The organism is Dyadobacter flavalbus, from assembly GCF_006149045.1.
Taxonomy (GTDB): Bacteria; Bacteroidota; Bacteroidia; order Cytophagales; family Spirosomataceae; genus Dyadobacter; species Dyadobacter flavalbus.
Window position 1 is genome coordinate 1 of record NZ_VBSN01000032.1, and the last position, 56,181, is coordinate 56,181.

Annotated in this window: 43 protein-coding genes and 1 pseudogene; 25 read left to right on the plus strand and 19 right to left on the minus strand. The window is 42.7% G+C overall.

Features of this window, described 5'->3' with window-relative positions; genetic code table 11:
- The 3 genes and pseudogenes from FEM33_RS26325 to FEM33_RS10680 all read left to right on the plus strand — a co-directional run.
- Nucleotides 1-314, plus strand: a pseudogene (locus FEM33_RS26325) (cytochrome C peroxidase); the annotation flags it as partial.
- Between the two features lie 383 nt (nucleotides 315-697).
- Entirely contained in the window at nucleotides 698-2,599 is a 1,902-nt protein-coding gene (locus FEM33_RS10675; RefSeq protein ID WP_161597099.1) for a TonB-dependent receptor plug domain-containing protein, read from the plus strand.
- A gap of 106 nt (nucleotides 2,600-2,705) precedes the next feature.
- Nucleotides 2,706-5,132, plus strand: a complete 2,427-nt coding sequence (locus FEM33_RS10680) for a bifunctional YncE family protein/alkaline phosphatase family protein (RefSeq protein WP_229209030.1) — start codon at nucleotides 2,706-2,708, stop codon at nucleotides 5,130-5,132.
- A 184-nt stretch (nucleotides 5,133-5,316) separates the two neighbouring features.
- Here the strand turns inward: FEM33_RS10680 and FEM33_RS10685 are convergent, their stop codons facing one another.
- Nucleotides 5,317-5,532: a RagB/SusD family nutrient uptake outer membrane protein gene (locus tag FEM33_RS10685; RefSeq protein WP_201747730.1), complete on the minus strand. Its 216-nt coding sequence runs from the start codon at nucleotides 5,530-5,532 to the stop codon at nucleotides 5,317-5,319.
- Between the two features lie 445 nt (nucleotides 5,533-5,977).
- Here FEM33_RS10685 and FEM33_RS10690 point away from each other — a divergent pair, with 445 nt between their 5' ends.
- Nucleotides 5,978-6,202, plus strand: a complete 225-nt coding sequence (locus FEM33_RS10690) for a hypothetical protein (protein ID WP_138279362.1) — start codon at nucleotides 5,978-5,980, stop codon at nucleotides 6,200-6,202.
- Between the two features lie 406 nt (nucleotides 6,203-6,608).
- Here FEM33_RS10690 and FEM33_RS26330 read toward each other — a convergent pair whose 3' ends face one another.
- Nucleotides 6,609-7,928, minus strand: coding sequence for a hypothetical protein (locus tag FEM33_RS26330; RefSeq protein ID WP_161597100.1), 1,320 nt, complete (start codon nucleotides 7,926-7,928; stop codon nucleotides 6,609-6,611).
- Nucleotides 7,929-8,293: 365 nt separating this feature from the next.
- Between FEM33_RS26330 and FEM33_RS10700 the strand changes: the two genes are divergently transcribed.
- The gene (locus FEM33_RS10700) at nucleotides 8,294-9,070 is read left to right on the plus strand and encodes an IS5 family transposase (RefSeq protein ID WP_138279361.1); all 777 of its coding nucleotides are present in this window, start codon (nucleotides 8,294-8,296) and stop codon (nucleotides 9,068-9,070) included.
- 428 nt (nucleotides 9,071-9,498) lie between these two features.
- Here FEM33_RS10700 and FEM33_RS10705 read toward each other — a convergent pair whose 3' ends face one another.
- The 12 genes from FEM33_RS10705 to FEM33_RS10760 form a co-directional block, all read right to left on the minus strand.
- Nucleotides 9,499-10,317, minus strand: coding sequence for a universal stress protein (locus tag FEM33_RS10705; protein WP_138279464.1), 819 nt, complete (start codon nucleotides 10,315-10,317; stop codon nucleotides 9,499-9,501).
- 725 nt (nucleotides 10,318-11,042) lie between these two features.
- Nucleotides 11,043-13,931, minus strand: a complete 2,889-nt coding sequence (locus FEM33_RS10710; RefSeq protein ID WP_161597101.1) for a PVC-type heme-binding CxxCH protein — start codon at nucleotides 13,929-13,931, stop codon at nucleotides 11,043-11,045.
- 85 nt (nucleotides 13,932-14,016) lie between these two features.
- On the minus strand, nucleotides 14,017-15,579 hold the full coding sequence (locus tag FEM33_RS10715; protein WP_138279462.1) for a 3-keto-alpha-glucoside-1,2-lyase-like domain-containing protein: 1,563 nt from the start codon (nucleotides 15,577-15,579) through the stop codon (nucleotides 14,017-14,019).
- Nucleotides 15,580-15,690: 111 nt separating this feature from the next.
- Entirely contained in the window at nucleotides 15,691-17,727 is a 2,037-nt protein-coding gene (locus tag FEM33_RS10720; RefSeq protein ID WP_138279461.1) for a glucosidase family protein, read from the minus strand.
- A complete protein-coding gene (locus FEM33_RS10725; protein WP_138279460.1) occupies nucleotides 17,727-18,764 on the minus strand; it encodes an SGNH/GDSL hydrolase family protein in 1,038 nt (345 codons plus the stop codon). Before FEM33_RS10725 ends, FEM33_RS10720 begins: the two co-directional genes overlap by 1 nt.
- A 28-nt stretch (nucleotides 18,765-18,792) precedes the next feature.
- Complete coding sequence (locus FEM33_RS10730; protein ID WP_138279459.1) at nucleotides 18,793-19,599, minus strand: 3-keto-disaccharide hydrolase; 807 nt, start codon at nucleotides 19,597-19,599, stop codon at nucleotides 18,793-18,795.
- A gap of 61 nt (nucleotides 19,600-19,660) precedes the next feature.
- Nucleotides 19,661-21,142, minus strand: a complete 1,482-nt coding sequence (locus FEM33_RS10735) for a right-handed parallel beta-helix repeat-containing protein (protein ID WP_138279458.1) — start codon at nucleotides 21,140-21,142, stop codon at nucleotides 19,661-19,663.
- A gap of 28 nt (nucleotides 21,143-21,170) precedes the next feature.
- Nucleotides 21,171-22,094 carry a hypothetical protein gene (locus FEM33_RS10740; protein ID WP_139012055.1) on the minus strand — a complete coding sequence of 308 codons (924 nt, stop codon included), beginning with the start codon at nucleotides 22,092-22,094 and terminating at the stop codon, nucleotides 21,171-21,173.
- Between the two features lie 34 nt (nucleotides 22,095-22,128).
- Nucleotides 22,129-23,742 (minus strand): RagB/SusD family nutrient uptake outer membrane protein, encoded by a 1,614-nt coding sequence (locus FEM33_RS10745; RefSeq protein ID WP_138279456.1) that lies wholly within the window; start codon nucleotides 23,740-23,742, stop codon nucleotides 22,129-22,131.
- 19 nt (nucleotides 23,743-23,761) lie between these two features.
- Nucleotides 23,762-27,334: a TonB-dependent receptor gene (locus FEM33_RS10750; protein WP_138279455.1), complete on the minus strand. Its 3,573-nt coding sequence runs from the start codon at nucleotides 27,332-27,334 to the stop codon at nucleotides 23,762-23,764.
- Between the two features lie 171 nt (nucleotides 27,335-27,505).
- Nucleotides 27,506-28,747, minus strand: a complete 1,242-nt coding sequence (locus FEM33_RS10755) for a FecR family protein (protein WP_138279454.1) — start codon at nucleotides 28,745-28,747, stop codon at nucleotides 27,506-27,508.
- 95 nt (nucleotides 28,748-28,842) lie between these two features.
- Nucleotides 28,843-29,448, minus strand: a complete 606-nt coding sequence (locus tag FEM33_RS10760) for an RNA polymerase sigma factor (protein WP_138279453.1) — start codon at nucleotides 29,446-29,448, stop codon at nucleotides 28,843-28,845.
- A gap of 1,042 nt (nucleotides 29,449-30,490) precedes the next feature.
- On the opposite strand from FEM33_RS10760, the gene FEM33_RS10765 reads away from it, so the two are divergent.
- The 3 genes from FEM33_RS10765 (at nucleotide 30,491) to FEM33_RS10775 (ending at nucleotide 33,024) form a co-directional block, all read left to right on the plus strand.
- A complete protein-coding gene (locus FEM33_RS10765) occupies nucleotides 30,491-31,396 on the plus strand; it encodes a sensor histidine kinase (protein WP_229209031.1) in 906 nt (301 codons plus the stop codon).
- A complete protein-coding gene (locus FEM33_RS10770) occupies nucleotides 31,393-32,148 on the plus strand; it encodes a LytR/AlgR family response regulator transcription factor (RefSeq protein WP_138279407.1) in 756 nt (251 codons plus the stop codon). Before FEM33_RS10765 ends, FEM33_RS10770 begins: the two co-directional genes overlap by 4 nt.
- A gap of 126 nt (nucleotides 32,149-32,274) precedes the next feature.
- Entirely contained in the window at nucleotides 32,275-33,024 is a 750-nt protein-coding gene (locus tag FEM33_RS10775) for a hypothetical protein (RefSeq protein WP_138279406.1), read from the plus strand.
- A gap of 856 nt (nucleotides 33,025-33,880) precedes the next feature.
- On the opposite strand, the gene FEM33_RS10780 is transcribed toward FEM33_RS10775, so the two are convergent.
- Complete coding sequence (locus tag FEM33_RS10780) at nucleotides 33,881-35,314, minus strand: AAA family ATPase (protein ID WP_138279405.1); 1,434 nt, start codon at nucleotides 35,312-35,314, stop codon at nucleotides 33,881-33,883.
- 767 nt (nucleotides 35,315-36,081) lie between these two features.
- On the opposite strand from FEM33_RS10780, the gene FEM33_RS10785 reads away from it, so the two are divergent.
- The 8 genes from FEM33_RS10785 (at nucleotide 36,082) to FEM33_RS10820 (ending at nucleotide 44,888) form a co-directional block, all read left to right on the plus strand.
- The gene (locus tag FEM33_RS10785) at nucleotides 36,082-36,744 is read left to right on the plus strand and encodes a recombinase family protein (RefSeq protein ID WP_138279404.1); all 663 of its coding nucleotides are present in this window, start codon (nucleotides 36,082-36,084) and stop codon (nucleotides 36,742-36,744) included.
- Nucleotides 36,745-36,843: 99 nt separating this feature from the next.
- On the plus strand, nucleotides 36,844-37,098 hold the full coding sequence (locus tag FEM33_RS10790) for a hypothetical protein (protein ID WP_138279403.1): 255 nt from the start codon (nucleotides 36,844-36,846) through the stop codon (nucleotides 37,096-37,098).
- 1,416 nt (nucleotides 37,099-38,514) lie between these two features.
- On the plus strand, nucleotides 38,515-39,180 hold the full coding sequence (locus tag FEM33_RS10795) for an AAA family ATPase (RefSeq protein ID WP_138279402.1): 666 nt from the start codon (nucleotides 38,515-38,517) through the stop codon (nucleotides 39,178-39,180).
- Nucleotides 39,155-39,451 (plus strand): hypothetical protein, encoded by a 297-nt coding sequence (locus FEM33_RS10800; RefSeq protein WP_138279401.1) that lies wholly within the window; start codon nucleotides 39,155-39,157, stop codon nucleotides 39,449-39,451. The genes FEM33_RS10795 and FEM33_RS10800 overlap by 26 nt, the downstream gene beginning before the upstream one ends.
- Before the next feature lie 45 nt (nucleotides 39,452-39,496).
- The gene (locus FEM33_RS10805) at nucleotides 39,497-40,426 is read left to right on the plus strand and encodes a replication protein RepA (protein ID WP_138279400.1); all 930 of its coding nucleotides are present in this window, start codon (nucleotides 39,497-39,499) and stop codon (nucleotides 40,424-40,426) included.
- A 403-nt stretch (nucleotides 40,427-40,829) separates the two neighbouring features.
- Entirely contained in the window at nucleotides 40,830-41,804 is a 975-nt protein-coding gene (locus FEM33_RS10810; RefSeq protein WP_138279399.1) for a DUF8464 domain-containing protein, read from the plus strand.
- A 1,111-nt stretch (nucleotides 41,805-42,915) separates the two neighbouring features.
- Nucleotides 42,916-43,464 carry a hypothetical protein gene (locus FEM33_RS10815; RefSeq protein WP_138279398.1) on the plus strand — a complete coding sequence of 183 codons (549 nt, stop codon included), beginning with the start codon at nucleotides 42,916-42,918 and terminating at the stop codon, nucleotides 43,462-43,464.
- A complete protein-coding gene (locus tag FEM33_RS10820; RefSeq protein WP_138279397.1) occupies nucleotides 43,461-44,888 on the plus strand; it encodes a relaxase/mobilization nuclease domain-containing protein in 1,428 nt (475 codons plus the stop codon). Before FEM33_RS10815 ends, FEM33_RS10820 begins: the two co-directional genes overlap by 4 nt.
- Nucleotides 44,889-45,695: 807 nt before the next feature.
- Here the strand turns inward: FEM33_RS10820 and FEM33_RS10825 are convergent.
- Together FEM33_RS10825 and FEM33_RS10830 are read right to left on the minus strand one after the other, a co-directional pair.
- The gene (locus FEM33_RS10825; protein WP_201747731.1) at nucleotides 45,696-46,484 is read right to left on the minus strand and encodes an SDR family oxidoreductase; all 789 of its coding nucleotides are present in this window, start codon (nucleotides 46,482-46,484) and stop codon (nucleotides 45,696-45,698) included.
- A gap of 103 nt (nucleotides 46,485-46,587) precedes the next feature.
- The gene (locus FEM33_RS10830; RefSeq protein ID WP_138279396.1) at nucleotides 46,588-47,481 is read right to left on the minus strand and encodes a helix-turn-helix domain-containing protein; all 894 of its coding nucleotides are present in this window, start codon (nucleotides 47,479-47,481) and stop codon (nucleotides 46,588-46,590) included.
- Nucleotides 47,482-47,666: 185 nt separating this feature from the next.
- Between FEM33_RS10830 and FEM33_RS10835 the strand changes: the two genes are divergently transcribed.
- From FEM33_RS10835 to FEM33_RS10860, 6 genes are all read left to right on the plus strand, one after another.
- Nucleotides 47,667-48,179, plus strand: a complete 513-nt coding sequence (locus FEM33_RS10835) for an aldo/keto reductase (protein WP_138279395.1) — start codon at nucleotides 47,667-47,669, stop codon at nucleotides 48,177-48,179.
- 171 nt (nucleotides 48,180-48,350) lie between these two features.
- Nucleotides 48,351-49,334, plus strand: a complete 984-nt coding sequence (locus FEM33_RS10840) for an aldo/keto reductase (protein WP_138279394.1) — start codon at nucleotides 48,351-48,353, stop codon at nucleotides 49,332-49,334.
- Nucleotides 49,335-49,378: 44 nt separating this feature from the next.
- Nucleotides 49,379-50,053 carry a carboxymuconolactone decarboxylase family protein gene (locus FEM33_RS10845; RefSeq protein ID WP_374756425.1) on the plus strand — a complete coding sequence of 225 codons (675 nt, stop codon included), beginning with the start codon at nucleotides 49,379-49,381 and terminating at the stop codon, nucleotides 50,051-50,053.
- Nucleotides 50,054-50,138: 85 nt separating this feature from the next.
- Nucleotides 50,139-50,447 (plus strand): DUF1330 domain-containing protein, encoded by a 309-nt coding sequence (locus tag FEM33_RS10850; protein WP_138279392.1) that lies wholly within the window; start codon nucleotides 50,139-50,141, stop codon nucleotides 50,445-50,447.
- Between the two features lie 89 nt (nucleotides 50,448-50,536).
- Complete coding sequence (locus tag FEM33_RS10855) at nucleotides 50,537-51,295, plus strand: SDR family NAD(P)-dependent oxidoreductase (RefSeq protein ID WP_138279391.1); 759 nt, start codon at nucleotides 50,537-50,539, stop codon at nucleotides 51,293-51,295.
- A 14-nt stretch (nucleotides 51,296-51,309) separates the two neighbouring features.
- Entirely contained in the window at nucleotides 51,310-52,410 is a 1,101-nt protein-coding gene (locus tag FEM33_RS10860; protein ID WP_138279390.1) for an FAD-dependent monooxygenase, read from the plus strand.
- Between the two features lie 117 nt (nucleotides 52,411-52,527).
- On the opposite strand, the gene FEM33_RS26335 is transcribed toward FEM33_RS10860, so the two are convergent.
- A complete protein-coding gene (locus FEM33_RS26335; protein ID WP_161597103.1) occupies nucleotides 52,528-52,686 on the minus strand; it encodes a hypothetical protein in 159 nt (52 codons plus the stop codon).
- A gap of 914 nt (nucleotides 52,687-53,600) precedes the next feature.
- Between FEM33_RS26335 and FEM33_RS10865 the strand changes: the two genes are divergently transcribed.
- Entirely contained in the window at nucleotides 53,601-54,227 is a 627-nt protein-coding gene (locus FEM33_RS10865; protein WP_138279389.1) for a chemotaxis protein CheB, read from the plus strand.
- A gap of 268 nt (nucleotides 54,228-54,495) precedes the next feature.
- Here the strand turns inward: FEM33_RS10865 and FEM33_RS10870 are convergent, their stop codons facing one another.
- The gene (locus FEM33_RS10870; protein WP_139012056.1) at nucleotides 54,496-54,855 is read right to left on the minus strand and encodes a response regulator transcription factor; all 360 of its coding nucleotides are present in this window, start codon (nucleotides 54,853-54,855) and stop codon (nucleotides 54,496-54,498) included.
- Nucleotides 54,856-54,988: 133 nt separating this feature from the next.
- Between FEM33_RS10870 and FEM33_RS10875 the strand changes: the two genes are divergently transcribed.
- Nucleotides 54,989-55,351 (plus strand): response regulator, encoded by a 363-nt coding sequence (locus FEM33_RS10875; protein ID WP_139012057.1) that lies wholly within the window; start codon nucleotides 54,989-54,991, stop codon nucleotides 55,349-55,351.
- 3 nt (nucleotides 55,352-55,354) lie between these two features.
- The gene (locus FEM33_RS10880) at nucleotides 55,355-55,867 is read left to right on the plus strand and encodes a DUF892 family protein (protein ID WP_139012058.1); all 513 of its coding nucleotides are present in this window, start codon (nucleotides 55,355-55,357) and stop codon (nucleotides 55,865-55,867) included.
- Nucleotides 55,868-56,181 lie beyond the last annotated feature (314 nt).

The following is a 56,181-nucleotide window of genomic DNA, read 5'->3' on the forward strand; positions in this document are numbered from 1 at the left end:
GTGTGACAATGAATACCGACTGGAAAAATCCCCGGCTTGACAAGGACGCCGGCCGAGGTGCGCACAACCATTTTCCGCAGTGGCAGCATGCCTTCAAAACGAGTACGCTCCGAAATGTTTCCAAAACAGCGCCATATATGCACAATGGCGCTTATGAGAGTTTGCAGCAGGTGATGGAATTCTATAATGAAGGCGGTGGCGCTGGACTGGGCCTGCCAGTCCCTAACCAGACGCTTGCAACAGATAAACTCAGGTTAACAAAGCCGGAAGTAAAGCTGATTATCCTGTTTATGGAAAGCTTGACAGACCATTAAGAACATTCATGTTTCGCGCTACATAAAAGGCTGTCCGCAGATTACTGTTTTGGGCCACTTTTCTGTTTATTGTTGGATTGATGACCTTTGTACCGATCCATTCTATTGGGTCCTGTACGGAAAAATCTCAATAACTGCATCAGAACCATTCACTAAAAAATTCTACTGACATTAACCTTAACAAATTGGTAATTTTAAGGAAAGCTTTTCACTGAATAGAAGACTTAGATTTACCTGCCTGTATTTATTACTATTGGTGGTTATCTATGAAGAAATTCTGCTTTTGTTTTTTCATGTTATTTTCTGCGCTACCCGGATTTTGCCAGGAGCCTGATTCACTTTATGCTAAACTACTGGACCAGGTAAATGTCACGGCAAGCAGAGTGCAGCAGAAGACGTTGGAAACACCGGCTTCGGTATCGGTACTCAATGCCGGAACTGTGCAAACCTACCAACCAAGAAGCACGCCTGAGTTGTTGATGGGATCTGCTGGTGTTTTTGTTCAGAAAACAACACATGGAGCCGGATCGCCATTTTTACGTGGGCTGACTGGAAACCAGACGCTTATTCTTGTTGACGGCATTCGGTTGAATAACAGCACTTTCCGGTATGGCCCTAATCAATACCTGAACACGATCGATCCTTTTACCATTGACAAGATTGAAGTTCTCAGAGGCGGCGGTTCTGTTGCATACGGATCGGATGCCTTGGGCGGAACGCTTCAAATACTTACCTCCACCCCTGGATTTTCTAAAAAACCATCTGTTCACGGCAAGGCAGTCACTCGGTTTGCGGCCGGAAATATGGAACAAACACTACGGGCAGGAGTGGAGCTCTCCGGTCCGCGTGCTGCATTCTCCGGCGGAGTAAGTATCCGTAATTTTGGGGATTTGCTAGGCGGGGATACAACCGGTAAGCAGTCTCCAAGTGGATACAAAGAATGGGATTTTGATGCAAAGCTGGTTTTTGGATTAAGTGACGCTTGGACGCTCACGCTTGCCCATCAATCCGTTTTCCAAAAACATGTACCGCTTTTTTACAGATATAAACTGGAAAATTTTGCTTTGAATGAGTTTAATCCGCAAAAGCGTTCGCTTAGTTATTTTAAGATAAATGGCAGAACATCCAGTAAATGGGCATCTGAAATCGCGCTGACCGGATCATGGCAAACCAGCAATGAAGGCCGGCTCAGCCAGAGAAAAGGCAGCAACAGTCTGCGGACCGAAACCGATAAAGTTCAGACAACCGGACTGATCTTTCATATACAATCCGATGTCTCTGAATTCTGGAAAGCAAGTTCTGGTATTGAAATATACTATGATCTGGTAAAAAGCGACAGGATTGATCAAGCTGCCGGTTCTGGCCCGACCGTAAGCCGCGGACTTTATCCAGACAACAGTAAATACCTGAACTATGCTATTTACTCGCTTCATCAATTAAAGCTTTCTGATTGGCGGTTTTCATTTGGTGGACGTTTTAACGGTTTTCGGATCAAAGTGGCGGATAATGTACTGGGTGATGTGTCGGTAAAGCCAAAGGCTTTGGTAGCCAACGCTTCAGTCTCTTATTTGCTTGATAACCAGTCAAATTTCTATACATCTTTTCACTCTGGTTTCAGGGCACCGAATGTGGATGATATGGGAACGCTGGGCATCGTTGATTTTCGGTATGAATTACCCGCCTACGATCTCAAACCCGAAACTTCGTACAACTTTGAAGCAGGTTATAAATTCCAGTCGGAAGGCTTTGCCATGACCGCAGCTTTATTTCAGAATAACCTGCGGAACCTGATCACACGTGTGCAGGTTGCCGGGCAGAAAATAGATGGAATAGACGTATACCGAAAGGAAAACGTAGAGCGCGCCTATATCCGGGGAGCGGAACTGGAAGCAGCACATTCTTTCGGCAGTTACTGGAAAATTTACGGATCATGTGCTTATAATTTTGGAGAAAATGTCACCAAAAATGAGCCGGTCCGCCGCATACCGCCCTTAAACGGTAGATTTGGATTAGAGTATCGCCGAAATCAATGGTATGTGCGTCCGGAAACCTGGTTTGCAGAAAAGCAAACGCGATTGGCAGCAGCAGATACCGGAGATAACCGCATTCCCAAAGGCGGCACGCCGGGCTGGGTTGTGGTGAATTTAATGACTGGATTTGAAACAAGACATATTGCTGTAAATGCAGTCGCCCAAAATCTGGGAAACAAGGATTACCGTATGCACGGGTCGGGAATCAATGGCGTAGGCCGAAGCCTGTGGCTTACTTTGACAGGAAAGTTTTAATTATTTTTTATTCTACAATATCCCGTAATTCACCATGACAAAAAAATTCAAGCTCGGACTTTGCTTGCTGATTTGCAATGTTCTCATCTATGGATGCAAGAAAAATATGGGTTCTTCACAGCAGCGTGAGGAGTTAGCCATTGTTAAAGAACTTTCTTCTAAGCGTATCGGCTTGCCCAATGGCTGGTCACTAACACCGGTTGGCAGAAGTCTGGACCTGGATGATTTGCCTTTGAATCTGGTGGTTTCTCCGTCGAAGAAATATCTGGCCGTTATCAATAACGGGCAAAGCACACAAAGCATCATCTTAATTGATGCAGCTTCGGAAAAGGTGCTGGATTCTGCCCGGGTCACCAAGTCTTATCTTGGTTTGGCATTCAGTCAGGATGAAAAAACAATTTATGCATCAGGTGGAAATGACAATACGATTCTGTTATTCAAAATTGAAGACCAGCAGCTGGTTCCCGCTGAGCCAATTATTCTTGGTAAACCCTGGCCGGTTAAAATTTCACCTACAGGGATTGCTGTTGATGATGCTCAGAACAGGATTTATGTAGTAACCAAAGAAGACAGCGCACTTTACATTTGTGATTCTCAAACCAAAAAGCCGATTGGCAAATTGAATCTTGGTGCGGCAGCTTACACGTGTCTGCTTTCCAATGACAAAAAGGAACTTTACGTCTCGCTCTGGGGCGGATCGCGGGTAGTAATCGTAAATACAGAAACGCAAAAAATTACTGCTGAAATTGCTACCAACAAGAATCCCAACGATCTGCTTTTAACCAAAGATGGTAAATACCTGTATGTTGCCAATGGCAATGACAACACGGTGGCGCTTATTGACCTTTCCAGACGCCAAATTTCGGAAACTTTGACCACGTCTCTTTTTCCGGATGCACCTGTCGGAACTACTCCGAACGGGCTCGCGCTGAGCGAGGATGAGAAAACACTTTACATCGCCAATGCAGACAATAACTGCCTTGCCGTATTTGACGTAGAAACGAAAGGACGCAGTCACTCCATTGGGTTCATACCGACCGGGTGGTACCCGACCGCAGTGAAAACGATCGGCTCAAAAATTTTTGTTACCAATGGAAAAGGGTTTTCTTCCAAGGCCAATCCCAAAGGTCCAAACCCCAATCTGTTAAAAGTTCCGCAGCAAATAGGGCCTAACCCGCAGGCTTACACAGGTCGGGAGCAGTATATCGGAGGCTTGTTTAAAGGCACTTTGTCGATCATTGACGCGCCCTCGGCTGAAGCACTTTCCGCTTATTCACGTGTCGTTTATACCAATACACCGTATACTAAAAACAAGGAATTGAATGCGGAAGGGGAAGCTGGAAATCCGATTCCGATGAAAGTAGGAGACAAGTCGCCAATCAAGTATGTTTTTTATATTATCAAAGAAAACCGGACTTACGATCAGGTTTTGGGGGATATGAAAGAGGGGAATGGTGACGCTGCACTTTGTTTATTTCCGGAAAAGGTGACGCCCAACCAGCACGCACTGGCCTGCGAGTTTGTATTGCTTGATAACTTTTATGTCGATGCCGAAGTAAGTGCTGACGGGCATAACTGGTCATCGGCGGCTTATGCCAATGATTATGTGGAAAAAAACTGGGTGACAAGTTATGGCGGTCGGGGCGGCACCTACGATTATGAAGGCAGCAAGGAAATTGCGCATCCGCGGGATGGATTCATCTGGGACCATGCCTTGCGGGCGGGTGTCACTTTCAGGAGCTACGGCTGGTTTGCCGACGAAGGAAAAGCAAACATCAAAACACTGGAAGGAAACTATTGCCCAACTTTCAAAGGCTACAATCTGGGCTATATGGATATTGACCGTGAAGCAGCTTGGGAAAAAGACTTTGATGAGCTGGTTGCAGGCGACAAGCTTCCAAGATTAAATACGCTTCGCTTTGGAAATGATCATACTTCTGGTGCCAGCGTAGGCAAACCGACGCCCTTTGCAGCAGTGGCAGATAATGACCTTGCAGTCGGACGTTTTGTTGAGCATCTTTCCAAAAGCAAGGTCTGGAATGAATCGGCTGTGTTTATCCTGGAAGACGATGCCCAAAATGGCCCGGACCATGTGGATGCACACCGCTCCATTGCTTTTGTAGCAGGAGGTTTTGTAAAGAGAGGCTTTGTAGACCATACCATGTATTCGACCTCGGGCATGCTACGTACCATGGAGCTGATCCTGGGCATAAAACCCATGAGCCAGTATGATGCCGCAGCTACGCCAATGTGGAGGTGTTTTAACAATACAGCCAATCCGGCAGGTTTTACATCCAAAGAAGCAGGCGTGGACCTCACCCAGAAAAACGTAGCTATTAATTCCAATTCGCGCCAATCGGATCAGTTTGATCTTTCTGTGCCCGACGCCATTGACGACCTGATTTTCAGCCGGATCGTATGGCAAACAGTTCGTGGTGAAAAGAGCATAATGCCTGCTCCTCGCAGGGGCGCCTTTGTGAAACTTGCAAAAGGAGGAGATGACGACGAGGAAGAAGAATCTGACGAAGATTAATCAATGCTGATTATATCCTGAACATGTCCCGGCTTCTGATTGTTTTAATTCTTTCCTGTACGTTAATGCTACGGTACTGAAATTGGTAACCATAACCAATAAAAACGACATAATTCAAAGCCCTGATACAAAAAAGGCTGTCCGGAACAAGATCTCCAGACAGCCTTTTTTTCTTGTTTTAAGCTTAATAACCTTCGTTCTGATACATTTTTTCAGGATCCAGTTTGTACTCGTCAAAAGGAATGGGGTAGTACCTGTCCTTTGGACCGAAATTGGATAGCTTGGCAAGGCCAAAGCTGGCCTGATCCTTGCTTTTGAAATAGGTTACAAGTTCCTGAGTTGTGAAAAAACGCAGCAAATCAAACCATCGTTTGTCAAACGTTATAACTCCACAAAACATCAAGGTATCGGACGTAAAAAACCAGTAAATCTTTACCTGAATGCAGCTTGAATTTAATTATCAATGATCAACTGATGGTCTGAAAAGTAGGGAGTACTTCAGTATTGATCAATACAGGAACACTTAACAGGATATCTACTATCGACTTTATGGCAAATCGCTTGATGATATGCCTGTACCCATGTACAGGTAAGTAAAAACTAATTTCTTATTTTAAGATTATTAATGGTTTGTTAACTTTGTATTCTTTCTGACATCAATTGAAATTTTTATTGAAGTGCTTTTAATCACAATATAAAGAAGGTTTCTGGTAGTGATTCAGTATTCTTATTTGATTAAACATGAAAAAAGCCTTCAATTTGTTCCCTGACTGTACCGGAGTTCATACAAAAGCTGAATCTAACGGCTATTTTTTGCCGTTTATGACCACTGTATCTCCAACAATGTGCCCAGTGGAGACCTGGCCTTTATCGAACAGCGTGCCCATCCTTATACTGCTTCTGAACTAGTTTCGATCAACGAAAAATACTTCACTTCATTGTCCAAAGCGAAGGCGTACGTTAATGACCACTTTTTTTCAGGTGCAGAATACTTTTCTTTGGCACAGTCTGAGCATGCCGAAAATATACTGTACACCCTTGTTGACAAAATTACTTACCTGATGGCTTGAAAATGGTTGTGAATCGAAGGAAATTAATGGTATACGAAAAGATATTGACAACTGAGACGAGAAATAAGGTAAAAATAATTGTCAGAGGCTATTATAGGACTGATCGTTGATGTAGAAACCTCAAAGTTGTAAACATCCCTGATCTGGTCTTCAATGTTAGTAACGCTCATTCGTTTGGCATACAAGGATACAATTACCTCTTCGATGCCATCCACCCTATTCTCCCCACTTGGGAGCGATTATAGGCCGGGTCGCCAGTGCGATTGAAATTAGCGTCGCGGTCACAGGGAATACATATAATTTCCAAATACTTGATTACGCATTTTCAATAACACACGCATGGCACTATGTTTAAAAAACTTATGCTAACTAACAATTGTTGCATTAGCTTGAGCATTCTCATTACTTACTGGATAGATACAATTTCACCGAAGGCTTCACTGGTTTGCATAGTTGTATCATGATTTGTTACAATAACGTAAACTTCATAGGTACCATCAGTAACTTCTTTTGTAATAGAAAACCGTAAATAAAATTGATTGAAGCAGGAAGCATGGATTCTGCCGGGTAAACTGGTCAGCAAATGCTCTTCTTTTGTTTTACGATTGATCAATTTTAGTTTAATATCTTCGGCATTAGGCTCTAACTGGATGTTTGCCAATATATCTTGGTCCCTCGCTATTATCTTGGTTTCTTTGTAGTAGCTGCATGCATTATTATTAAGCAAGTTTGACTGCGATAGGGACTGGATGTATGGTTGCGATGAAGAAGCAAGAAAATGAAGGTTGAAATGCCTGGGGTTCAGGATTTCAGTTATTTCATATTCTTTGGAGTTAACCAGGATTTTTGCACTGTAATCACCAAACGGCAAATCGGTAGGAACTGCGGCACTCAGACTATTATCATCAATCCTTTTTAGTTGAATGCTTCTTGCAGGCATAAAGTCGTTGAAAATTTCCAATTCGTAATTATTATTTGGTAATATGTTGTAACCTGTAACTACGAGTGACGCATTAGCAACAGACGCTTTCCAATCTGATGGGAACAATCCTAGCTTTCCATAAGTAATTTTAAGGATGGAAGGAAATTCAGCCTGTCTTTCTCCTACCTGAACAATTGGTGTATAATTTCCGACTGTCGAATTCAAAGGTATAGCGATTGCTAGTCTTTTTACTCCGTTTGTATCTGGCAAAATCAAGCCGGAGGTTCTGGTAATCTGACCGCTAATCGTATTTCTTAAATTAACAGGTATATCCTGGAAAAGCATTCCGGAATCATTTGAGAACGGGTAAGTGCCAAGATTATTCATATATATTTCGGCATATGCATTTGGTTCTATCTTTACCTCAATGTTTTTGGGATTTCCGGTAAATTCGAGAGGTACTGACGGCGAGACATGGATATAGAAATTAGATGCACCATAGGTATCACTTTCAACAACAATTTCCACAGATTGTGCTTCAAATGGTAATCCCTGGCTAAGATCCGTGGCAACATGGAATTGGTTATTCAATTGAATTTTGGGCCGAATCAAATTACCATACGGATAGTCCACTGGCAATTTCACAAAAATCTGATTATTGAAGCGTTTAATGTTTTCATCACGAACGCCATCAATGTTAATTTCTTTAACTATCGAACCAATGTCGCCGTTGTAAGGATCAAGGTCTAATTCATCTTTACAGCCCAACACAATAATCAGGAAAAAGGGCAGGAGATTTTTCATTTTGCTAAAATGAGTAGTGGAAGTGATTTGCGACTGACTTACAAGGAGATGTCACCTTAAATCATAAATTCCAAAAGAGCACCCTCCTGAGTATTTTCTAAACGAAATTAATAGCGCGTTATTTTAAAAACATCAGCTACCAGCAAATTGAATAAATAATTAGCATTTGATGAGCGATTTTAATAATAGTCGATTATGATGGTCCCGCAATGTGGACCTGAATGCGAGCGATGCCCTTCTGATGACTGGCGAGAACAACCAGATACTGAATCATCTAAATATATAAACGAAAAAGTTAAGAACGTGTTTGGGATTTGGGAAGAAAGGGGATCGTACCATCTTTGCAGTGACCAAACATTCAAGACTTGACTAAACAGTATGTTAGACTGACCGATCCCCAATGGAGCGCAATTTCGGGATTTTTGAATTTAAAAAGAAAAAGGAAATACGAATTAAGATCGATTATGGACGCCCTTTTGTATGTTGTCCGAACGGGCTGCCAATGGAGGAATCTCCCTGAGTGTTTTCCAAAATGGCAGTCGGTGTACTGGTATTTCAGCCGATGGAAGAAGCAAAATCTTTTTGCTGAGATCAATTGTCTTCTCAATCAAGTTGATAGGAAAAGAGAAAACAAGAACGAGCATCCATCATCTTTGTGCATTGATAGCCAGAGCGTTAAATTATCTCCGATGATTTTTGAAAACCGTGGTACGGATGCAAACAAAAAAGTGAATGGACGAAAACGACAGTTGTTAGTTGACACTGATGGAAGAATATGGTCTGTCCATGTTCATGCCGGTAATGAACATGATGGTCCCGCTGCGTTATATCTTTCTGCTGACATTCTTTGTCAAAATCAACGTCTTCAAAAAATTTATGGAGATCAGGCATATAATGGTGTTTTTGCCCGTAAAATGCAGGAGTTCGGGATCGAATTTGAGAAGGCATCTCGTCCAGAATCGGCAAAGGGTTTTGTTCCTGTTGCAAAGAGGTGGGTTGTTGAACGTACCATTGCTTGGACGAATTTTTTCCGAAGAATCGTGAAGGATTATGAATATACCGTTTCTTCTTCTGTCGCCTGGATACTTCTGGCAAATATTCAACTGATGTTACAACGAATTAAACCGCCTCTCCAAACATAATTCCTAAACAAGCTCTTAGACACTTCTAAAAAACTTTGATACGTGGATTAAGTACAAAAGCTTAGCTTGATCAACAAGTAATTAGTTGAAAAATAAAGTTCTGGTTTAAGACTTATGTAATGTTAAAAGATAAATCTAGTAATAGTACGGTAGAGGTAAGTAAATATTTTATTTAACATAATGTCAGTTATACAACAAGTAAAATACATGAATTTTTATAGAAAATATTCATAATTACATGATAACTATTGAAATTTGTTAATATATATCTACTACGAAGATAACACTATAATAGCTATTTGATTTCTAATAATCAACATGTGATTAATTCTTAAACTGTAAACCTAATTCAGTAACATACGCTTCTTGAATATCTGATTTCTGGGAATACTTTATGGTGCATACCTATTTGCCAAAGTAAGCTTTTGTTATTTAAGATGAAATACTAGCAAGGGAACATCAGTTTCCACCACTAATTTTTTAGTTATACTTGGATTGACAATGTACTGTTCCCAGAAGCCTCTTTCCCGGGTTGAAACAATCAGCAGATCAGCCTCGACCTGTTGACAATACTTTTTGATGCCCTCAATGACACCACTTTCTTTTTGAATGACAATATCACTGGCCGAAATATCAAGTTCATTGATCATCTGCTGAACATACTGCTCATCCGGCTGGATATTAGGCTGCTCTAACGAACTGATTTTGATAAAGGTCAGTCTGGTACCTAGCTGTTCTGTTAATCTTTTTACCTGATGTAAAATATTGATTTCCTCGTATTCGAGCTGTGTTGCATATACCGCCCGTGTAAACTTAATAGTCTCTACCTGAGAAGGTACAACCAATACCGGACAGTAAGCATCCAGCGCAATACCGGTTGCTGAACTGCCGATCAGCTTATCCATAAAATTTCCTTGTCCGGTCCGGCCGATTACAATAAGATCAGCTTTGATTTTCGAGGCCTGACTCAGGACCGATGTATGAATTCCATTAGATTCCCAGATTCCTTCTGCCTGGTAGCCCTCTATCTGCGCACCAATTACATATTCATTCAATAGTTGCTTATAGGAATTCTCCATGTCATCGCACACCTGCTCTGTACTTTCGGTTACTGGAATGGCAATGTTGGTTTGATAAGTATGCATAATAGCAAGTTCGGCTCCAGTTTTCAAAGCAATTGCTTTGGCAACTTGGATAATATGCTGTGAACTTTCAGAGAAATCTATGGGGATCAGTATCTTTTTCATCGCAAATGAAAGTTAAAGTAAAGTTCTGACTTTGCATACCAGCAATGGCATGTGAAATTTTAGAAGATTTATTATCAAAACAGTGACCCTGCTCAGATCACTATGTATTTTGAGCTTTGCAGCTTTTCAAGTTAATGAGATATAAGAAATCATTAACTTGCAAACTACCCGTATTAAGGTAACGTTTCAAATCTGATACCTGTTCCGCGTTAGGAATCAAGACCAGGCACTTGTTCGCGCAGTAAGCAAAACATCACACCGCTATTCGCTTCCTGAACAGTATCTTAAATCGCTTTTGATACCCATTGAAAAGGAGTTTACTAAGCAGGTATTCAGAAAACATTACAAAGATGTTTTCTTTGATCTGTTAAATATTGCTGGCCAAAGCTATATAGTTGTAACAGCTAGAATGGCATTAACTGGCTAAAAAGTAGAAGTAGATATTTCAGGTCTTTCGTTGAGCTCAGGGGTTTTTGTGCTGAAAATCAGGTCAGAAGCTGCAATGGAAGTCATCAAGTTGCTGGTTACGAACTAACCGGAATGTAAGGATTATCATCTTTTAAAATGAAAATATAAAAGCCGAGCACAATTTAAAACAAGCTGATTCTCTTACTTTCAAACTTAAATACTAAAATAAATATATGAAAGTTAGACAATTTTTCAATATCATTGATTTTGGAGAAAGATGGTCTACATTAAAAGCTTCGCCCAGGCATTTTCGCATCTCAGTTTCCCAGGTCACTCAGGTACCGCAGCAAATCGCGTAGCTCCTCCTCTGAGTAATTATCCACCAGTCCTGACGGCATAAGCGAGCCGGTTTCCGTTTTGCTGACAATGATCTTTTTACTTAATACCTTCGGTTTTCTGGATTCCGTAGTTTCAATTTGTATTTCTTCCGCATTCTCAAAAATCTTGATCCCCTGGATCAGTTCGCCGGTTTTCGTTTCCACCGCCACCCTGTTATAGCCCTCTTTCACATTTTGATTGGGCCAGAGCACTTCTGAAATGATCTCCCTTGTAGAGAGACCTTTGCCAATAGCTGACAGATTGGGACCAATATTCCCGCCTTTTCCATTGATTGTGTGGCAGGATGCGCAGCTGGGATTAGCCATGTAAATCGCCTTCCCTTTTCCGGCATCTCCGGCTTCTTTAACTTGTTTTGAAAGCTTGTCCACATATTGCTGATCATAGTTTCTGGTCACAAGGTTTTTCACACCGGCCTGCTTGTTGAGCAAAGTTTTCAGCTCCGCCGCATTGATCCCTTTCACGGCAAGTACTTCCAGCATGAGTCCTGCCTTTTCTCTGGACAAGCTTTTTGTGGCTAAGGCTGTGGTGAGTGAGGCTATGCCACCCTTGCGTTCCAGAACCGGAGATAGAATTTCCTTGAATTCCGCAACCGAGCCGCCAAAAATACCAATTTCGTTGAGCGTGGCCTGGGTAGCGAGGCCAATATCCAGCATACTCAGGCTTTGCAATCCTGCAAGCCGGATCTGTCGGGGCGTTTGCGGATTTTTGACTAGTTTTTGTAAAATCGGTAAAGCTCCCCGCCCGTTCAGTTGTGCCAATGTTTGCAAACCTTCGGCGCGGAGAGACGCATCCTTTTGTCCATTGGAAACTAACGTTTGTATCGCTGGTGCAAGCGGTTTCAGCTTCCAGGCCCTGATCAGCCGTACCGCCGATTTGGCGACTTCTTTGTTATCCGGTCCCTCAAGAATGCTTTTTAATCTGTTCAATGAAACTTGCGTTACAGGCCGAGGTTCGGTCTTGGCAAGATGATCGAGCAAAACGGCATCATCGGCTACATTTGCAGGTTTTAGCACAAATTCAATATCCGAAGGTCCGCCCACCTTTGCCAGACTGATCAGCAAGCTTCGTTTTACTTCTTTTGACAACTCGTCCGAGATCAGTTTACGGTACATATCGGCAGTATACCACGTCGGCGGAATGACGCTTACAATGTAGGCCAGATGTGCGGGGTCTTTAAATGCAAGCATACCTTTTCTTAAAGCCGGCTCCCACTCCTGCTCCAATGCATAAACCGTTTTTTCCAATGCATAACGGATAAATTTATCAGTTGGTAAATTAAGTATCTGGCCAGCGACAGCCATAGCCTCCGGCCGGTGTACATCACTGACAGCCACGAGCGCTTCAAGCCGCACTCTTGCCACGGGATCGTTGATCAGCGGCTCGAGAATGGCCAGCGGATTTTCCAGACGGTCGGCCCAGCGCCCGGCAACATGCGCGGCGTAGCCCCTGGCGCCCGGTTCTTCGCCTTTTGCCAACCTTTGCAACAAATCTTCATTCACGATCTCGTGGCTTTCATATACATGGATTGCTTCCAGCAAATGATGTTCAAAATCTGCGTCCGCCGGGCTGAGTTTCGCAACCCAGTCAGTCAGCGGCTGGCTTACTTCCTCAAACGGGCGTTCGGCGAGAAGCTTTCTTACCTGGTATCGAACCCAGTGTTCTTTTGATTTGAGGTGATCGAGTAAGGTAGGAACAGATTGTCCGGTGAGTACCGGAGGTGTAAGCAACGGTCGGCCAGTGGCTGTGATCCGCCAGATCCGTCCATGCGTTTTATCACGGTCGGGATGTCGCATGGAAGCCTGGTAATGTCCAATAATCGGGTTATACCAATCGAGCACATACATTGCACCATCCGGCCCGATCTTGATATCGATCGGGCGGAAGCTGCGGCTGGACGAAGTCAGTATCGGGTCCAGCAATGTGGCCCTGTAGCCGGATGAATCCTCTGCCACGCGCATCCGCTCTACTTTGTTGTTATAATAACCGGCAATCACAAAATCGCCCCACAGGTCTTTGGGTAAATGTTTGGTACGGACAATCTCAATGATTGAACCTTTGATTACCAGCTCTCCAATCGGCGGAAGCAATGCACGGTGGGTAGTGTTGACCATTCCCGGAACGGTATAAAAAAGCTCAGGATCATTGGCCTTGTGAAACATCTCGCCCCACTCGCCAAAGTTCATCCCCCAGGGATTTACGCTGGCCGTGGACCCGTCCAGAAATCCGTCGAGCCTGTTTTGCAATGGACGATACCTCCAAATCGAAGCACGATCCGCTTTCTTAATACCCCATGCCGTTTCAACCCGGCTGTAAATGCTGTGTCCCTGTGAAAAGAAAAGTTCGCCGCCCGGACTCCACAAAAAAGAATTGATCGTCTGGTGTGAATCGTGCGTTCCAAAACCGGAGAGCAATACCTTGCGGCTGTCTGCTTTGCCGTCATTGTCGGTGTCTTTGAGAAACACCAACTCGGTCTGCTCGCCGAGATAAACGCCGCCATGCCCAAGCTCAAAGCCCAGCGGAATGTTCAGCCCTTCTGCAAAAACCGATGAATAGTCTGCTTTCCCGTCCCCGTCTTTGTCTTCCAGGATCACCAGCTTGTCATTAGGATCTGAACCGGGCATCGGCTGCGGATAGGATGGGATCGTAAGTACCCACAAACGCCCTTTTTCATCCCAGCGCATTGCACAGGGGTCGGCGATTCCCAAGGTTTCCGACGCAAACAATTCAATTTTGTAGCCGTCGGCGATCTTGAAAGACGCCATTTCCGACTCCACCGAATTGTCGGGTTCGGCTGGCGCAACTGACATTAGATTTACCTGGGCAAAACTTGTGTAGGATAGTAAAAAAGCAAACGATATGAGGTATGATAGTCTTTGCATGAAAATAAATTTATCAGTTTTGTGTAACGAGCAGGTTTTGCTGTTCAAAAATGTGGTTTTCGGCTTCCAGGATTAGCGGCTGAAAACCTTTTACTTCTTCGGGAAAAATTCTTTTTTCGGTATTCTTCCAATCATGGCTGAAAGGCACCGTGGTGCGGTCGCCGCCCAGAAAAGCCCAGTTGCCGGGACGCCAGTAGCCAATCCAGAGCTGGTTTTTCGTCAAAATTTTTTTCCGTAAGGGTTCCAGTTTTTCGGTAATCCGATGTTGTATTCCCAGCTCCTGCACGATCACCTCAGCCGTAACTTTTTGCCCTTCCGGCGAAAGATGGACACCATTGAAAGTTAGCGAACCTGCCAGCGGAGACTTTTGCAGCGGGGTATACAGATCGATATATAAATAACCTTCCTGAGTAGCCAGCTCTCTGATTGCCGCTGCATACTTCTCAACCGGGGCATTTATCAAAGGGTTTTGTGCCAGCTTACCCTGCCTGGAATTCAGGTTTTCGGGTTCGAACGGAATAGGTGAAAGCAAAATAATACGGCGCTTTCCTGTTTTGATCTCGGAAAGGAGCTTTTTATATGCATTGATAAATTCAGGTAATGCCGCTTCTCCCCACAGGGATTCCATTTGTCCAAACTGAATAAAAGCAACGTCAGCCCCAAGACTATCTAGATTCCTGGACCATTTTCCAAAACCAACGTCCCTGAATTGCTCGTAGGCCGTATCTCCGTCCCAGCCCAGGTTCCAGATGTGGAGCCTGGTGTGCGGGTTTGCAGCCATGAGCAACGTTTCAAGGTAGCAGTCCTTGCGCATGTTCACGATATTGGTACCACCGGCAAACACAATCACTTCATTTTCTTTAAATGTCAGCGACGATGATTTGCCGAGTGGTTTGTTCATTGGAAGTTTCAGCTCTTTAACCAGCTGCGCTTCGGTTAACCCGGCGAGTTCCACCTTCGGGTTATGTACTAACGAATTAATCTTATACCGGACAGTCTGCGCGTCGCCGGAGTGGATTTGCAAGGCGATATATCCCGACGGGTCACCGCCCGGATCTTTCACAGATACTGCCAGTTTTCCATTGATGGCAGTCCAGATACGGTCGCCTGAAGCCAGGATTTCATATTTGTTCCACTGACCGGGTTTCACTGCCTTTTCACCCCGATCCGACCAATCGAGCTTTTCCCGTCCGTGTTCGTGGTAGAGCCGGCCCCATACATCCCTCCCCATATCAGCCTGATAACCAATTGACTGACCTGATGCGTCCGCTTTTTTAGACCGGAACTGGATCCCCGCATTGCAATCGTTGCATTCCAAGAGTACATCCACATTCAAATAAAAATCGGCCACTTTTACATCCGACCACAAAAACTGGTTTTTCTCCACTTTCTGCGTTGCCCGGCCTACAATTGCACCGTCTTCAACCGCCCAGTACTGCATGTTAGCGGCTGACCAGCCGGTCAAGTCTTTTTTGTTGAAAAACGCGGTATCCGTTTTTTTCTGGGCAAAAACCTTGCAACCGATCAGGAGTAACAACACACTTATTAGCTTGGAATTAATTTTAAATGCTTTCATGAATACATATTTATAAATTAATACAGTATGGATTAGTAGCTTGTATTCTACGTCAGTTCCGGATTGATGATGATTTCGCCTACCGGAATCAAATGATGCAGTTCTCTTTCGCTACCGTAGCAAGAATGCAACTCTGTTATGATTTTTACCAATTGTATTTACAATCAGCTTCTCGCCTTTGTAAATTTTTGTAATTACTTTATTATCCCCTGTGAGTTCCAGTTGTATTGATACAATAAGGTCACCAAGGTGGAGATTACGAAGCGTCAATTTCGGTAAGTGCTGGCTTAGTTGCGGAGTGATGCTAAATGAACAAAACCCGGTTTGTTCAAGTCCAAGCAGTCCTTCCAGAAAGATCCTGCAATACAATGCACTTTCCGCAGACAAATGCCGCATGTCGTTTTCAGGATAAGCCTCGACAGCATACGGTACATGATCACCTAAAAGCCTTTTCTGGGAAAATGACACAAGTTTTTCAAGAGATTTATCCAAAAAACCTGCTTTAAACAGCCCACGAAACATGTAAAGTGTACCTCGGTCCCAGAATACATCCTGACCCTTTTTGTCTGGATTGAGTTCTACCAGGATGCCATTTTCTGTCCACAATTTATCGAGCAACGCTGTTGCGGTTGCCTCGGCGCGGGTATTGATTCCCATGGCCAAAGGCAGGCAGATCCAATGTCTGAGCCGCTCGCTTCCTTCATAGTACCGGTATGTGTCAAGTCCCTCTATATGATGACCGAAATGGCTTTCAATGCTTTTTTCCAGATCTCGCCGATGTTGCTCATACTGTTTTGACAAGCTTTTGTATCCCAGCTCCTTTGCCAAGACGGAACCATATTTCAAGCCTCCGTAATAGAGCGAACTGGTTGCAAGATTGGCATCTCCGGTTGGGATTCGCCCTTCCATTTCATCTGTTTGTGAGCGTACAACTCCGTGTTCGTTTAACTTGCTGTGACAGTAAGCAAGCGACCATTCAACCAGTGGCCACAATTCTTTTGCTGCCTCCCGATCGCCCGTGCGCAGCAGATACAGCGATGTTCCGTAAGCTATCATAGCCGCGTCGCCCCGATCTTTATTGGAAGACTGGATATCACCTTCAATCTCGAAAGAATAGGGAATCGGATTGCTTGCTGACGGAATGTTTTGCAGGAATTTCCGATAAGCATTGCGGGCAGCGACAATGCCTTTTTCATAACCTAGCAAAGGAAAGAACGGGCCGCTGTATTCAACCTGATCGTTTGCCCAAACACCAAGGTAGTAGTTACCCCCGCCAGGGGAATGCACAAGACCCATTTTAGAATTGAAAATACTTTCAGCAGCCCGGATCTTTGAAAAATAAAACAATCTATCAAGTACATGATTACCAGTTTCCAAAACCAAGTTTTGGCGCATGGATCGAAGAAATTCGTTCCGCTCTAAAGCAGCCTTTTTGTAATTGAACCCCTCGGCTGACTCATTGTCAATGGCAGCCGCAAAGTATAATCCAAAGCTGTAAGACTCGTTTGCAGCTAAATCTATTTGCCCGCCCGCGTCGCTGTACACGTGAATGTGATATGCACCTTTGTATCCGTCGAGCGTCGTTTTGTAAGTTGTGTTGCCCGTTCTTAATTGTTTACTGTTTTTGCCAACATTCGTCAGCGTCCATTGCTCGACAAAAAGCCTTTCGGTCATGGAAGGAAACAATGTCCGGGTAAGCCTGATATCATTGACAGGTGTGTGATAAATAATCAGTTTCCCTTCTATCCCAATTGAATCAACTTCTTCGAAAACGATTGTTTTCTGGCCATCGGCAATACTTGGCTCGATCTCTGATCCGTAGGTCTGACGCAGGTAAGCCCGGTACTTTTGCCAGCTTACTCCATTGGTCCGGTCGTAGGTACGTAATTGTGGGAAAATGATATCGCGTTTAAGGGTAAGCTGGCGCTTTTTATTGATAGTATAATGGATAATCCCGGAAACATTGCTTCCCGACATTTCTATATTATCACCATGCGCAAGTCGCTGCTCACTGCTTACATTCCAGACGATACCGCCGTCAGCCGCTATTTTCCAGAAATCGGAGGCGGGCAGTGATTGTGCAAATCCCGAAGGAGAAAGGATATGCGCTACAAATACTATCGCTATGCTTCTGATTGAATTGATCATCACCAGTTTTTCAATTTTTTGATATAAGGTATTAAACCATTTGCCATATGCTGATGCTCTTTCAGGTTCTGGTGCCAGTCGCTGCCATTGGCATCAATGGACCCGAAATCAAAATAATGCACTTTCTTGTCGGCGGGCGCAAATCGGGACTGAACCGACCTGATATATGATTGAAAAGTCGATGTGCTGTCTCCCGGCAGGTTCGGCCCCGATGCACAAATGATATCAGCGTCAGAATATTGGCTCCGTAGCTTTTTTACAAAAGCAATGTAAGTATTGACAAAGAGAGCACTGTCAAGTGTTTTGACAAGATCATTCGCTCCAAGCTCAATGACAACCACATCGGGCTGATTGGCTGCATAATCCCATTGCGCATTGCTTCCGGCTACAATCTCGTCATACAATTTAGGCTGAACGAAATCTTTATTTCCATCATATGACTGGAGCATCCCAATACCCGATCTGCATATCGCCACGTAATTTGCATTCAACTTTTTGGCTACCAGCGCACCATAGGCCAGGTCCGCATTTTCGGTTTCGTATTTAAAATGTTCTTCCCGGCTTTTGCCCTCGTTTCCATAGCCGCAAGTCAATGAATTTCCTATGAACTCAATCGTCCTGGTAATTCGCGGCAATGGGTATAATGTTTTACCCGGGTCAATTATAAATCCTTCAAAAGTAGTAGTGCCGCCGTGCGACTCCGTACGCCGGGTGATAGTAATGCGATGCGCTTTGTCGGGAAGGTCGCGGGCAAGCTGGTAAATGCCGGACGAATCTGCTGATTCCAGCTTGAAGAGCTGATCGTCAATGCGGACATTGAACCAGTTACGCAGACTATCGTCCTTCAATTTAATAGCAATCGAAGTCCCCATAAAACCGGCACTGATCGTGCAACCGGAATACATAAAGCGTGGGTTAGCCCGATCCGAAAAATCAAATCTTCCCGTATAACGGATCGATTTGTCATCAGCGCGAACCAACTGTGTAGGTTCTGCAACAGGCTGAAGGAACAGCAAAAATAAAATGAACAGGATCATTACTGATATATATTAAAAAATTTGGCGTTCAGTTTAGCTTTTTTACCCAGATATTACGGACAGAAACCTTCGTAATCGCTTCAATTTCAATTCCGAAATACCCGGCTTCATTGTTGGACGATTTTTTGTCATCGTCAATCATCACAGACATGAGCTGTCCGTTCACAATATGAAGAAACATGCCGCCGCGCGCAATAACCGTATACTGGTTCCAGTCGTTGTTTTTAACCAGATTCGCCAGCGTTTCACTACTCGCAATGGTCCCCATCAGTCGTTTTCGCTTGTCTGAAAAACCTTCCACGACCTGTCCTCTCCAGGCCAGGATGCGCATGGGGGTATTTTCAGAATAAAATTGTCCCGTCCAGGGTTCGCTCGGCCAAAAATCCGCTTGCGGGCCGGTCAGCATCCAGTTCAGGTTCACTGGTCCGACATTTTTCGTCACCTCGGGTGATATGGAAGCCAGCCAGGGCAAACCCGATTTGCTGCGATATTGCATCCCGCTTCCCCCAGTGCCCGCCACTTTGATTTCAAATTTCAGTGTAAAATCTTTGGCCTTCATTCCCCGATAAACAATGTAGTTGTTGCCGCTTGGGTTTTCGGGCGTCGATTCACCCACGATGGAGCCTTCCTCCGCTCGCCAGAATTTCGGATTGCCGTCCCAGTCTTTCAGATCCTTTCCATTATAAATCGACACGTAGCCTTCATGGTCGTTAAAATCAATAGGAGCTGGTTGTGTAAAACCCCATTGAGCCCCGATTTCGGCATCAGATTTGATTTGCTGCCCGAAAGCAGCGCCGAGCGGCGGCAGTAATAACAGTGATAATACAATTCTCATAACGGGGTTTTTAAGCATTGATATAAAAAACAAGCACATTCTGGCAGGTACGATCATCTGATTATTTTTCAGTTCCCGATGGGTAATTGGGTTGGTAATTTTCAATGTGAATCACGGGAGGAAAATTTTCTTTCCACCAAAAGCTTTCCCTCTTTGTCCCTTTTGGAAATGCACCTAAATAATTGCCGCCTCCATCCTTTGCAGGAGAATCTTCTTTCAGCCTGAAATCACCTTCTTGTGGATTTACGAAGTGTGGATCAGCAAGGATTGCATGGGTGCCGGTCGTAGCGTAAACGCTGTCTTTAAGCCAGAAATGCAGGTAGATCGGAAATTCGGATTTGTTAGTATCCTGGATCAGGTTGCGGCTGATATCGATTTGCTGCTGGCTCGCCCACCTGTCAGCCATTTTGCTCGTATGCCCGATCTCAAAAGGGAAGTTCCGGGCGAAAATATTATTCTGGATACGAAGGTTTTTGAGTTTGGTTGAATACAAATAACAGCCTCCGCTCAGCCAGTACTGGGGATCGCCCGAAAAATTCTTTCCCCAGCCGTTCCGGTAAAACGTATTGCTATATACGTCAACTTCCTCCCGCAGGTTGTCCGCGCCCCATTTGGAAAAGAAAATCCCGGTAGCACGATTATTATAAATCAGGTTATGATGGATTTTAAGATTTTTAGTATTGGGGCCGTCCTCCGATGAAATGGCAATGCCGGATTCGCAGCCGTGCACCACATTCCTGTACATTTCGATGTGTTCGAGCTGACCGAACCAGGCGTCGATATATAACCCCTGGCGCTTGCAATCGTGTACATAATTATGGTGGACCGAGCCAAAAGCGGCGGTTTCTTTCACATCTATGCCTTCTTTTTCACAGTTGTAAACATGGTTCCATGCTACTTCGAAGTGGTGAGAGCCGGCTACACTGATCGCCTCATGCGGCGCTTCGTGTCCCTTATAAGGTGTCCAGCTCATTTTCATATCGTTAGCATTGATAACCGTGTTGCCCAGAATACGAATGTACTCACAACGCTGCCATGTGGCTATTCCCGGAGAAAGACTGTTTTCAGACGTACAATTGATCACGTCGATGTACCTGCTTTCCTGGATATTGATCCCGCATCGGTGTGAATTACGCACATGAATGTTGACCAGCCGTATATATGCAGCATGCTCGATCTGCACAAGACCATTATTGCGCGGATAAATGCCGCTGTCTGGAATATTGATTTTCAACCCGTCCAAAATAACTTCAGCACCCTTTTCTCCACGAATGGTTATCCAGCTTTCGGCGCTGCCTTTGGCAGTAATCGTAACGGGTGCTGTCAGATTGTACAGTCCGTCAAGCAAGGTAACTGTCTTGCCGGGTTCCAGCATGCCGACCGCCTTCTGGATTGAGCGCAGCGGCTTGTTCCTGGTTCCGGCGTTGGAGTCACTGCCCGAAGGAGAAACAAACACCTCCTGGGGTTGGGCAGTGGCTTTGAGCTTGTAAGGACCCCATGTTGTTATAAAAAAAAGGATAGCAATAAAGCGTGGTATATACATCGGATCGTATCAATTAAAAATAAAAACATCAATTGCGCTTCGCTCCCTGGTAACCAACGACAGTTTGCCGGGCGAGTCTTTGCAGGATGGCAGCCATTTCCTTGGACAGTTTCACAAAAGGCCGGCCATCCAGGTGCCGCAGTTCGCCGGGAAGTCCGACCGGGCTTTTTTCAAATAAAACAGCATAATGTATGCAGGCAGCAAAATAGCGTAAGGTATCGTTTACATGAATGTCGTCCGTAAACATTTCTTTGATGGAACGAATGCCCGGCACCTCTCCCCTGTCAATAGCGTCCGACAGCAGGCCCAGGCCTTGGCCCACCGGAATGAGTTGCATCCGCTGCCGGGGATTCTTGCTATTGAACTGGTTGACGACAGATTCCCACATAGGCAAATCATCTTTTAAACGCGTACGGAACGGGCTCGCATCCTTGTCATGCTCGCAGCCGGTAGGCGTGCCGCTGTTGATACAATGCCAAACCTCATATAGATATGGTTTAATTTCCGGGTTATATTTTCGCGCATATTGATATATACTATCCACATACGGATACGTATGCTGTACGACATTCCCCCAGCCTTTGCCATAATAGCGCGGGACGCTTTCGGTCATTACCAGATGTGTATACTGGCCCGAGGGAAGCCCGTCCTGCTGATCGAAAAACGGGCTTAAGTGAGCGCTTTTGTCAATATCCGCCTTGTTGAATATTCGCATCATTTCCCGATCGGTATGCTCTGGCAATTCCCGGTTCTCGCTTACTACAAACTGATTCCACTGGTGTCGCAACGGAGCACCACTGCTGCGTTGATGCGTAAAATCAAAACTGTCTGCACGGGTGCTTTTTGACATGCCCCATAACATCTCAGGAATACCGGCGCTCAGGCTGTGGCCCAGATAGGCGGCCTTGATCACCTGTTTTTTCGGTGGATTGGAATGGGCTGAGGATGGCATTCCGAAGAAAGCCATCCATGATAGGAGAAAGATCTTAATCATAACCTGGATTGTTACCGGCCGCAGCCATAAGTGGATTGGTATTCATTTCTCGCTGCGGAATAGGGAATATCAAATGCCTGGATACCTGAAACTCAAAGTTTGCTTCATTGTAATTGTAGCCAAAGTCGCGGGCTGTCCAGGTCGATAGATCTATGAAGCCAGCTGCATGCCAACTCCGCAAGTCTGTCCACCGGATACCTTCTTCGGCAGCAAGTTCAATAAATCGTTCATTCATAATGTGCTGCATGGTTATCGCCGTGCGGTTGGCTGGCGCGGTCGACACTTTACCATCTTCCGTGGAGCGCCGTGCGCGGGCGCGGATGTCATTTACCTGCACCAGGGCCGCAGCTGCGTTGCCAGTCTGCAAGTAAGCCTCCGCGGCCAAAAGCTTGATATCAGCATAGCGGATCAGGCGGGTGTTGTTGGTCGAGGATATACCCCAAATCTTCTCAAACCAGCATCGACCGGGATACACATACTTCATCAACTGATAACCATCGAACTTATCCCAGGCAGGCGCCTTTACCTCTGTATTGCCCGTGACATTCGTAGTAAAGTTCGCGAAAGTGTATTCTTTTCTCGGGTCACCGTTGTCATACGCGTTCATTAATTTTTTTGTAGGACCGTATATGCCCGAAACGTAGTTGCCCCAGTGGCTTGTGCTGTAATGGTACATAGCCCCCATCTGACCGGCCCCGCCGCCAAAATTATTATCAAGCCATGCATTGTCCTGGTCAGTCGCATGGCTTGCCTGAAGTTCGAAGAGCGACTCGGCATTGTTTTCATGTTTGTAATCAAAGTTTTCCGCAAAATGCACCAGCTGCCGGGTTGTGATTTTTTTGAAAGCGGCAATCGCTTTTTGGTAGTCGCCCGCATTGGCCTTGTTGTACCTCGCGCGTAGCGTGTAGCATTTCACCAGGAGCCCGTACGCACTTTCATTAAAGACCCTGCCACGCTCCGTTTCTATTTTCCAGTATGATGCGTCGGGCAGCAACGTAGCGGCCAGTTCCAGATCTTCGATCGCTTTGTCAAGCATTTGAAACTCCTGGGTAGGAGGAAGTATCGCGTCCGCAATGCTACGGATACGCGTATCCTGAAGCGGCGCTTTCCTGAAAAAATCCCACAAACGATGGAAAGCCCATGCACGCAGAAAAAGTACCTCTCCTTTGTTGATCTCGTTTAAGCCAGACGTACGATAAACGGCCTTCACAGATTCCTCTTCAAGTTTTTCCAGCATAAAATTACAGCGGTAAATGATTTGGTAAAGCCGCGTCCAGAGCATGTTCACTTCTCCGTTTGCGCTGTTTAACCCGGCAAATGCTTCCATTGCCCCGCGACCGGCATCCTGGTGTGTAATGTCATCTCCGGGCAGCAGTAGGATCTGGTGAGAGCCGCCGCCATCGTTAAGCAGGGGACCGTACAGATTGTAAAATCCGGCATAGCAGGCACCAACACCTTCCTGCACACGAAGTTCAGATTCGAAATACTCGCTTTCCAATTCGGCCGTAGGCTTGATGTCCAACTGATCGGCGCATGAGCTCAGCAGCAGGAGCAATAGCGCTGCTACGATCGGGGTAGGGTTATAATGTTTATATCGTGTCATCATGATATGAATCTGTTAAGATTTAAAACTTTGCCGTCAATCCGACAAAAAAAGTACGCGGCACCGGGTAGTTGTTGTTTTCAGGATCCAGTCCCGTGTAGGGTGTCAACGTGAAAAGATTCGATGCTCCGGCATAAATCCGGGCAGTCTGGAAGTGTTTTTTCCCAGCACCGGAAGCCAATGAAGGGATTGTATAGCCCAGCTGCAAATTCTGAAGCCGCAGATAAGCCGCGCTTTCAAAGAAAAAATTGGAGCTGCGAAGGTTTTGCACAGGATCACCAAAGACCAGCCGCGGATGTGTTGTAGACCGGTTCTCAGGCGTCCATGCATTGTACACCTCACGCGTCACGTTATCCCCTTCAGTAGCCATAAAAGTCCCGGCTTTGATGCCATTATATTTAACTACATCACCAACGCCGGTAAACTGTACGTTAAAGTCAAAACCCTTATAACTGGCGTTTCCATTGATGCCATAGAAGAATCCGGGAATCGATTTGCCTACATATACCATATCATAAGAATCGATCCGTCCGTCGGCGCCTTCCGAATAAAACTCATTTTCGTTTTTGGGAGCACCCCTGAGGTCCTGAAAATAAAAATCCCCTGCGCCCACGCGTGATCGTTGATAGTTGACGTCCTCATAACGCGAGAGCCACTGCTGTGCTTCCTCGTCGCTCTGGAAAACCCCACCTATTTTGTATGCGCGGTGGTAAAACATTGAGTAGCCCTGCTCGACAGTCCCTGCGGAAGTTGGAATTCCCTTGTAAGTTTCTAATACGCGGTTGGCTGTCGTAGTTAGGTTAGCACCTACGCCATAGCGGAAATCGCCCAGTTGCTGCTGCCAGTTCAGATTAAATTCAAAACCCAGGTTCTGCACTTTGGCCACATTGGCTACGGGCGTTTCAATCACACCCACGCTTGAAGGAAGGTCAATAGCCTGCAAGATCCCATGGGTTTTCTTATAGTAGTATTCCGCAGAAAATTCCAGCCCTTTAAATAGTTGCGCATCAAAACCGATGTTGAATGTTTCTGTCCGTTCCCAGGTAAGGTCGCGGTTTGGAATACCGAAGATCGTTGCCCCCTCGTAGAACACACCGGAGGAGGGACGATCAGGCTGGCTGCTGTTGCCCATTGCATAATGAGGATTACGGGAAATAGCCGACAGATAAGCCATATCGCGCACCTCCTGATTACCCAGCTGTCCCCAGCCTGCTCGCAGTTTCAAGTCAGAAAGCCAGGAAACAGATTCTAAAAAAGATTCACTTTTTAGTCGCCAAGCTGCCGAAACGGAAGGGAACGTCCCCCATCGGTTCTCAGGCGCAAAACGGGCGCTACCATCCCGACGTACTGTCGCATCGAGATAATATTTTGATGCGTAATTGTAACTTGCGCGAAACAGGTAACCCTGCAATGCCCAACGCATCTGCTCGCTTCCTACGGAAGTATAAGCGCGTTCTCCCCCCAGTACCCGCAGGTAATCCTTTTTGGTGGTCATGTACTCAGTGCTGGCAAGCTTGTACATCGCATCGTATTTCTGATCAGAGAAATTGAAAAGCAAATCCAGGTTATGGTCGCCGAAGGAATTGGCATAGTTGACCATCAGCTCCTTCATCAGGTTATTGTTGATCACATCACGCTCCTGGTAGGAGCCCACCGACTTCCCTCCTCCCCTGGCCCGAGGATCTCCGGCGGTATAATCGAACACATTGGCGTCATAATCCGAAAACTGGTAGCGCGTGGTAACATACCGGTCCAGGCTCAGGGTACCCTTTACGGTCAGGTGTTTCACTGGCGTCAGCTCCACGTACAGGTTACCGATATTGCGCCAGGAGTCGTAAGAAACGTCATTTGAATTCATCCGGCCTACCTCATTGATACGGGTTCCCTGCCCATACAATTTCTGGTTCGAATAGGACCCGTTATCCTGGATTCCACCCACCACATTTGCATATCCATTGTAGCTGGGAATGCCTGGTGCTGCGTAAATGGGCTGCCAGGGAGCGCTCCGGATCACGTCGAAATAGCTATAAACGCCATCACGTCCTGAAGCATTGACAAGGCGGTAATTGACGCCCGTTTTCAGCCAGTCTTTGATCTTCGAGTTTAACTTAAAAGAGCCGGAGTAACGTTTCAGCTGATTGACCAGAATGGTACCTTGTGTGTTAGCATAGCCTACCGAAACGTTATAGTCTGTATTTTCATTGCCGCCAGAAACCCGCACCGAATAATCCTGAACTGCTGCGTTTTTATTCCGAACGGCATCCTGCCAGTTGTAGGTCGGCGAATTACCGAGGTACCTGTTGCTACCCGGATCAAAGCGGCCAATATTGTCTTCCATTGGCAGGCGGTCCGGGTCCGTCGCAAAGACGCCCTGGACGAAAGATGTATATTCAGGCGTTGTAAGCAAGTCAAGATCCTGGGTCAGGTTTTGCACCCCTAGTCTGGTGCTGAAATCCACTGACATGGCTCCTTTTCGGCCCGTTTTGGTAGTGATCAGTACCACGCCGTTTGCAGCGCGCACCCCATATATAGCTGCGGCAGACGCATCTTTCAATACTGAAATGGATTCAATGTCGTTGGGATTGATCATCGACATAATATTTATTGGCCCGCGCACATCAGCGATCCGGGCATTTTCGCTTTCAATACCAGCACCCATTTCGGTCACCGGAATACCATCGATCACAAAAAGCGGATCAGAAACGCCCCAGGTGTTTGTCCCGCGGATACGGATTGTTGGACGCATCATGGGGTCACCGGAATTACCTGATACCTGAACGCCGCTCATGGTACCTTGCATGGCCATCTCAGGTGTCATCGAAACTGATTTGTCAATGGTTTCAGCACTAATGCGCGATATCGCGGTGGTAACGTCCTTTGCGGACCGGGATCCATACCCGATCACAACCACTTCGCTCAGCTCGCTTGTAGCGGCGGCCATCGTCACGTCAATAATGCTCGCTGCACCTATTTCCTTCTCCTGAGGCGAATACCCGACCATTGTAAATGCCAGCACAGTTGCCCCGTCCGGTACGGCCAGAGTGTATTTCCCGTTTACATCCGTTGCAGCGCCCACCGGGGTTCCCTTTACGAGCACAGTTACACCAGGCAAAGCGCCGCCGTCCGCATCGGTCACGGTACCGGAAATACTCCGCTCTTTGGGTGCGACGGGCTGTGTTTCTACCGGCGGGTCCGCTGTTTGCCGGCGAAGCAATTCCGTCTTGGGACTTACCAGGATTGTTTTGTCCTCGATTTTGTATGTAAAGGGCTGGTTTGAAAAAATCCTGGAAAGAAATTGCTCCAAGGGCATATCCTTTGCGGTTACCGTAACCGCCGCGCCTTTTAAAAGCTCCTTGTAATTATAGAGCACCACATAGCCGCTTTGCTGCTCAATAGATCGAAAAACGTCAATAATCGAAGCACCTTTCGTATTTAACGTGATGCTTTGTGAGTAGCTGTGCGCGTGCAACTTCAGGCAAGCGAGCAATAAAATACCAAATACCTTCATCATCATAAAGGTGCGCCAGGATATAGTTGTACGGGTGAATAAGCGGCCCCACAGGCCATAGCTTTCCAGCCTTCGTTTTTTATTCATAACTTTGAAAAACTAAGGTTTACATTTTGTGAATAGTACCATGTTCGCGATGGGGACCAGCGGTATATGGCAGGGCAAGTGGTTTCGACACTTCCCTGCTTTTTTTACCTTCTCTGGTCAGGGATCAAGGAGACGTTTTGTTCATCATGATGCTGTCGTTTAAGTTGATAATCAATGGTTTGTATCCTTCGGAATATTTAATATAAGTGTGCGGTCGCGCTGAATTTCAGCTTTGATGTTAAAATCCTTTTCCAGGAATTCAAGAAATGTCGATAACCGGACGCCCCTGCTCATTTTACCTCCCAGGTATGCGGTAGGTCTGGGTCCTTGGTAAGTCACTCTGACATCATACCATCTTTCAATCTGCTTCATCGCTTCGTCGATATTCAGGCCATGGAAATCGAAAAGGCCGTTTTTCCAGGCAACAGCAGTCGTTGGATCAACTATAAGAACAGCGACTGTACGACCGTTGTCGCCGATAATGCTTTGTTGGCTTGGCCGCAGTACCTGTTCGTTTTTTGAAACGACGCCGTCTGCCTTGGCATTGACGCGCACTGACCCGGTCAGCAATGTCGTCTTGCTAAGGTTTTCATTTGAATAGGCATTGATATTAAAGGACGTGCCCAGAACCGTTACGCGCTGCTTTTCGGTATTGACGATAAATGGTTTGGCCGCATCTTTGGCAACTTCAAAGTACGCCTCTCCATGAAGGGTAACTTCACGCTTGCCACCATTGAATGCGCCGGGGTAAGTGATCGAGCTCGATGCATTCAGCCAAACCCGGCTTCCATCAGGCAAAGAGAGCTGATATTGTCCGCCATTTGGCGTAGCAAGGGTAAAATGCTGGATATCGGGCGAGTACGTTTTGCCGTCTGCTGCTGAATCGATGACTTCCGTACCGTCTAGGTAGCGGATATGTTTACCGATTACAATGCCCTGCTGCCTGTCGCTCAGATCAACCTTGCGGCCGTCCGCCAGTGTAAGCGTGGCACGATTACCGCCTGCCACGATCTGGTTGGTAGTGACTTCAGCCGCAATCTCTTTTTGAGGCACATCCCGGTGACGGAATTTGGCGCCCACCCACATTAATAAAAGAAAGCTTGCCGCGGCAGCGGCAACTTTCCACCAGATCCAGCGAACAACAGGTTTCGATTCACCAGTTGGTTCGGCAGATTCCTGTGAGGATTCGCGGACCTTCGACAAGATCTGAGGATATAATTGTTCTACACGATTATCAATAAAATCGGCATTCAGCGTGTGCGCATCGTCGCGCATTGCCTGGCGGACAACCTCTTCGAACTCCGCATCATCCAGCGTGGAAAATATGGCAAGCAGTTTGTCTAATTCCTCCCGATTTGCCCGGTTGAAAAGGTAAGCTTCCAGCAGTTGTTGTATCTCTTCTCGATTGACCAAATCAGAATATGTTTTCTCTGTTTATGGGCCTATACGATCCGGTTTTAAAAACACACTATCGAATAAAGACAATTTTTATTAAAAAGAATACAAGATTAATTATTCTCAAACACGGACATAAACAGAACAACCGCAGAAGAATGATTACCTGCCGATCGATTGACGTAGGATTTGATCTCTTTAATGGCTTTGACAAGTTGATTGCTTACCGTCGAAACCGAGATGCCCATCAGATCGGCCACTTCACGATAGCTTTTATCTTCCAGTTTACAGAGAATTAAAACTTGTCTGCGTTTGGGAGATAGTTGATCGATTGCGTCTGCAACAAGTTGGTAATCGTCTTTGGTGTTAAACAGCTCATCCTCTTGAACGTAAGAGCCGATGTCACTGGCCCAAAGCTCCTGCTGAAGATTTTTATCGCGGCTGATTTTCCGAAAAGCGTCAATTGCCCGATTATCGGCCATTCTATACAGATAGGTCCGAAAGCCGCGTGCTGGTTCGATGCGCCTGCGGTGCTCCCAGAGTTTAAGAAATACGTCCTGCAGGATTTCCTCTGTAATTGCAACGTCTTTTAACAGGCGAAGCAGCCGTCGATAGAGTGCTGGCGCACATAATTGGTAGATAGCAGCGAATGCGGCCTCATCTCCTTCCCTCAAACCGTGTAGCAAATCTGCATCTACTTCGGGCAGTGAACCTGTCATAATTATAACTTTTTCTCAAAATTATATATTTTTTGTTCTATGCCAGCTTTTTCCCAAGGAGAAGTATGCAGCTTTTCCGTAGAAGAAAAGTATGCAATATGCAAATCTCAGCAACACTTTTGATTATTAAAGGGTTAAAAATCTACCACTTCTGAAAGATCACTCAAAGGAACTTGCCATTCACAAGCAATTACCATGCTTTTAACTACGTAAATATTGAAGCAATAAATCTGTGACGGCCTTGTGATCGTTTCTGTACAATTTTTTAACCTAACCCCTATATTTCGGTACGAAATTGGTATTCATTTTTAGCTTTACTCATCGATGCTTACTCAAACAAAATAATGGGCTGGTCACTAAAACCAAACAATTTTGTAAACGGTCCAGTGATGCACCTAAAATAACTTTGGGCCTGTGACCAACAAGAGGGAAAGAACAATTTCCACCACTCAGATTGCGGAATACAGTATTCCTTCATGGGTATGCTACTGAATTGAGTAGCCAGGTCAAACACCGGCCCATTTCATGCCGCTAATGTCCAGCAACGTTTGAAACTTTACATAATTAAAGTTATCAAAACAAAATAGCTGAATGGGGTATCTATTAACTTCTTTTATAAATACTTACCAAATAATATTTTGTTGTATAACACATGTAATGTCAAATAATACGTACAGTGGATTATGTTAAGCTAGTTATTTAAGACCAAAAATACCACGGTAAGGTAGTCCAAGCTGTCAACCTATTGTAATAGATTTCTATCATTCAAAAAAATACGGAGTGATCAATACTGTTGTAATCATTCTCTTGCACTGCAGCAATTAAAGTCTTACTTTGGTGTAAAGCTTTCATTGCAAATATGCATCCTTATTTTTTTGGTCAGAAGTGGTTACTGGGCTTCGCGCTGGCGATTGTATACATCCCGTTGAGAACTTTTATTAATGTCCGGATGGATTTCTGGGCCACGATTCTGCACAAACTTCCATTATTTTCGGTTGAAATTCTAATTAGTACTGTGTTTTATACTAGCTGGATTTACCTAATGGACTGGTTTCTTAAAAATCTTCCGGTGCTGACCGGCAGCAAGCGTCCTGCAAATTTCAATTTATTGCATCAACTCATCGCGCTGGTTCCGGCCATTTTGCTAGCACTGGTTTTTAATCTTATGCTCATTTATACATGGGGGTTTATGGATTCCAATTGGATTTTTCGTTCAAAATTCAACCATTACGGTACGATGTCGATGGATGCAAAAATCACGCGTTATCATTCCAATCAGGCTCTAACAATTCTGGCATTAATAGCAGGCTATTATCTCTGCGTCAGCAGCCAGGCCCAAGAAAAATTGCAGAAAATGCTGGTGGATTCCGAAAAGCTGGCTACCGAAAACATGAGCGCGCGTTTCCTGGCATTGAAAAACCAGATCAGTCCGCATTTTCTGTTTAATAATCTCAGTGTGCTTGCCTCGCTGGTGGAATCTCGTTCTGAGAAGTCGAGCGAATTCATCCAGCAACTCTCGCTGGCCTATCGGTACATTCTGGAACAAGCGGAACTTGGGCAGATCAGTTTGAAAGAAGAATTGAATTTTCTTGAAACTTATATTTATTTACTTCGCATTCGTTTTCAGGAAAAGATACAATTGGATGTTCAGGTATCTCAAGTCGATCAGAACCGGTATAGCATTATTCCACTCACTTTGCAGCCACTTATTGAGAATGCAGTCAAGCATAATACCATGTCCGTTGCAAATCCGCTATGCATCAACATTACCATTGAAAATACGATCCTAATTGTTCGCAATCCGTTGCAAGTTAGAATTTTTAAAGAACAGACAACCGGCCTTGGATTAAGTAATTTGGTCAGCCGTTACAAATTGTTGCAGAATAAAGACGTTGTAATTAAGCGGACTGAAACTGATTTTATCGTCAAAATTCCCTTGTTGTCATGAATGTGCTGATTGTAGAAGATGAATATCTCAGCGCGGAACGGCTACGTAAAATGATAGAGGATATCGATGCGTCTATACATGTACTGGCTGTAATCCCGTCAGTTTTTGACACAATAGCTTATCTTCAAAATAAATCAAATACAAGCCCTGACCTCATTTTTCTGGACATTCACCTCGAAGATGACAATGGTTTCAGAATCGTGGAAAGTCTGAATTTGACTATTCCTGTCATCTTCACGACCGCATTTGACGAGTATGCGTTAAAAGCGTTCAAAACCAACAGTATAGACTATCTTTTGAAGCCAATTAGCCCGCTCGAATTGCAAGCTTCGCTGATCAAATTTAAAAGACTGAACGCTACACCGCCTCCTGTTAGTGCGGCCAATACTGCGGACGCACCAGTTCCGGAAAAATATAAAGATCGGTTCCTGTGCACGGCTGGTTCACGAATATTTACTTTTACAAGCCCTGAAATCGCGTACTTCGTAATTGAAGAAAAGGCCACCTTTCTGCGGCTCTTCGACGGCCGGCACTTTGCGGTGGAATACAGCCTGGACAAGCTATCTCAGCTCATGGACCCAGTGCGATTTTTCCGGATCAACCGCTCGCTGATGGTTTCCATCAATGCCATTCGTAACATCCATACTATATCGGCCGGAAAGCTTAAAATCGACCTTGATCCGGCATTAGCTCAGGAAGCCTATGTTAGCCCGGACCGTGTTTCTGCATTCAAAAACTGGCTGGGGAAATAGAATTTCTCTGGATTTAAGGTGTGAAAACGGGTATTCTGCAACGTAATCTTGTCATTCGGCAATTGTCTTTTTAAAAATAGACTTTAAGTTACAAAATTGGGTTATCGCATTAACCTGAATTGTAAAATGTCATCGATTAAATTTACTGCCCGCAAACAATTTCATCTGCTCCTGTGCAAAACGCGGAATTGGGAGGACAGCTACGAATTCGCTTCTCATTACCGCCTTGTATTTGTGGCTTGTGGAGACGGTCAGTTTATATTGAACAACCAGCTGCATAGTTACTGTAAGGGTGGCGTTATCCTACTCAAACCAGATGAAATGCTAGTTTTTCAAGAGGATATGGCTACTGAAGTGCTAGTGATCGCATTCGATTCTCTAGTCTGTGCGGACAGAGAACAAAAGCATGTTGCTGAATTTGTGGAAACCTACAAACAAGTGGAAAATATTTTTAGAAATCTGTGTGTCCGGCAGGGAAAGCTGGTTAGTAATGAGCGTGATGCGGACACGATCCGCTATTTGGTGGAACAAATCACATTTGAGCTGACGCAACAGCAAGCCTCGTTTCTCAAACTGATCAAAGGCAGTATTTCACTGATTGTAAATATTTTAGTAAGAAACAACTTTGATTTCCACAAAGTCGAAGAGCCCGAAGGTCAGCAAAAACTGTCCGAAGCGTTGGTTGAGCATCTTAAACACGAACTGGAAAACAGAAAGACGATCCGTGTTACGGAGTTGCTGATGAAGTTTAATATTTCAGAAGAAACAGCTAACTTATATATGCTCAATAAAACCGGTATGTCTTTGCGGAATTTTATTTTCAAATTTAAAACAGACCTTTTCAAAAGCCGGGCATTGAAATTTGACGTTTCCTAAGATAGCCGCCATTTTCCGTACTCTTGGGCGCATGCACAATAATTTCAATTCATCATTAGTGGATTTTACTGACTAACCTGGGCTAATTAGTCAGTTGGAGCAAACACGGTATTAGGCTAAAATACCCTCTGATCTCCCGCCTGTAAGTGTCCCAAATTTTCAGACAATTTAGGAATATAGCACATGACCTATTTTATTTAATTGCTACTTCTATGCAGTTTTGTATATGGTTTACAACTTGGCTATTTAAGGATTGAAGCTTTTGACACAAAGTTTTAATTGTAGTAAGCAAGAAGGATGGAAAATGATTTATCCAGTAAATGTAATAGGTATGAATTCATTACAAACAGTTAATCTATTTAACATAATGATAGTTATAAAACAAATTTAAAATATGGTTATTTTAAGTAAAGATTGTTTTCAAATAGATAATTGTTGTATTTTATTGATATGAATCTATTACGAAGATATTAGTAATAAAAGCGGTAGTGCCAGGCTGCAATTTCATCTAAAGCCTGCTGATCACCCGCTTTGAAGCAATGCCAAAACTCCTGAAGAGCCTGGTTGGAATAATTAGTTGTGGATGGACGTTCCAATCAAAAGAAGTAAAATTGTTTATTGTATTTATATAGATATTTTCCGGTCTGTTTGTACGAAAACATGTATCCTTAAATCAAGGAAATAAAAATATACTTAGCTTGAATGCTGGATGAATTTTAAATGTAATTACTGTTTACTATTTTATTATTTATAGGACTAAGACTTAATGCTGGAATGTTATTGTTCAAGATTAGCCAGTACATTCTTCCAGAATAACATAAAGCACCATTTTGGAGTATCCTGTTAAAGGCTTTGATTAATTGAAAAGGACGTCCATGGTTAGTTCTTTTTGAACCAGTCCTGGATAGTTCAAGCTATTTTTTACCCCATAGGTTGTCATCATTGTCAAAAAAAGGGTTTTTCTGGTTTTTGTCTGCTGCTGAAACACGGTAAGTTTACTTTCCAGCTCTGTTGCGTATGCCTTACCAATCTCAAATGGATATTCAGAGAACTTCATCTCACAAATATTGATGCATGCGTCATTCCGATCAATAAGTAGGTCAATCTGAGCTCCTTTTTCTGTCTTTTCTTTTGGTTGGTGACGCCAGACTGATACTTCCGTATATACGTCAGCGATTCCAATGCCCTTTTTAATCTGGGAAATATGCTTCATGCATATACTTTCAAAGGCATTTCCACTCCAGCTTTTCCATGAGTTGCCGGGTGTAAATCTTAGCCAGGTTCCCGGTCCAGTGGCTTTACTTCCTTCTATAAACTTTAAATAAAACAAAGAATATTCATCTGTGAGCTTGAAAAGGGCATCTTTGATGGTTTTACCAAATGGAATGTATGTGCTAATAAAGCCGGATTCCGTTAGCTCACTCAGCAGTTGGGTAGCATAGCCTCCGGATGTCAGGTTACATGCATCAATGAGTTCATTGCGGCTCATGCCTTTGCCTTTTTTTGCTAATGCACGTACAATATCTATATGGTTTTGGGCACTATCAAAGAGGGAATGATATAGATTTCTGAATTCATCAAATAACAAGCCGTCTTTGGTAAAACATAGCCTGTCTATGATCTGGGCAGCACTTTCACCCGGTTCAATCTCTTTAAGATATTGTGGTATGCCGCCCATTGCCATATATATTTGTAACAACTGGTATTTGTCTAACCTGACTTTGCGTTGCCGTAGGTATTCTGATGTTTCTCCGATGGTAAAGGGAAGGAGCCGTATTCGTCTGGTTACCCGGTTGTGCAATCCTCCCCTATTATTAATGACCTTCTTGATCATCCAGGATGCAGCTGATCCGCAAATAATAAGAATAAGGTTTTTCTTCTGTGAGGCCCAGCTATTCCAAAAGTTCTCAAATGCTGGCAGAAAGCCCGAGCGAGGAGTATCAATCCATGGGAATTCGTCAAAGAACACAATTGTTCTGTCTTTGTTTAATAATGGATCCAGTAGTTGTTTAAGCATTTCAAAAGCTTTTAACCAGCTTTCCGGTTTAGCAATTGGTAATCCGCCAGCCGCATTGGTTAGTGCCATGCTGAAGTTTTCCAGTTGCTGGCTTAAGGTTGCATGGTGAATTCCGGAAAACTCAAAGGAAATTCTTTTAGTGAAACCGTTTCTTACTAGAAACGTTTTTCCCACCCGCCTCCGGCCAAATATTGCAACCAGCTCCGCTTCTCCTGATTTTTCAATTTTATTTAAAAGTAGCTTTTCTTCAACTCGCCCGGTGACTAGTTCCATTTGCTTTGTTTTTTTATTACAAAGCTATAAAGAGATTAACAATTTGGCGTATTATAAAAAATTATATTACGCCAAATGTATATATTATTAAACTATTTTGGCGGAATATAATCATTCTATTTTGGACTTAAAGGGTAGGCTTCCTTTCTTAGTACAGTAATTAATTGGATTTTATATAATTGATGATCTATTCACACGAAACTGAACAGTTGAAAATAAAAAAATGGATTGTTTGTTGGAGACCTCTACTGATCAAAACGCAAAGGTAAGTAACCCTCCACTCAGTTCAGAAATCCTTACCATATACTTTGAATTCTTCTAGTAGATGCTGAACTGAATACTTGCAATGTGAATGATTTCGGTTGTCGGTAATACTACATGTAAGATTTTGTAACGCAAGTAGCGGGGCAAGATCCGTAGTTTAAAAAGTATTCTTCTGCCTAAGTACAAATCTTACTCATCCAAAAAAGGAATCAGGTAATTAATAAATAGAAGTTGATAAAGTAGCTCCCCTATCACAAGCAAAGTTTAAATTAATAGAAAATCAATAAGAAGCCTTTATGGATACAAAAGTTACAAGTCAAATTTTCTTACTTAATATAAGGTTAACAAAAATTAATATATAAGAAAATTATATATTATGAATATAGTATAATTTCAATTTAGATATAACAATATTGATTTGATTCTATTTTATGGCATTTAATAAACGAGCGTTTTTTATATGCCATAAAACTTTACATTTGATAAATTAGTATTAGAATCGCATGAATTACGTCTGCTATTACAGAGTCTCTACTAAAGGACAGGGTAAATCCGGACTAGGGTTAGGAGATCAAATGTCTATCGTCAATCGCTACCTTCGGGAAGGTGACAAAATAATTCTGGAATTTACGGAAATTGAATCTGGCAAAAAAAGTGATCGTCCCAAACTTCAGGATGCCATTCTGGCCTGTCAGAAAAATCAGGCAAAATTGTTAATTGCCAAACTGGACCGCCTCAGCAGGAACGTTGCTTTCGTAATGACACTTCGAGATACGGGCGTCAACTTTGTCGCCTGCGATCTGCCGGATGCTAATACCTTATCCGTTGGAATGATGGTGACCTTTGCACAGTATGAAGCCGAGCGTACATCCGAACGAACCAAAGCCGCACTGTCCCAAAAGAAATTACAAGGATTTAAACTTGGCAAGCCGGAGAACTTAACCTTAGAGGCTATACGTACAGGGCAGCAGATACGGACACAAAATGCTTTAACGAATAAGGCCAATGTGCAGGCTACAGAACTCGCCGTATTATATAGGAGTAAAAATATGACTTATGCCCAGATTGCAGAGAAGCTCAATGAAACCCATTACCTGACGCGCAGGCACAAGCAATTTGATGGAAAGGCTATATACAGGTTAATTAAAAGGTGTGAAATATCCTAAAATGGAATTAAACCATTTGCCTGTTTTAATTAATAAAAATTTTTAGGAACATATTTTACATAATCCAAAGTCAGCTATGATTTTTAAGTAGATTAATCAATGGATACATACATTATTGAAGGTGATTGGGCGGAAATTCATGACTATGTCACAAAATTTCCAAAGCAGACTATATTTTGTATTGCTAAAACACCAGACCAAAAGGTCTATTTACGATCTCCCAGTGAGTTTGTGATCAGTGCAGTGCTGCATAGATTTGCAGTTATGAAAACAGAGGATTTACCTGAATTCTTGGAAAGCAGCAGCACTTTCGGGCACCTCCCATTGTTTTTTCCTAAGGCTGACCATTGTTAATATGACTTATACCAACAAAGCTAGAGACATCATAGCTGAATAAGATTAGTCGAATTGTTAAGTACCACTACATGTCCGTGCCAAAAAGATAAGTAAACTTTCAGCCAAGTCGAAAATCCTCACCTCATCCCCTTAAATTTCTTCCAATAGCTACTTTAAACCTGAATAATTTTAATATAAACGATTCTGGTTAAAAAGTACCCCTTTATTTTTTCTCATAAAACGTTTTGATTGTTGCTAGAAAAGCATGATCCAGATTACGAGGTTATATATACTTTCATTGGGGATTAACAATGCTAACTTTTATAGGTATTTAAAACTGTTTGAAACACATTCGGATAATGAACTCAATTAATAGAAATTGAAGAAAAAGTAGATCCAACATGAGCTTCCAGAGAAGTGCAGCATTGAGTCAAAAAATGTGGTCTTATACAGGCTGTATTTTAGCACCCAAATAAATGTCAGTAAGGCAGACATTTATCCCCTCCTACTTACCCAGTAAATGTCGTAAATGCTAATGTTTACTAGATATATCCGGGCACTCATTGCAAGCTAGTTCCTTCACAATGGAATATCGCTTTGTCTCATTTGATACTTGGGATTAGACCTTTGATGAATTATCAATATTGAACCCTAAGAAGCGAAAAGTGCAATGCTATACAACCAGTTGGTTGATATTTCCTTTATCCCCTCCTACCCTATGTTGAACATCTTGAAATTGTATGGGAAATTAGGTAAGAAGTAAGTTTTAGTACATTCAGCCTTCAAGGAAAAGTTCTTGATTAACTAATAATGGATTATAGACTTTTGTATACCGTGGAGGCATCGTTAAGCCTGCAATATGACATATTTTGGAAAGATCTAAGACAACCCAGTTATACCGGTTTTAGCAACTACTTTTAATTTGTAAAAGCTTCTTATCCTCTAAAAGGATAATTCCTAAAAATTAAGCATCACTTTCCTCAATTCATTGCTTTGCATTAATTATTATATTTGCTATTTACCAAAGCTTTAATATTTCTAAATCTATTTATTTTTAATAATTACTTTTTGGAAAATTAAGATTTTAAATATGGTTAATTATATCTTAATAATAATATATAAATTCTGATAATCAACCTATTAATATAAAGTAAATACTTGCGTTGTCTTATTTTTTAACGTTAATTTAAGCGTTTAATTTAGCGCTATAATTAACGTTTATAAATAGTATTTTTTAGCATTATAGTTAACGTTAATATAAGATTTGTTTTGATGTAATAATTAATGTTAATTTTAGCGCTATTTTAGTGTGAAAAATAACGTTAATTATAGCGTTGAAAATAACATTGATAAAAACATTATTTGTAACATGTTTTGCGATTTACAAATTAACATATATTTTGGCGCTAAATTTCATGTTTAAACTAACGTCTAATGATATTCACTACCGCAGGAGAAAAAGGTGGAAGTGGTCGCAGCACAATCGCTGAACATTTTACCGTGTGGCTATCCAAGCAAGATTTTGACGTGCTGCTAATTGATGCAGATGAGCAGGGTACAGCGAGCGATTTTACTGCTTGGAGAGAGCAGACCCTAGATGGAAACGTAGGCTATACACTGGTGCAACTTGTGGGTGCAAACCTTCGTAAACAAGTTGAAACAATGAAGTCAAAATATGACCATATTGTAATTGACACGGGAGGCCGTGATACAACTAGCCAGAGAGCTGCATTGTTTGTAGCTGACGTGGCAATCGTCCCAGTTCAGCCGCGCAGCCATGATATTTGGACATTAGCAAAATTCACGGAAATTTTGGACGAGATACAGTCAGGTCGTGCTACGCCTTTAACTGCATACACATTTTTAAACCGTGCTGATATTACAAGTTTAGATAATAGAGAGTCAGCAGAAGCTTTGGCAGGTTTAGAGCAAATGACTTTTGTTGATTGCGCAATAAAGAACCGAAAGGCATACCCAAATGCAGGTGCATCCGGATTGACCGTATTTGAAATGGGGGAGAAGTCAGATGCCAAAGCCATTAATGAAATTACAGAACTCTTTAAACGCATAAGCCATGTCAATATCCCTATCACCGCCTAAAAAAAAGGTTTCTGAACAACAAATTAATGCTATTATAAACAAAGGTGGAAAAACCACAGTCGAGAGCATTGATAAACCTCTGGATCCAAATTCCACAAAAAGCATTAAGTTAATTATGACAGTTGACGAAATGGAAATGATTAAAGAGCTACGAGACAGGCGTCCAGCTAAAAGTCGCAGCCGTAAAATCACTATTTCTGTCCACGATTGGGTTATTGAAGCTGTACAGGAAAAGATTGAACGTGAGCGCCGGAAATACAGCATACAATAAAGACGTTATTTAAAACATTATTTTTAACGTTAAAATTAATGCTAAATGGGTGCAAAAAAAACTCCTAAACCAAAGCCTGATGGAACATCTAAGGTGGCTGTACGACGGTCAAAGCTAATATATGATGCTTTCCAGGAAGAACCGGATGATCGTGAAATACTATTTCAAGCTGCCGCTATGTGTCAAGTGTTTTTGCCACGGCGTGAGCCATTGACACCACATGAGGTGTGGGAAACAGACAGCGGCAAATTTACTATGACAGTAATACCTTTGCCAGTAATCAATCCAGCTACGCATAAACAGGAATATCTGGGTCTGCCATACGGCACCAAGGCACGCATTATTCTTGCAAACTTGAATGCCATTGCCGTACAAAGCCAGAGTCGCATTATAGACGTCTCTAGCAACAATCTAACGCAGTTTGTGAAGGAAATAGGAATGACGGACGGAGGAAGCCAAATAAGTGCTGTACGCGATCAAATAGCCAGGCTATCTAATTCCATCATGCGGTTATCTTTTGATGGTGCAGAGTGGCAAGATAACACCAACATGCCAATTGTAAGTCGATTTACAGTTTTCAAGGGGTCGGAGAACCAGCAGCGTTGGCCTGAGCAGATTGAGCTGTCAGAGCAATATTTCACAAATCTGGTCGAACATGCTGTACCGTTGCCGAAGTTGCACCTTGCAGCCCTGAGCAATAACGCAACGGCTATTGACCTGTATTGTTTCCTTGCGCACCGTTTACATCGCATACCTAAGGGTAAACCGCAATTTCTAGCATGGAAAACACTAAAAGATCAGTTTGGCGGGGAATACACTCGGATGACTGATTTTAGGACAAATTTCAAGAAAACCTGGGATCTTGTTAGATGCCTGTATACTGATGCTCGGATTGAACAAAAAGGTACCAAAGGACTAATGCTTTACAATAGCCCAACACCTATACCAAAACAATTAGGAATATTCATTAACTAACTTGTAATCAACGTATTGTACGCAAAAGTGCGAGTAAATCACGGTATTGGCATTTATGAGCTGTTAATTTACTGATATTCAATGTGTTACATAGTATTTTTACGATAAAATCACGGTCTAAATGACTATAAATGTGGATAAGTATGTGGAAAACCCTGTGTAAAAGGCAGTTACGCACCGTGATTTTGTCGCAAAAGCGACCGTGATTTTGTCGTAAATACCACCGTGATTTTGTCCCACAACCCTTTATATAAAAACAATTAAATTTTTTCTATTATTAAGCAAAAAAATTGTGCAAAACTTATTTTGCTAATGAGGAAAGAAGTGATTGACAACTAAATAATTAGTTGTGTTATTTATTAAATTGCGCAAAAATTAAGCAGTAAGATTAAATTCATTTAAAATGAATGTAAGTGAAGCAAAGTCTATTCTACTTGACGAATTTCTTCAAAACCTTGGTTTTGCATGTGCCAAAGTATCAGAAGGACGAAAGTGGTACCATGCACCTTATAGAGAAGAGAATACTCCCAGTTTCGTACTAAGTCATGATCGATTTGCTTGGTATGATCACGGAGAGGGTAGGGGAGGAAGTATAATTGAGCTGGCCATGAGATTTGGTGATCTACGTAATGTTTCGGAAGTTCTAAGTTATATTGAGCGCATTATGGGCAATAAACACATCATGCCTATCACTAAGCAAGAGTATAAGCAAATTAACCAAGAATCACCTTTTTACGAGTTAATCACGGTAAGTAATTTTCATGCTTATGTTGGCCGCGGAATGTCCAAGGAAGCACAATATCTACTTAGCAGATGCATAAGCCCAGATGCTATCATGCCATACATTAAAGACGTTAAATTTAACGCTAGAAATGACGTTAAAAAATCCTATACCGGCTTTGGCATACGTAACAATGAAGGCGGCTTTGAAGTCCGATTTGATCGGGGTAGGGGATATGAGAAAGTTACAGTTGGAACGAAAGCTGTAAGCTTTTTCCCATCAACAGTAAAAGGCTCTGCAAATGGTACTCTGCATATTTTCGAAGGCATGCCCGATTTTTACACTTACCTTACTTGGAACAGTAAAAAACAAAATTCTATCAACCCGGCATCACAGAGTTATTTAATTCTTAATGGTACCGGAATGATAAATCAGGCAATTAAATTATTACAAGATCACCATTTTGCCTTCGTTGCTATTTGGTCACAATATGGTAAGGGTGGTTGTCAGATGGAAGAAGCACTGCTAGCATATTTCTCCAAGATCAATTGCACAGTAGGCACTACAAAGGACATGTACGCTCCACCATCTGACATACTGGAAGATCAGTTAAGTAAGTGGGATTTCAATGCTTGGTATGTAACACAAAACAGTTGATATGTCAAACGGTCACAATTCCCTATTTAGGCCAAAAGTAAAATAGAAACAATAATTTACTAAAATAGAAGTAATTTGATTATAGCAGTTTCCTTGCCATCTACATTTCTCAAGCGGCTTACAGGCGACCCGGTTTGAATTTATCTCTGCTATCCCTTTTGCTTATAACCATTGGCTGGGGAAATACGCCTGTAATACAGATCCGAATCTTAGCGATTATGGTTTACAGCCCTTAAGAAAGCCAAAACTAAATACTTGGTTTGTTAACACCTTCTTCTCGCCCATTTGTAAAAAAAACTCATTATGAAAAGTCGAAATTCACATAATCGCACATAGCTTTTGCAGTTACATAATTGGAGACCGGCAAACTAAGCTAGTAGAATTTTACTAGGGTATGTTCGCGTTGTTAAATAGTAAAACAATCATATTACGGCCACTACAATGTTACTTCGAGAAGTAGTTTGCCATATGGAAAAATTAATGTCCAATACATCTCCCCACAATTTTACTTTTTCCTTTGCTTGTGACTAGTTTACTTCATAATATCTATGAGTGGAATTATTTGGGTTTGGACAAAAGACTTAAAAGTTTCTATTTCTAATTTGGTTCTTTTGATTTTTCCTAACTGTTGCGAATTTATATATCAAAATTTTTTTATTTTATGCTATTAGAATAGTTCAATAATTTAATCTTTTATAATTTAAGTACACGCATGATACATGCATAGTACACGTATAGTACGTGCATCTACGCATTTTGAAGAATATCGCGAGTAAATTTTTCTTCTGCCTAAATTAAAGTACATGCATAGTACTTGTAAAGTACCGGCATGTATCATTGTTTATTATGCGAAAAAGAGTTTGATCAATCTGACTAGCTTCATTACTTATTTTTGTTCAATTTTCGAGTCGGTTTCTATTTCGAGAAGGATATTTTATTACAAGAGGTATTAATCGAAGACATTTTTTAAGGTACTTTTGCTTACACTTTTTAGAATCGTAATAGCAAGCTATGTTTTCACCCGGCAAAAATCACTCTACGTTTCATTTCCCCCGTCTGAAAACCGCTTGCCCTGTGGGAGTCAATTCGCCCTACGGCTCATTGTAGAAAAATGGAAAAGAAAGAAAGAGTCAAAAAAGCAGGCAGACCTAAGCTGGCCGCCAACCAGGTGAGAGTAAAAGTAACGCTGATGCTAACGCCTGATGAGATCGCTAAGTTGAAAGCTGAACATGAAGGGTACCCAGTTGACTTTACTGTTTTTTGCAGAGAGAAACTGCTTAACCGGGAATCAAAGATATTGCGCCGGCCAATTCCGGAAGATGTCAAAGCTGAAATGAGCAACATTCTTCGTATGGCAGGAAGTGTTCTTTTGCTTGCAAAAAATACATCATCGGACACTGTGATCTCGGATGAATTTCGGGAGATGGCGGCTGGTCTTAAACGGATGGTTCAACGGGCTGACTTTTCGATCAATGAAATGGTACTCAGCCAAAGCCTGATTGCCAGTATTGTTTCCTTATTTACCAAAATTGAAAAATTGGTCAATAAGCTCGATAGAGGCTCAGAACCTGTGGTCGAGGTTGATCTACTGCTGCAAAAAATCAAGGAAAAGCTGCTGCCTTTTACTGATATGTATAATCTTACGAGTGAGTTAAAATGATTGGAAAAATTGGCAAATCGGGTGGTGATTTTTTGAACGCTTTGATCTATTGTAAATATGATCGAAGAAGCGTTGATGAAAACGGGAATTTGAAAATCCGGGGTGAGCTGGTTTATTTTCAAAACATCAATGCATTGGAATTGTATGGTCCTGACATAGACCTTAATTACATCGCTGATGAACTACATGCTGTCGCTGACCAAAACACCCGCACAAAAAGCCCTGTTGCGCATATTAGCTTTTCTTTCCCACCCGGTGAAAGCCCATCCAATGAAGTCCTGCAAAATATCGTGAAGGATTATGCAAAGGAATTTGGACTGAAAGAGAATGGACTTGCTGTTTATAAGCATGTTGACAAAGAACATGAGCACATCCATATTATAGCAAACAAGATCAATGAGCTGGGCAAGAATACGGTTTCAACCAGTTATGATTTCTTGGATATGGGCCATTTTTCCAGAAAGATGGAGAACAAGTATGGCCTTCAATCCACCAAACAAATGGACAGCTTATTGATTGATGGCAAAACAGAACGAAAAAGCAACCCAATCCATGCCCAATTGAGAAACCATTTAGATCAGATGATCCCCGAATCAGAAGACTTGGAATCCTTATGTGTGAAGCTTTTACAAAAGGGTTTTAAGACCAAAAGGGGCAACGGCATTACCTTTATTCAGAAGTCGTCAGGTGTTGTTATCAAAGGGTCTGATCTGGGACGAGCATATTCCAAACTCAATCTTGAAAAAAGAATAACTGGAAGCTACTTACCTGATGATAAGTTTGGTATAGATAATCCAAAGACCACTGAAAAGGATAAATTGAAACAATTGGTTAAAAGTACAGCGCCTGTTTCTAAAACATTCCCTGATTTTATAGCCGCTTTAAACCGAGAAGGTTATGGCGTTCAAACGAAAGACATGATCAACAAAAAGTCTGGAAAGCCTTTTACAAGTATTCTCTTCACTAAGAATTTCAGTATCCCGGATGAAAATAATGCTGAGTTGCCAATCCGGAACTTAAAAATGATCACAGGAGCGCAGCTTGATCCTGAGTTTAAATATGCTGTCATCAAGAGTAATTTAAATAAAGGAACCTGGGACGATCTCGGACACGGTTCTCCATTTACGAAATCTACGGTCAAACCTGAAATCGAAAAACCACTGATTGACAAACCGAACAAATCTACCCCTGAAACTTCCAGCAGTGCAGGAAGCGCAGGATTAGACTTTGCAATTGAAAGGCTGCTAACCAGCAATAATGCAGGACAAGTTGAAGCTGATTCAGCTAAGTCTCGTGGGAAAATTGCAGTAGAAGTGAAGCGCAACGCATCTGGTTATGAAAATGAGTTTGGAACACGAGGACTGGAAGAAATGAAAGAAGAAAAGAAGAAAAATCTTCGTACAAAACCGAAGAAAAAGCTTTAAAAGTGATACGCCGTCAATTCAAGAAAAAGTAAACCATTTTCAACAGAAAACAGTCTCTAGATCCTAGAAACAGAATTGTTCTTCAAGGATTCTTTGTCTTATTTCCAAGTTAAACCTTTTAAGGAAATACGAAAATGAATTTGCTTTATGTGAGAGGACAATGAGTTAAAGGAAACTTTTATTGCTTGATACTTAACTATAACAAGTCCAAAGAGCTAGACGAAATACTTATTATATGAGAGATTTTGGCTGTCGAGAATACTACATGTAAGGTTTTTTGGTACAACTCACAGCTAGATATCTGTCTTTTGATGAAGGAAGCCTTAAAGTTGGTAAAGCATCAATTGCTAATTCCCTAAAATTGCATCCATCCGGCAGCTGGTAGGTTTCGCAAAGAAGTAACATTTATTTACAATTTTGTTTTTAATCATGGTTCGTGAAAACCGTGGTTTTATATGTTAATGCCCGGAATTTAGTCGGAGAACTTAAAGCACTTTTAATGAGTCACTTACTTGGTTTATAGTTCATTTAACAAAGGCTTATGTCGGGTTTTAATGTAATTTGTATTCTAATCAATTGTAAGGTTTGATAACAAGAGAAGTTATAGAGATTCGTAGGGACAGAGCGAGAAAGACAAAAGCCTTTGCAGGTACAAATGTTGCTAGTGTCACTAAGAAGTAGGTCAAGTGCTTTTGTATTTATTTGATCCCTTCTGGATAACTTCTTTGCTTGATCAACAAACTGTTGCTACTAGTACACGAATGCCCGGTCTGTAAGCGCCGGGCATCTGTGTACTAGTACTAAAACTTAATTTTTCCCTGCATAAACCATTGTCTGTCCACCATCTACGGTCAATTCAATCCCTGTGATAAAGCTGCTGGCTTCGGAGGCCAGAAATACAACAGCATTTCCCATGTCCTGGCTCGTACCCACACGTCCAGCCGGTATTTCGGTGGTCACACGGTCAACATAATCCTGGACCTGCTGCTCTGACATTCCTTGCTCGGTACGATAGCCTTCTGTGGGGACCACCCCAGGGCTCAGGGCGTTCACCCTAATCCCTCTGTCTTTTAAATCTGTGGTCCAGCTTCTTGCAAATGAACGCACAGCGGCCTTGGTGGCAGCATATATACCGAAGCCTTCAAGCCCCATGTAGGCAGTAATGGAGGCATTCAGAATAATTGAGCTGCCATCATTCAGGATAGGTAACATGCTTTGGACTGTAAAGACTACACCTTTCACATTGACATTGTAGGTCTTGTCCAGATACTCTTCGGTAACTTCTCGTAGTGGAACAGGGTTACCGCCTCCTGCATTAGCGAAAACAATATCCAGAGATCCTTTTTCAGTTTTGATGATCGCCGCTACGTCTTCCATTTCTTTCTTGCTGGTTACATCTGCCCGTATGGCCCTTGCGTTTTGACCAAGCTGAGCCAATGCTTCATCCAACTGCTGCTGCCTGCGAGCGGTAATATAAACGAATGCACCGGCCTCTATCAGTGATTTAGCCGCGCCGAAACCGATCCCTGAATTACCTCCTGTAACCAGGGCTACTTTTCCTATTAAAACCTGAGTTTCCATTTGATTATTTTCCATTTGATTATTTTTGATTTGATCTTTGAGATGTCTGTTTAACATCACAAAATTAAATCATCAATCTGGATGGTTTTGAATGTAATCAAATCAAAAAGTATAATAATCAAACTTGTGCTGTTACTGCGTTTTTTGTCCTGAAGGACTTGGGGACAGCCCCGGTTATTTTTTTAAAATGATTATTAAAGTATGTCGGATATTCAAACCCCAGGGCGTATGCAATTTCAGCTATACTCCATTCTGTGTGTTGGAGTAATGCTTTGGCTTCCGTTGCGATGCGTTCGGCAATATGAACGGTCGTGGGTTTACCAGTAATCTCTTTAACGGATTTGTTCAGGTAGTTTACGTGAACATTCAATTGGCTGGCAAATTGCTGCGCAGTCCTGATTTTGATGGGGTCATTGATGCTTTCAATTGGGAACTGGCGCTCTAATAGTTCCAGAAAAAAGAATGCCACCCGGGAAGCCGCATTTTTGTTCTTCACCAAATGATCCTGCGGGTTCATTTTAAGTGCCTCCTGTATAATAAGATGTAAGTAACTGCGAACCAGGTCGTCCTTATGCGCATAATCTGATTCTTGTTCTGCCAGTATTTTTTGAAATATCATGATCAGAAACGCTGTTTGCTGCTCGCTAACAGCCACCACCGGAGAGTTTGCCAGTTTGAATAAAGGTGATTCATGGTGGCTGCCCGGACGGTCACTGAGTTTTAAAAACTCTTCTGAGAACAGGCAGGCATAGCCTGTCATCATTTCAGATTGGATATGCGAAGAATATGGGATATGGGGGTTTCCAAAAAACAGGAAAGTGTCATCTATATCAATACTTCGGTCTGCATAATTCAGTAAAGTATGGCCGCTGATCAGGCATACCTTATAAAAATCCCTGCGACCATAAATTGGGATCGGATGCACCTTGGTTTCTACTTCGTAGGCTTTAAAGCCTTTTAATTGCAGGTCACCTATTGGATATGCTGCCAGTTCAGCTACTTTCTCGTTCATGATACAAAGTTAACATAATCAAATCTAAATTGCTGAGCGTGTATGCTTGTTTTTATGTACGCGTTTTTTAAATGGTGAATTCAAAGGTGATTTGATTATTATACTTTTCGGTTTGATTGTCTAAAAAAACCCTTTGCTTTTAGTCAGACCTTTGTATTCGTCAAACAAGCAAGCAAGAAACAATTATGAAAACAGTCAGATTAAATAATGGAGTTCAGATGCCCATCCTGGGATTAGGCGTATTCCGGGTGTCTGACCCACAACAGTGTGAAAAAAGTGTATACGAAGCAATCAACGCCGGTTATCGGCTGATTGATACCGCCGCAGCCTACGAGAACGAAGAAGCAGTTGGCAGGGGTATAAAGAAAAGCGGTGTTGAGCGTCAGGAGCTTTTTATAACTACCAAACTTTGGGTTCAGGATGCAGGATATGAAAGCACAAAAGAGGCGTTTGCCAAATCATTGAAAAAATTACAACTGGACTATCTGGACCTTTACCTGATCCATCAGCCATTCGGTGATATTTATGGTTCCTGGAAAGCAATGGAAGAACTCTACAAGGAAGGGAAAATCAGGGCCATTGGGGTGAGTAACTTTTATCCCGACCGATTGGCCGACCTAATGGTACATCATGAGATTGTTCCAGCGGTAAATCAAATTGAAACACACCCGTACTGGCAACAAGTTGAAGGACAGTAATATTTGAAAGAAAGTAACATTCAAATCGAATCCTGGAGCCCATTTGCACAAGACAACCAGATTTTCGATCACCATGATCCCGTCAGAGTTAAATTCCTGAGTGGGCACCGTTTTAATAATTAAGCAAAAATTCATCATAAACAGATCAAATAACATTTAAAAGCAATCACTATGAAAATTAGAAAATTAGGAAGTCAGGGTTTAGAAGTTTCAGCCGTTGGCCTGGGTTGTATGGGAATGAGCTTTGGCTATGGCCCTGCCGCAGATAAAGATGATATGATCAAATTGATCCGTCATGCCGTCGAAAAAGGAGTGAGCTTGTTTGATACGGCAGAAGTGTATGGCCCCTTTGCCAATGAAGAGCTGATTGGAGAGGCTTTGGCCCCATTCGGCCACGAGGTTAAAATCGCCACCAAGTTCGGTATTACAATACAAGATGGGAAACAGACCATGGATAGCCATCCTGATACGATCAGAAAGAGCATTGAAGGTTCATTAAAACGCCTAAAAAGGGATGCTATTGACCTTTATTATCAGCACCGTGTCGATGTGAATGTTCCAATGGAAGATGTCGCTGGTACTGTCAGGGAGTTAATTCAAGAAGGTAAAGTAAAATATTTTGGTATGTGCGAGGCAGGCGCAGATTCTATCCGCAAGGCCCATGCTGTTCAACCTTTGAGCGCTTTGCAAAGTGAATTCTCTTTATGGTGGAGAGAGCCGGAAGAGACGATCATACCTACGCTAGAGGAATTGGGTATTGGCTTTGTGCCGTTTAGCCCGCTTGGTAAAGGCTTTTTAACGGGCAAGATCACAGAAGATACTGTATTCTCTGACAAGGATGTACGCGGAAATTTTCCACGCTTTCAAAAGGAAGCCATTGAAGCCAACCAGGCCCTGATCGATCTGATTGGTAAGATTGCCAAAGATAAGGATGCAACCCCTGCACAGATCGCAATCGGCTGGGTTTTGGCACAAAAACCTTGGATTGTTCCAATTCCGGGAACGACCAAAGTCCACCGTTTGGAAGAAAACCTTGGTGGTGTTGACGTTGAATTATCTGCTGCAGACCTGAAAGAGATTGAAGAGACTGCCGCCCAAATCAAAATTGTCGGCGACCGTTACCCGGCAGCCATGCAAAAAAGCATCAACCGCTAATTAAAAATGAAGGCTCCGCTATCAGCGGGGCCTTTAAAAATAGTATCATGGAAAATTCAAATCAAAAACTCGATTCCAGGCAGCAGCATCTGGTAAATATATCGGCCTTCACCTCTAAAAGCGATGTGGCGAATCTGAGAGTGGCTTTAAATGAAGCCCTGAATGCAGGTTTGACGATTAATGAAATCAATGAAGTGTTGGCGCATTTGTATGCTTATGTGGGCTTCCCACCAAGTATCCGGGGCATACATTTGTTCAAAGAAGTCGTCGCAGAAAGGCAAGCCAACGGCATCAAAGATCAGCAGGGCCGGGAAAGTACACCTGTTGTAGAAGATACTACAACCTACGAAAGGGGCGAGGAAGCCCAGATGATCGTAACAGCCATGAGTGCTGAGCAATTAAAAACCTTATTTGCCTTTAATCCACTGATCGACGTATTCTTAAAAGAACACCTGTTTGCAGATATTTTCGACAGGGATATTTTAAGTTATACAGACCGCGAAATTGTGACGGTATCTTCACTAGCAAGCGTGCAGGATCCCTTTGTGCGCTCACACATCGGGGGAGCTTTAAACGTTGGGGTCACCCCACAGCAATTAGAGCAGGTATTTGATATCATACGAGGTAAGATCGGAAAACAGCAGGCAGATACAGCTGACAAGGTACTAGCCGAAGTAATAGAATCAAGAAGTAATTGTAATGGACCTGGCAATAATTAATTACCGCCAGCCAGTGGCCTAAGCTCAGTTTGCATTTACCAGATCTGCCTTCAACCACAAACGCTAAAATTAACAAACAACACGTATGGAAAACCAATCACCGGCCAAAGGCTATCTCATTGCCACATTTACCATTCATGATCAGGCCACCTTTCAGAAATATGTGGAAGCGGGAGGGCACCTGGCAGCAAAGTTCAATGGAAAAGTTATTCTATTTGACGCCAATCCAAAAATAGTTGAAGGTAAATCAGAAGCAATCATCGCGTTAATGGAGTTTGCAACTGCTTCGGATGCTGAGCGGTTTTACAATTCCCCGGAGTATACAGCGGCAAGACAATTTCGTATTTCAGCAACAACAAGTACAATTATTCTGGCAGAAGGGCTAGCACAATAGAGGTAACGATTAAGGTCTTGAGAATTCATATTTAGAATGATCAATTAGGACAAGAGCACTGCCCGCATCAAGAAAGTTATAATAAAAATATGACGAGAATATTCATCACCGGATCAGCTGACGGTTTAGGTAAATTGGCCGCAACCGCACTGATCAACCAGGGCCATCAGGTAGTTTTACACGCACGTAATCAAAAGCGTGGCCAGGATGCATTGACTCAAATCAATGGCGCTCAAACCGTATTGACCGCTGATTTGTCGAGCATAGCTGAAACAAAAAATCTGGCAGCCCAGCTCAATGATATGGGCCGCTTTGATGCTGTTATTCATAACGCAGGACTGTACCAGGTATCGAATCTGGACCTAAGTGTTGATGGTCTGCCCTTGCTGCTTGCTGTGAATACCATTGCGCCCTACATTTTGACCAGTTTGATGTACAAGCCCGAAAGACTGATCTATTTAAGCTCAGGCATGCATTTGCAAGGTGACCCTACTTTCAAGGGTTTAGCGGCAGCCAAGCCCAGGGTTTCATATTCAGATTCTAAGCTGCACAACCTTATTTTGGCAAAGGCTGTTGCCCGGAAATGGTCAAAAGTTTATTCCAACGCCGTAGATCCGGGTTGGGTGCCCACCAGGATGGGCGGCGCGGGTGCACCTGATGATTTGGAAAAAGGGTATCAAACACAAGTTTGGCTTGCGGCAAGCAATGAGGCCAAAGCGCTGGTAAGCGGCCGCTATTTTCATCATAAGCGCCCGGAGAATTATTTATCAAAATCAAATGATGTTAGCATCCAGGAACAATTCCTTCACCTGTGTGAGCTGATAAGCGGTGTGAGCTTTCCATCATAAAGTCATTGGAGCAAATGAATAAGCAAGTTGTAAAAAGCGATATGTCTGTCGTTGTAGTTGGCGCATCCCTGGCTGGTTTGATGATGGGGATTGCGCTTGCAAAGGCTGGGATGAAGGTTACTATTTTGGAGCGGGTTGGTACCAAGCCACGAAGTGGCGCGGTACTTCAGGTAGATAGTGGCGAGAGGGACAATTCTGCCACGGCAAAATCATTAAGAAAGCTCGCTTCGGGTGGATTGCGGTCGGCTCAGGCCTGGTCTTCTATACAATCCCGGCTTCATGCAGCAGCACTTGATGATGCCCGTATTGAATTAATCTATGATACCCCCATAAGGGGTGCTGACCAGAATGATGAAATGGCTTGGGTGGTTACTGATACAGGTAAAATATTCAGTGGTGATATCGTGATTGGTGCTGACGGGCACCGCAGTATAGTTCGTAGAATGGTAGCACCACAAAAGCCCAATGCTACCTTCGCAGGTTATATGATCTGGGTAGCTATATTAAACGAACAGGATATTGCTGAGAAATATTGGCCTGATGCCGATATGGCCGTCAGTATGCCCGATGGTATAGGTGATTTCTTGCTTGGTTCTGTCATCCAGGGTGCAGGTGGCTCCCGTAAGCGTGGAGAAAGAAGATTGGGTTGGGCATGGTATGATAACACACGTAATCACTTGCTACGTGAACTGGGCTGCGTTAGAGGTTCACTTGTGCATCATTCATTAATCGGAACAGACATTCCCGGGCATACACTGACCGAATTAGCAGATCAAGCCAGAGAAAGATGGCCACAGCCCTGGTTGGCAGCAACGCTTCATAGTATTCAAACACGCGCCCTAACAGCAATACCTGTATCAGAATATGTTCCTAACCAACTTGTCAACAAACGTATAGCCATAACCGGCGACGCTGCCCACGTGCTTACTCCCATAAGCGCTGCCGGATTTAACGCATCCCTACTAGATGCTGCTACGTTAACGGATTGTATTCTCCAACAGTCTGGCCTTTATGATCCTGTATCAGCTTTGTCACGCTATGAATCACTGCGGTTAAAACCAGTGCAGCAAATGGTACAGTCAGGACAATCCTTCAGCCGATCCTTCGGCAGATAATATGGAATGAGGTTAGTCTTAATTTTGAAAGCGTACAATCAATCGTTATTCCAGTACTACGATGTCTCATTTACTTATCATGCCAAAATCCACGGGGATACAAGAAACTCCAAATGTTTACTTCATTCGCTGGTTTCTTATCTCATTGATAATGTACCAGGACAGCCTTACTGCTTCCTTTAACTTATTGCTGTTTTCAAGTAGCTGCTTTCTGTATTCTCTGGATTGTGCGATAAAACGCCTGATTTCGATCACAACAGATGGAAAATTTTTCATTTAGAAGTCGTAATTACAAAAATTGGGTGGGCTTCTAAAAATTCATGCCGATTGGAACCAGTATTTCTTTGAAGTAATAGCCGGGAAAAGTTTTAAGTTAGTTGTCTGTATCCCACAGGATGAATCTTGCTCAACTATCCCAATAACCGAGAATTGGCTTATCACAACACTATTTGAATTTCGTAAACCAATCCTATTTCATTGGTTCATGATGATAATAGATATTATCTATGGGTCAAACCACAGAAATTAATCGGTAGTATTTACGAAAAAATACTAAAATCTAAGATACAGCTTCTCAGAAGTAAATAGGAAAGAATATATACAGTAAATGTAGCGCGCGGGGGGAGGTAAAGCATAGAAATGAGGAATGCATTAAAATACCGTTACAATGAGGCCGGCATACTTGAAGGATACAATTACAACAGCTTTTTCAAATCAGAACCACAGACTGTTGATGCGGTCTCTCAAGCTGTCTTGCCATTGTTGCACAACTGCTAATTTCTCCATTATAAGCTTGTTTTTGATCTTTAAAGTTATTAGCCGATTTTCCAGCAAAAGGAAGTATTCCCGGGAGAATTTATAAGATACTTCAATGTAATACGAGGCTTGCTGTGGATGTTCCAATGTTTGCTGTCCAGGAGTGGCTAGACCGGATAGCTCTGAACAGGGCGGAGAAGAAACTCAGATTAAACTGATTAGATGTAAGTTAGCAACATTTCAGCAATAAACAATTTATATCAGTCCTTACTTTTCATTCTGAGCTTATCCCCCAGATTATTAAAGTTGCTGTTCATACGTAATCAGAAAAGACCTTCTATTTATCTGGTCTTGTCAGGCCATATTTGTTGATCCGTGCGTGTTCAACCACATTACTTTCAGCAGCCTTGTAATTTTTAGGATAAAAGGGTATTTTGCAAAGCAGCGCTTTGAAACTTTATTTATTAATTTCCATGGGCAATCCTAAAAAACTGTTTATCGTAGCGATCGGCTTTTCGGCCGGTGGGAGACAGGACCTGTATGATTTCTTTTCTTATCTGCCCAAACTGCCTAATGCTGCTTTCATCATTTTACAGCACCTGAGCCGCGACCATCAAAGTCTTGCAGACGTTTTGCTTGAGCCTAATACCAACCTACCCGTTAGCTGGGCTGCAGATCAGGACCTTGTCGAAGCCAATCATATCTACCTGTTAGCGCCCAACAAGCTGATGACCATACACAATGGCTATTTGCAAACCCGCGACCGGAACCCGCAAGACAAAAGTAACTGGGCAATAGATGTTTTTTTTAACTCCCTGGCCGATAATTCGGCAGCCATGGCAGTCGGGGTCATTCTTTCCGGTACGGGCTCTGATGGTGCCAATGGAGCTGTGCGTATCCATGAGCATGGCGGTGTTGTACTTGTACAGGATCCAGGCACTGCCTTGTTTGATGGTATGCCTGTGTCTGCTATTTTAAAAGACAGCCCGGATGAAATATTGCCCCCTCGCAAACTGGCCTATGCACTTACAGACTATTTACTGGCCCGGCAAACACTGTAATGAGCCTTAAACCCATATTTTTATTCGAGTCAATACAAGTAAGCAAAAGGAGCTATGAATCGGTGCTTAGGTCTAGCTCTTGGGCGAGATGTTAGATTACTCGGTTTTGGTTAACTAGTAACAAGTTATCATTTCTTACTAAAATGCTACCTAAAGGACAAACCGGCTGTTTTGCAATTTTGTCCAACTGTTCAGGGGCCAAGACACATTTGGGTAAAGTAAAAAACGTATTAATGCGTTCCAACTTAATGTAATTTTTTTAAGTATCCTATGAAAGATACCGGTTTACCTGAAATAGCAGAACCATCATATCGTATGGCTTTGTCAGGTACATGTCAGCATTGCATTCACGAGCAATTTTGGGTAAATTGTACTCACCTGAGCATAAAACGATTGGAAGTTTTTCATTTTTGGGGTCGGCTTTCAACTCCTTGCAAAGTTCCGCTCCTTTGGCAGCCCCTTTTATTCTCACGTCCAGTAAAATTAAGTCGGGATGTAGGACACTGATATGGTCTTTATCTAATGCTGTCTGGGAAAAAATGGCCTCGTGCCCTGAATCACGGAAAACGATTTTCAAAAGTTCCAAAATGTCTTGATCGTCTTCAATGATCAGTATTCTCTTCTTCATAAAATAGGCACTTCAAAAGTGGTGGAATTTACTGCAAACATGCCTTTCATTCGTACAAATAAACTATGCCACAAACAAAGATTATTGGCACAGTAATTTTCCACCCATAGATTTCTTAATCCAGTTCTATGCCATGAAGAGAATTTTAATAGTGGAGGATGATGGTGACATGATAGAACTTTTCAGTATCGTTTTTCGTAACTCTGGTTATGACGTAACAATCTCTAATAGAGCACTTGAAGTGGCCGATATTATCGTGCTTAAGCCAAACTTGATTTTGCTTGATGTGACACTAAAAGGCTCACCCATGTCAGGAGCAGCAATTTGCAGAGAATTAAAAAGCAACCTAGCCACGCAAGACATTCCCGTAATTTTAATCTCCGGTGAACCAAATCTGGCAAAAATGGCTAAACTTTGCAATGCAAACACTTATCTGGCCAAACCATTAAACATGCTAAAGCTGCAGATAATGGTAAACAAATATCTTATTAAATGAGCTATGCGAGAACATGACGGAATTAATGTGACCAGGGTTGATCTTGAAGAATTTTTTCTTCATTACCTAAACAAAATCTATACTGCTAAAACATTATTGGTTGAAGACCTCCCTAAACTAATGAACAATGCTCACTTCTCGGATTTGCGAGAAGCAATGGATCATACTATTGATGAAGTTAAGCAGCAAATAGCAAGAATGGATAAGATCTATGAAGCTTTGACCATTGTGCATGCCAAGATTCATTCGAAAGGGCTAAAAGGCCTGATTGAGGATTCTTTCGGTGAGATTAAAATGCATAGTGGCAATCCGGAATTAAGGGATATGTCGATCTTGTTTTATCTTCATTGCATTGAAAGTATCGAAACGGCCTCATTTCAAATACTTGAAATGGCCTCTGTTAAAATTAAGAATAGCCAGGTAAAAGAATTAATACGGCAGAATTACCAAGACTCAAAGGCTGATAAAACCTTATATCTGCTGATTAGTGCCAAGTATATCTATACGGTCAATTAATAGGAAACGTACGTAGCTAATTATGTTATGGTGTGTGAAAGTTCTACACAATCTACCGTGTAGCGGTTTAAATTAATCAACCTGAAGGTAAAATTGGCTATCAGGATCAGCACTGGCATTTTAATCATTCCAGTAGATTCTGATTAATCTTTACCTACCAGTTTTGAAAGGTAAAGTTAATGCATAATTTGAGACTGTAAATTGAACTGTGTCACCTCTTAGTTTGATTAAGGGGAAAAATAAGTAAATTAGTTTAACTTATAGACACGATGAAGACAAACGAATCCTTCGATTTTCAGCGCTTCAAAGAAGAA

What these genes read in the sequence shown, in the direction of transcription:
- FEM33_RS10680 (WP_229209030.1), top strand. Translation starts at nt 2,706, where the DNA reads ATGGGTTCTTCACAGCAGCGTGAGGAGTTAGCCATTGTTAAAGAACTT.
- FEM33_RS10685 (WP_201747730.1), bottom strand. Translation starts at nt 5,532, where the DNA reads ATGTTTTGTGGAGTTATAACGTTTGACAAACGATGGTTTGATTTGCTG.
- FEM33_RS26330 (WP_161597100.1), bottom strand. Translation starts at nt 7,928, where the DNA reads ATGAAAAATCTCCTGCCCTTTTTCCTGATTATTGTGTTGGGCTGTAAA.
- FEM33_RS10705 (WP_138279464.1), bottom strand. Translation starts at nt 10,317, where the DNA reads ATGAAAAAGATACTGATCCCCATAGATTTCTCTGAAAGTTCACAGCAT.
- FEM33_RS10710 (WP_161597101.1), bottom strand. Translation starts at nt 13,931, where the DNA reads ATGTCAGTTGCGCCAGCCGAACCCGACAATTCGGTGGAGTCGGAAATG.
- FEM33_RS10715 (WP_138279462.1), bottom strand. Translation starts at nt 15,579, where the DNA reads ATGAAAGCATTTAAAATTAATTCCAAGCTAATAAGTGTGTTGTTACTC.
- FEM33_RS10720 (WP_138279461.1), bottom strand. Translation starts at nt 17,727, where the DNA reads ATGATCAATTCAATCAGAAGCATAGCGATAGTATTTGTAGCGCATATC.
- FEM33_RS10725 (WP_138279460.1), bottom strand. Translation starts at nt 18,764, where the DNA reads ATGATCCTGTTCATTTTATTTTTGCTGTTCCTTCAGCCTGTTGCAGAA.
- FEM33_RS10730 (WP_138279459.1), bottom strand. Translation starts at nt 19,599, where the DNA reads ATGAGAATTGTATTATCACTGTTATTACTGCCGCCGCTCGGCGCTGCT.
- FEM33_RS10735 (WP_138279458.1), bottom strand. Translation starts at nt 21,142, where the DNA reads ATGTATATACCACGCTTTATTGCTATCCTTTTTTTTATAACAACATGG.
- FEM33_RS10740 (WP_139012055.1), bottom strand. Translation starts at nt 22,094, where the DNA reads ATGCCATCCTCAGCCCATTCCAATCCACCGAAAAAACAGGTGATCAAG.
- FEM33_RS10745 (WP_138279456.1), bottom strand. Translation starts at nt 23,742, where the DNA reads ATGATGACACGATATAAACATTATAACCCTACCCCGATCGTAGCAGCG.
- FEM33_RS10750 (WP_138279455.1), bottom strand. Translation starts at nt 27,334, where the DNA reads ATGAATAAAAAACGAAGGCTGGAAAGCTATGGCCTGTGGGGCCGCTTA.
- FEM33_RS10760 (WP_138279453.1), bottom strand. Translation starts at nt 29,448, where the DNA reads ATGACAGGTTCACTGCCCGAAGTAGATGCAGATTTGCTACACGGTTTG.
- FEM33_RS10765 (WP_229209031.1), top strand. Translation starts at nt 30,491, where the DNA reads ATGGACTGGTTTCTTAAAAATCTTCCGGTGCTGACCGGCAGCAAGCGT.
- FEM33_RS10770 (WP_138279407.1), top strand. Translation starts at nt 31,393, where the DNA reads ATGAATGTGCTGATTGTAGAAGATGAATATCTCAGCGCGGAACGGCTA.
- FEM33_RS10775 (WP_138279406.1), top strand. Translation starts at nt 32,275, where the DNA reads ATGTCATCGATTAAATTTACTGCCCGCAAACAATTTCATCTGCTCCTG.
- FEM33_RS10780 (WP_138279405.1), bottom strand. Translation starts at nt 35,314, where the DNA reads ATGGAACTAGTCACCGGGCGAGTTGAAGAAAAGCTACTTTTAAATAAA.
- FEM33_RS10785 (WP_138279404.1), top strand. Translation starts at nt 36,082, where the DNA reads ATGAATTACGTCTGCTATTACAGAGTCTCTACTAAAGGACAGGGTAAA.
- FEM33_RS10790 (WP_138279403.1), top strand. Translation starts at nt 36,844, where the DNA reads ATGGATACATACATTATTGAAGGTGATTGGGCGGAAATTCATGACTAT.
- FEM33_RS10795 (WP_138279402.1), top strand. Translation starts at nt 38,515, where the DNA reads ATGATATTCACTACCGCAGGAGAAAAAGGTGGAAGTGGTCGCAGCACA.
- FEM33_RS10800 (WP_138279401.1), top strand. Translation starts at nt 39,155, where the DNA reads ATGTCAATATCCCTATCACCGCCTAAAAAAAAGGTTTCTGAACAACAA.
- FEM33_RS10805 (WP_138279400.1), top strand. Translation starts at nt 39,497, where the DNA reads ATGGGTGCAAAAAAAACTCCTAAACCAAAGCCTGATGGAACATCTAAG.
- FEM33_RS10810 (WP_138279399.1), top strand. Translation starts at nt 40,830, where the DNA reads ATGAATGTAAGTGAAGCAAAGTCTATTCTACTTGACGAATTTCTTCAA.
- FEM33_RS10815 (WP_138279398.1), top strand. Translation starts at nt 42,916, where the DNA reads ATGGAAAAGAAAGAAAGAGTCAAAAAAGCAGGCAGACCTAAGCTGGCC.
- FEM33_RS10820 (WP_138279397.1), top strand. Translation starts at nt 43,461, where the DNA reads ATGATTGGAAAAATTGGCAAATCGGGTGGTGATTTTTTGAACGCTTTG.
- FEM33_RS10825 (WP_201747731.1), bottom strand. Translation starts at nt 46,484, where the DNA reads ATGGAAAATAATCAAATGGAAACTCAGGTTTTAATAGGAAAAGTAGCC.
- FEM33_RS10830 (WP_138279396.1), bottom strand. Translation starts at nt 47,481, where the DNA reads ATGAACGAGAAAGTAGCTGAACTGGCAGCATATCCAATAGGTGACCTG.
- FEM33_RS10835 (WP_138279395.1), top strand. Translation starts at nt 47,667, where the DNA reads ATGAAAACAGTCAGATTAAATAATGGAGTTCAGATGCCCATCCTGGGA.
- FEM33_RS10840 (WP_138279394.1), top strand. Translation starts at nt 48,351, where the DNA reads ATGAAAATTAGAAAATTAGGAAGTCAGGGTTTAGAAGTTTCAGCCGTT.
- FEM33_RS10850 (WP_138279392.1), top strand. Translation starts at nt 50,139, where the DNA reads ATGGAAAACCAATCACCGGCCAAAGGCTATCTCATTGCCACATTTACC.
- FEM33_RS10855 (WP_138279391.1), top strand. Translation starts at nt 50,537, where the DNA reads ATGACGAGAATATTCATCACCGGATCAGCTGACGGTTTAGGTAAATTG.
- FEM33_RS10860 (WP_138279390.1), top strand. Translation starts at nt 51,310, where the DNA reads ATGAATAAGCAAGTTGTAAAAAGCGATATGTCTGTCGTTGTAGTTGGC.
- FEM33_RS26335 (WP_161597103.1), bottom strand. Translation starts at nt 52,686, where the DNA reads ATGAAAAATTTTCCATCTGTTGTGATCGAAATCAGGCGTTTTATCGCA.
- FEM33_RS10870 (WP_139012056.1), bottom strand. Translation starts at nt 54,855, where the DNA reads ATGAAGAAGAGAATACTGATCATTGAAGACGATCAAGACATTTTGGAA.
- FEM33_RS10875 (WP_139012057.1), top strand. Translation starts at nt 54,989, where the DNA reads ATGAAGAGAATTTTAATAGTGGAGGATGATGGTGACATGATAGAACTT.
- FEM33_RS10880 (WP_139012058.1), top strand. Translation starts at nt 55,355, where the DNA reads ATGCGAGAACATGACGGAATTAATGTGACCAGGGTTGATCTTGAAGAA.